Source organism: Gudongella oleilytica, from assembly GCF_004101785.1.
In the GTDB taxonomy this organism is placed as follows: domain Bacteria; phylum Bacillota; class Clostridia; order Tissierellales; family Tissierellaceae; genus Gudongella; species Gudongella oleilytica.
In genome coordinates this window covers 1,614,804-1,672,474 of record NZ_CP035130.1, presented here as the reverse complement: position 1 = coordinate 1,672,474, position 57,671 = coordinate 1,614,804, and the positions used below count along the sequence as shown (strand labels likewise).

The following is a 57,671-nucleotide window of genomic DNA, read 5'->3' as shown; positions in this document are numbered from 1 at the left end:
AATACGGAGAGATCTGGAGGAATTGGGAGCAGAACACGGCTTTGTTGTTTTCCCCTTCGGGCAGGGCTTCATCAGTATGTCCCCGCCCTCCAAGGACCTGTACCAGTTTGTGATGGAGGGCCGGATTCGGCATGGTCGTCACCCTGTACTGGACTGGAACATGGCAAACGTCATAGTTGATCAGGACGCGGCGGGCAACATCAAGCCAAACAAGAAGAAATCTACTGAAAAAATAGACGGCGCGGTCGCGCTTGTCATGGGGCTTGCTAGAGCCACCATCGGCGGCAACGGGATTGTCGAGAGTGTCTACAACGAAAGGGGGCTTTTGATCCTATGAACATATTCAGCAGGTTTTTTAAGTCAAGGGACAAACCTGAAAACAGCCTGACAGGAAGCTATTACACCTTTCTATTTGGCAGTACAACCAGCGGGAAAGCTGTCACGGAAAGCACTGCGATGCAAATGACTGCGGTCTACTCCTGTGTTCGAATACTAGCAGAGGCAGTGGCGGGACTGCCTCTACACCTTTACCGATATAACGCTTCTGGCGGCAAAGAAAAAGCTACAGATCATCCGCTATATTTTCTGCTTCACGACGAACCCAATCCTGAGATGACTTCATTTTCGTTTCGAGAAACGTTGATGAGTCATCTTTTATTATGGGGCAATGCTTATGCCCAGATCATCCGAAACGGGCGTGGCGAAGTGATAGCCCTGCACCCGCTCATGCCAAACCGCATGACGGTGGACCGGGATGCAAACGGTAGGCTGTATTATCTCTACTCCCGGACTTCAGAGGATGCACCGACAGTAAACAGCAGACTAAGCCAGGTGGTACTAAATCCATCCGATGTCCTTCATATTCCGGGACTGGGCTTTGATGGTCTGGTAGGATACTCACCAATCGCTATGGCTAAAAATGCCATCGGCATGGCCATTGCCTGCGAAGAGTATGGCGCTAAGTTTTTCGCAAACGGTGCGGCCCCAGGTGGTGTTTTGGAGCATCCCGGTGTGGTTAAAGATCCCGCCAAAGTCAGGGAAAGCTGGAACTCAGTCTATCAGGGCAGCAGCAACTCTCATCGGGTGGCAGTGCTTGAGGAGGGCATGAAGTACCAGCCGATTGGCATCTCACCGGAGCAGGCTCAATTTTTAGAAACACGCAAATTTCAAATCAATGAGATCGCCCGAATCTTTAGGATTCCACCCCATATGATCGGTGATTTGGAAAAGTCCAGCTTCTCCAATATCGAGCAGCAGTCCTTGGAATTTGTGAAGTACACGCTTGATCCCTGGGTGGTGCGCTGGGAGCAGACAATGCAGAGGTTGCTTTTTACGAGCGAGGAAAAGAAAAAATACTTTATCAAGTTCAATGTGGACGGTCTCCTTCGCGGTGACTACCAAAGCCGGATGAACGGGTATGCAACGGGAAGGCAAAATGGCTGGCTTTCCGCAAACGACATCAGGGAGCTTGAAAACCTCGATCGCATTTCGCCAGAGCTTGGCGGCGACCTATATCTCATCAATGGAAACATGACGAAGCTTGAGGATGCGGGAGCCTTTGCCAAGACTACGACACAAAAGGAGGATAAAAACCTTGAAAGCAAAGAATCAAAACCAAGGTCCAGATAATGCTTTGAGTCCAAGGCTCAAGCTTGATTCAAAGCGTTGTTGGGACTGGATAAAAAACGAAGATGAAACGCGCACGCTATATCTTAATGGGGCAATTGCCGAAGAGAGCTGGTTTGATGATGATGTCACGCCGGCTCTTTTTAGGTCTGAGCTAAATTCAGGGACAGGAGACATTGTGGTCTGGATCAATTCCCCAGGTGGTGATTGCATCGCCGCAGCCCAGATCTACAACATGCTGATGGACTACAAAGGCAGTGTCACAGTCAAGATCGACGGCATAGCTGCCAGCGCAGCCTCGGTGGTAGCGATGGCCGGCACAACAGTTTTGATGTCCCCGGCATCTCTGATGATGGTCCATAACCCGCTTACGATTGCTATCGGCGACAGCGCGGAAATGCGAAAAGCCATCTCCATGCTGGATGAGGTTAAGGAAAGCATCATCAACGCTTACGAAATCAAAACTAGCATGTCTAGAGCAAAGCTCGCACACCTCATGGATGCGGAGACATGGCTGAATGCCAACAAGGCTATAGAGTATGGTTTTGCAGATGGAATCATGTTCAAGGAAGATATGCCGCAAGCAGCAGCTTTGCCAAAGAACGATTTTATTTTCAGCAGACGGGCTGTCACCAATTCACTTATGAATAAGCTCATCCATCCAAAAGAAGAATCCCAAGCAGGAACACCCATCAGCGATCTTGATACGAGATTAGCTCTACTTAAATTCTAAGGAGGAATTAAGAATATGAACAAAACGATTGAACTGCGTGAAAAACGCGCAAAGGCATGGGAGGCAGCCAAGGCTTTCCTGGATTCAAAACGCGGCTCTGATGGACTGTTATCCGCTGAAGATGTTGGCACCTATGAAAAGATGGAAGCCGATGTTGTCAATCTTGGTAAGGAAATCGACCGTTTAGAACGCCAGCAAGCGATTGAGAATGAACTGTCAAAAGCAGTGAGCACTCCACTTACAGATAAGCCGGCAGCACCAACTGCCGAAGCCAAAACAGGAAGAGCCAGCGCAGATTATCACAAAGCCTTCTGGAATGTGATGCGCAATAAGAATAGCTTTGAAATCAGAAATGCCCTTGAGGTTGGCACTGACTCCGAAGGTGGCTACCTTGTTCCGGACGAGTTTGAAAAAATGCTTATCCAGGGACTTGAACAGCAGAATATATTCCGCCAGATCGCAAGGGTTATCCAGACTGCCAGCGGTGACCGCAAGATTCCTGTCGTATCCACTCACGGCACAGCAGCCTGGATCGACGAGGAAGGCGCGTATACCGAAAGTGATGAAGTCTTCGGCCAGGTTACCTTGTCAGCGTTTAAGCTCGGCACCCTCATGAAGGTTACAGAGGAGCTCTTAAACGACAGCGTATTCAACCTTGAAAATTACATCGCCGGTGAATTTGCCCGCCGAATTGGTGCTGCTGAGGAGGAGTCCTTCCTGACAGGAAACGGCTCCGGAAAACCTACTGGTATCTTTGCCACCAGCGGCGGTGCAACTGTTGGTGTTACTGCAGCAAGTGCAACCGCCATCACCATGGATGAGGTCATGGATCTATTCTACTCACTAAAAGCTCCGTATAGGAGAAATGCCGTATTTGTCATGAACGACGCTACGATCAAATTGATCAGAAAGCTCAAGGATGGTAACGGCCAGTATTTGTGGCAGCCTTCGGTCACGGCTGGAACTCCGGACACCTTGATGAACCGTCCGGTTTATACTTCAGCTTATGCTCCGACTGTTGCGTCTTCTGCAAAGACGATCGCCTTTGGCGACTTCAGCTATTTCTGGATTGCGGACCGTCAGGTCAGATCCTTTAAACGCTTGAACGAGCTTTATGCGGCAAATGGCTATGTTGGATTTATGGCCAATCAGCGTGTGGATGGCAAGCTGATTCTGCCGGAAGCCATTCAGTGCCTGCAGCAGAAAGCGTAGGTGATTTTCTATGAGTAATGTAAAGAACTATACCGAGCAAGGCGGAGAAAAAACCATCATCGGCGGAGAACTGGAAATCTCCTCTGGTGGTAAGCTCACTTTTACAGGCGCTGAGCTTAAGCCTGCTGCCGTCCAGGCAGACAGCGAGGCTACAACCATAGCCGGAACAGTTGCCGATTTTAATGCTCTGCTTGCCAAGCTCAAAGCGGCAGGACTGATGGCATCTGAATAATATGAGGAGGTGGGCGCTTTGGTCGTTACACTGGAAAACACAAAAGAGTGGCTTAGAGTCGAGTCAAATGACGAAGATGCGCTCATCGAAAGCTTCATTTTAGCAGCGGAGGATATCGTGGAAGGTATCCTCCGCTTTCCTTTGAGCAATTTTGCAGACGCAATCCCTGAGCCGGTCAAGCATGCCATATATTTTGCTGCTTCCAAGCTATATGAGGAAAGAAACGAGCTTAACACCGAGTCGCTTAACGAGGTTTTAAAGGCTCTTCTTTTTTCCTACAGGGAGGTGGCATGGTAATGAAAATCGGCAGGTTAAGGCAGCGGATCGTTATAGAAGAAAGTATTGCCGGCAGAGACAGCTTTGGCGCAGAGACTTCCGGATGGATACAGTTTGCTAAAGTCTGGGCAGATGTCGCTCCTGTTTCAGGCAGAGAATTTTTAGCCTTCAAGCAGATCAATGCTGAGATTTCAACGAAGGTGACTATCCGTTATCTGGCCGGGGTTACCACAGAAATGAGAGTGCTGTTCAAGGATCGGATTTTTGAAATTAACTCGATCATCAATATTGAGGAAAAAAACGTTTCTCTTCTTCTGATGTGCAAGGAGGTGGCCTGATGGAAATAGAGGAGGCACTAACCTCATATCTCCTGGGTTTTCCGGAGCTTGCTGCTCTCATTGACGACAAGCTTTACCCGGATGAGCTGCCCCAAGGGATTAAGCTTCCGGCTGTCCTTTACAGCAAAATCAGTGATGTGAAAGACCACACCCTCGTCGGCCAAAACCGCCTGGAAAGCCCTATGCTGCAGTTTACCGCCTTTGCCGGAACAAAACCTGCTGCTAGAGCCATTGCAAACCAACTAAAGGCAGCATTATGCGATTTTCAAGGGATGATGTCCGGTATTGAAGTTCAATACATCCGGCTAGAAAATGAGCTTTCCAGCCTCGAAAGAACCCCGGACGGCACCCTCAAAATATACACGGAAATATTAGAATTTGAAATTAACTATTTAAAGGAGTGAGATAAATGCCAGGAACACATGCATTTGGTACAACTTTTTCTTGGAACAGCGCATTGGTCGCTGGGCTTACCGCCATCAACGGTATTGAGCTTTCGGTGGACACCATCGATGTTACCACGCACCAGTCCGCAAATTACTATAAAGAGATCCTCCCTGGTCTGATTGATCCGGGAGAGGTCAGCATCGAAGGACAATTTGACTATACTGATGTCTCCGGTCAGCAGGCGATGCTTGCGGATCTGAACAGCAGGACAGCGAGAACCGGAGTGATCACCTTCCCTGCTTCAACCGGCAGTAGCTGGACCTTCCAGGGCTATATCACCAACCTGAAAATCGGTGATGCGCCTATTGACGACAAAATTCCCTTTTCTGCCACCATCAAGCCTACTGGGAAACCAGTTTTTGCTGTAGCAACTTCGGCGGGATTGTCTGCTCTTATCATTTCGAACTCCGCAGTATTGGCCCCAGCCTTTGCTGCTGGTACGACCGATTACGTTGCATCCGTACTTACGGGAGTATCCAGCGTGACCATTACGCCAACTGCCTCCGCTGGAACGATTACCATTACGACAAACGGAGCAAGCCAGGTAGTGGCTTCTGGAGAAGCCTCCAGTGCCATTCTCCTTGGCTCCGCGGTAAGCGTCACCGTTGTTACCATTACCGTTCAGGAGACCAATAAAGCACCGAGGGTTTACACCATTAGAATCAATCGTCCGTAATGGATAACCGGGAGGGCGGCCCGAAATCCGCCCATATATTTTCTTAGGAGGAAAAGGATATGGCAATACCTTTTATTATGATCAACCTGGACAAACCGAGAAAGCTCCGCTTTGGCATGGGCGCTATGGTGGAGTTTGAGCAGCTGACCGGCATAAAACTTATGGAACTAAACGACGAGATGTCTATGGATGTCTGCTCAAAAATCCTTTGGATTATGCTCAAGCAGGAAGACAAGGAACTGACCTTGGAAAAAACCTGCGAGCTGATCGATGAATACGCAGAAAGCATTACGGAAGTTATTACCGCTATTACAAGAGCCATTGAGGCGGCCTTTCAAAAGGAGACTGGCCACCCAAACGTAAATCCGCCGAAGAAATAAAGCCTGATTGGCTGGACTTCTCGGCGGAATTTGCTATTGGCGTTGGTGAGCTTCAATTAAAGCCCGAGGAATTTTGGCAGCTTACCTACGCAGAGCTTTTGACTCTGGCAGATGGCAGAATCAAAAGTCAAAAAAGAAAGATGAATGAAATGCTCTTTCTTGCCTGGCACATCGAGGCTCTTGCAAGGCAAAAAAAGCTACCTGCGCTAAGCAGCTTGCTAAAAGACGATAAAACAACCGGCAAACAGCAAAGCGATGAGGAAATGATGAACATGGCCAAGCTCCTTAATGCGGCTTTTGGAGGGGAGGTGATCGAGGTCTATGGCGATACACAGTAAAAATCAAACCACTGTTGAGGGTCTGGATGAACTGATTGCAGCCTTTCAAAAGCTGGGTGATGATGCGCTTCCCTATCTTATGCAAGGTTCCAATGAAGCAGGCAGCGAGGTACTCAGGAAGGCTGTCAGCAAGGTGCCCGTAGATTCTGGGAACCTAAAACGAAAGCTTAAAGTCATCAAGGCAAAGAAAAGCGCCAAGTATCCTTATCGTGTCTTTTCAAAGGTCACCTTCCCCAAGGGAGCCGCCTATGCGGTTCCTCTGGAGCTTGGACATAACCTTATTATAGATGGAAAGAAAGTGGGCGTTATAAAGGAACTTCCTTTTTTACGCCCTGCTGCGGATGAAAGCAAAGAGACGGTTGTAAAAGCCATAGCAGACTCGATGAATAAAGCGCTCGGCGAGATGGGAGGGATGAGATGAGCACTGTAATTCGTTCATTAATGGTCAAGGTCGGCGCAGATCTGACGGAAATGCAAAAGGGCCTTAAGAAAGCTGCCAAGGAACTGAAGAGTGCCGGTCAAGAAATATCCTCGCTCGGGGCCAGTCTTACCACAGGTGTTACCCTCCCCATCGCTGGAGCGGCAGCGGCTTCCATTAAATTCGCATCAGACCTTGAGGAATCTACCAATAAAGTCAATGTCGCTTTTCGAGGTTCAGCTGATCAAGTGAAAAAATGGTCCGATACCACTCTTGAAACCTTTGGTATTGCCAAGGGGACGGCCCTTGATATGGCGGCCTTGTTTGGAGATATGGGAACAGCTATGGGACAAACACCGGCTGAGGCGGCAAAAATGTCCGAAAGCCTGGTTGGCCTTGCTGGAGACTTGGCTTCCTTTAAAAACATTGGCATTGAGGAAGCGCAAACTGCTCTGAAAGGAATCTTTACAGGCGAAGGCGAGTCGCTAAAATCCCTCGGTGTTGTCATGCAGGACAGCACTCTTGAAGCCTATGCTATGGCTACAGGCCAAAAGAAAGCCTACGATGAAATGACTCAGGCTGAAAAAGTAGCCCTTCGCTATGCCTATGTCATGGATGCCACTAAAAATGCCCAGGGAGATTTTGCAAGAACCAGTGGCGGTACCGCAAATCAGCTTAGAATCGTGCAGGAATCCTTGAAGGAAGCTGCTGCCACCTTGGGGCAAAACCTGCTCCCCATCATCACACCAATCCTGCAGAAAATCAATGGGCTTATTCAGAAGTTTTCTAGTATGGACGAAGGCGCTCAGAAATTTATACTGACAATGGCAGGAATTGCAGCCGCAATCGGTCCTGTCTTATCTGTTATAGGAGGACTTACAACCGGACTTGGTGGTGCAGTCGGTGCAGTGAGCAAAGCTGCCGGTGTTTTATCAAAAGGCGGCGGTCTTGCATCCGCATTTGGAGCGCTCATTGGCCCTGGAGGCATAGCCCTTCTGGTCATAACCGCTATCGCAGCAGCGGCATATTTGATTATCAGCAACTGGTCTGAAATAAAGGACTTCTTTACAAAGCTCTGGGAAAGCGTAAGCGGCGCATTCATAAGCGCATGGGATGGTATAAAGAATTTCTTTTCTGGCATTTGGAGCTGGCTACAGAGCTTTTTCAGCCAGTGGGGCGTTTTTATATTGGCAGTACTCGCGCCCTTTATCGGGATTCCACTTCTCATTTATACCTATTGGGATGAAATCAAGCTGTTCTATGCCGGGCTTTGGGAAAAAGTGAAAAGCTCGTTTAGCGAAGCTTTAACAGCAATCATACAGTTTTTTAATGACCTGCCTGCAAACATCGGTTTTGCGCTGGGGCTTGTGATAGGCAACATCCTTAAGTTTGGAATTGATCTCGCCACTTGGGTTATTGAGACCATTCCGGTTGTTATTGAAAGCATTGCCCAGTTCTTTGCGGAGCTTCCGGCAAGAATCTCAGCAACTGTTACCGGCGTTTTCAATGCCATTTCCCTTTGGGGCATGAACCTAGCTTCTTGGGTGACATTAAATATACCAATGGTGGTAAATAGTATCATTACTTTCTTTGCTTCCCTGCCGGGTCAAATAACCTCAGCTATTACCGGGACTATTACTGCAATAGGAACCTGGGCAGGAAGCTTGATTACCAAAGCGAGCGACGAAATACCAAAGGTTGTGGCAAGCATCGTAGGGTACTTCAAGGCCCTGCCTGAGGAGATGCTTAAGGTCGGCAAAGATTTAGTAACCGGCTTATGGAATGGTATGAACGGCATGATGAGCTGGATCAAGAAGAAGATCAAGGAATTTGCTAGTTCGATTATTTCAGGGATAAAAAGCGCGCTCGGCATCAGCTCGCCTTCAAAGGTCATGGCGGATAAGGTTGGTAAATGGATACCGGCCGGTATTGCCAAAGGCATCACGGGAAACTCAGGACTTGTCCAGGCAGCTATGGATACAATGAGCGGGCAATTGACTTCCAGAGCAAGTCTTGAATTAGAGGGTTCATTATCAAACGGGAGAGTGTCAGCGGCTGGATATTCAGATAGCAATCCGGGTCGAACAACAAACCTGACCTTCAATGTGCAAAGCTATTCTCAAGCCAGATATGAGATTGATCTACTCAATAAACAGCTTGCAGTAATGGCTGGTATTTAAGGAGGTGACGGTTTGGAGCGATTGATATTCACAAATGCATTAGGACAGACGGTTATCTTTGATGAAAGCGGTGTCTACAGGTGGCTTGAGGTCGATGATCTTGGCGGACTTGAGGCTGATTTTATGACTTCCTCCAGCCCCTTTCAGGATGGTCTCACCTCAGTGGGAGATGCTTATTTTACGGCAAAAGCCATAAAGGTAAAGTTTGTTGTTGTGGCAATCGAGCTTGATGAAGCCTTGCGCAGCTTAAACAGCCTCCTGAATCCAAAGCTTGGACTTGGCAAACTCACTTATGAGCGCGGCGGAAAGAAATATGTATTGAACAAGGTGAAAACAAGAACCCTGCCGGGCTTGCCTGGCACGCCATCAAGAGGAATAGGTTATCAGGTGACCTCCATTATCTATGAAGTGTTCGATTCCTATTTTACTGACGAGGAGTACCTGGAAGCCTCGGTCTCAACCGGCGACAACTGTCTGGAGTTCCCGGTGAACATATTTGACAGCTTTGTTTTTGACTATACAAATACAACAGGGATTGTTGTGACCAATAGCGGAGATGTGGAATGCCCGCTGACTGTTATTCTTGATGGACCCAAGAACAGCCCGCTAACGATAGAAAACATGGATACCGGAGAGAAAATCGTGCTGGCCATGAACCTTCTGGCTAACGAGCGGCTCACCATAACCACCGGAATTGATGATATCAATGTAATAAAGGAAGATCTCCTAACTGGTGATAAGTCTGTAGCCTTTCAATACATCGATGTGGCTCAGACCTCTTTTTTCAGGCTTCCCAGAGGAACCACTACCTTGAAAATTACTGCCGGTGAAGCGGAAGTCGAGGAAGCCGCTATCAAATTCAAGCAAAGGTGGGTGGGAATCTAAATGAAAACACTAAATGTCATGAGCCTTGATTTCACCTACAAGGCGGCTATCCGAGGCTACCAAAGCGCAATCATAAAGCGGGTATGGAACGGCATCGGTTCTTTAGAGCTTGTAATCAGTGAAGAAATACCCAATGCCAGTTTGATCAGCGAAAATGACATCATTTGGTTCGACCATGAGTATCACAAGGCTTTTATCATCGAGCATATCGAAACAGAGTTATCCGGAAGCGTTATGACCTACAGGATTACAGCCAACCATATTAACGTCCTGCTCCACGACTATATTACTATCCCGCCAAGCGGAGAGGACACTGATGCCAGGACCGGCTCAAGAGAACAAGTGGTGCGGTACTGGGTGGAAGAAAACTGCATCGATCCGGATAATCCGGCAAGAGTGCAGTATCCCCTCGTCCTTTCTGAAACAGGAGGCTTTGGTGGAACTATAACCGAACAAAGCCGCTTTGCTACACTTTCTGAAGAAATCACAAGAGTGCTTTTGCCCGATGATCTGGGTTGGCGGGTAGATTTGGATTTGGAACACTCTCGGTTTGTATTCAAGGTGCTTGACGGAGTCAACAGAACCTCTGTCCAAAGCGAAAATAACAGGATACTCTTTGGACTGCGGTATGGCAACATTGCAGGCTTTCGGAAAGTGAAGGATGTTATCTCGGCAAAAACAGTAGCCTATATTGGCGGACAAGGCGATGGTTCAACCAGGCTTGTCGTGGAACTGGACAACGCTGCTGGCGGACGGCGAAAAGAGCTATTCGTGGATGCCCAGGATATTGGGACCATAAATGAGCTGGCTGAGCGCGGGTATCAGGCTCTCTCAGATGCTGCAGCTGTAAACAGCTTTGAATTTGAAGCCTTGAGTAGACAATTTCAGTATGAAGCAGATTATGATCTTGGTGATTTTGTGACGGTTGTAATCGACAAGGACACCTTTCAGCACCTTCAAATTAGAGAGCTGAGGGAAATCTACGAGCAAGGTAATATATCTGTCAAACCTGTTTTCGGAACACCTGAAAGAACCCTCGGAAGGACGGTTGTCGGAGTTGCGAAGCAGCTTTCATCCTTGACCGCATCCTCAACCAAAATTGACGACAACAAAGTTTCTCCCGCTTCAACATGGAGTTCGGAGCAGATCAAGAACCGGGCTAGCGCGCCGGTCGGAGCTATACTTGCGATTGCGACGTCCAATATTCCCGAAGGATGGTTTGAATGCAATGGCGCAGCCGTCAGCCGAACCCAATACGCGGAGCTTTTTGCAAGCATAGGCACTACTTATGGCGCTGGAAACGGCTCAACCACCTTCAATTTACCAAATCTAAAAGGGCGAACGCTTGTAGGGTTAGATAGCAGCCAAACTGAGTTCGCGTCTCTTGGACAAACTGGCGGCGAAAAAAGCCATACACTAACCGTTGCAGAGCTGCCTCCGCATACCCATGACATCAAGATAGACAGCGATACAACTCCTGACGGTGGAACTGGTGCGACAGCATCTGAGGATACACACAATGTGACGCTTGCTGACGGTGCCTTGAGTACAGGCGGTGGAGAAGCTCACAACAACCTGCAGCCCTACATGGCGCTTAAGTGGATTATTAAATACTGAGGAGGAAAATCAATTGAGCAATATTAACGACTTTGGAATGCCTTTCACTTCCCAGGCGGGAGACAGGGCTTACAGCGCTTTGGATTGGCGTTCATATTTCAGATCACTCCTTGAGGATGGCGTGATAGGAGATATAGGATACGAGCTAATGATCAAGCCTCAAGCCACGCCCAATAAAACGGTATTTGTGGATACAGGGGCTATTTTTATTAACGGAGCAATGCGGGTTATGGAAGATGTAACGAACCTATCCGTAGCTGACAACACCAGCGGGCAGCCGAGAATAGACCGCATTGTGGCAAGACTGAATCTATCCAATAGAAAAATTGAATTCGCAGTCAGGCAAGGATCTGCTTCTGAAAGCCCAAGTCCGCCGGAGTTGATCCAAAACAGCAATACCTGGGAGCTTTCCTTGGCACAGGTTTACCTTGCCAATGGTTTTTCTACCATAACGACTGGTGTGATTACGGACGAGAGAGGAAACGAAGAGGTCTGCGGATATTTCAGATACAGAGCGAAACCAGCGTGGTATCCGGTGGGTGGAACACCGCCTCTTGACGCTTGGATGTATTCGAATTTCAAGGATCAGCTTTCCGCTTCAGAACTTGCGGACATTGAAGGAAATAGCAGCTTGATGACAATCATTAACTCTGGTGAGCATTATAAACAAGGCCGAAACTTGATACAGCTTGGATTGTTCAACGGCATGTTCAACTATGCTTCTGATGATGAGACGATTAGCAGTGATACATCCTTAAGTGAGCATATTAATGTTTACAACAACCTTACTATCAATGCCGGAATCACATTAAGTGGACGTTCCGGTGTGACGTACATCTTTGTAAAAGAAACGTTGACGATCAATGGAACAATTTCTGCTTCAGGTAAAGGCAGCGCTGGAGGTGCTATTACTGCCCCTGCGGGATCAGGTGGAAACGGTGGCGGGATATTGATTATATTGGCCAGGAAAATACTCGGCTCCGGAAGCATCAAAGCAAGTGGTGCTGACGGCGGTGACACAACCTCTGGAAGTGCCAGCACAACGACATCAACTGACGGCACAGCCGGATCTTTCAAGGGCCTGTCTATAGGGGCTGGTACGAGTTATCTTGCACCTTCAGCCCCAGACGCCACCCGTATGAAAAAGGCTGCATTAGCGATGAATTTGATTCTTCTAAATGATTCGGGAGGTGCTGGAGGAGCCTCAGGAGGCAAGGATGACTCTTCAACCTATTATTCAAACAGCGCCGGAGCAGGTGGAAGCGGTATTATTGGACAAGGCGGTGCTGCCTACCGGACATCAGTATCCGGTAATAATGGAAGCCCTGGCGGCGGAGGTGGCGGTGGCGCTGTGGTTGTATTGTCTATGGAAACAATCCCCGCCATAACTATTGAAGCCAAAGGTGGCAATGCTGGAGCAATTGTCTCGCAGTCATATGCCAATCCTGGAGGTGGCGGTGGTGGCGGACTGATATCGATTATGGCACCCGGCAGCAGTGCAACAACTAATGCTGCTGGAGGAAATGGTGGTGCTCCGGGGGTTAGCGGTGTGGCAGGCGGAAACGGTGGTGCCGGCTTGGTTGAATATTTTGTTAGCGTTTAAAGGAGGCGTCAGAAATGATCTACGCAAAAGTCAAGAATGGCCAGATTGAGCAGTACGTAAGTGGATTTAAGCCTGACGGTGAAATTGTTGAAGTGCCGGAAGAGGTCTTCGAAAACCTGAATCGATACGATTATAAAAACGGCTCATTCACACCAAAGACAGTACAAGAAACTGTTCAAAACAAATCAATAGAACGAAGAGTGTCTGATTTGGAAAAGCTTGTTTCAGAACTCATGAATGCAAAGCAGGTAGAATAGCTTGGCTTCATATTTGTTTGTTGCTTAATCGCTCTTGATTATATAGGGTGATTTTTTTATTGAATTGAAAGCGAGGAAATATATGAAAGAGATTTTTAACACGATTCAAATTGTCATTGCCGCAGTTGGCGGCTACGTCGGATATTTCTTGGGTGGCCTTGACGGATTCCTTTACGCACTGATCGCCTTTGTGGTCATCGACTATCTGACAGGCATTATGGTAGCTGTCCTTGAAAGAAAGCTTTCGAGCGAAGTGGGTTTTCGGGGGATTTTCAAGAAAGTACTTATTTTTTCATTGGTTGCCGTCGGTCACATTATCGATTCGCAACTGATCCAAACAGGTAGCGCGATTAGGACCGCAGTTATCTTCTTCTATTTATCCAATGAAGGCATCAGTATTATTGAGAACGCAGCAAAAATCGGCTTGCCAATACCAGGCAAATTAAAAGACGTCCTTGGCCAGCTGAGCAAGGATGGTGATTAAATGAATCTGCATAAGCTTATTCTCACTAACAATGCTTGCTATAAAGCTGGCAAAATCATAACGCCAAAAGGAATTATGGTGCATTCCACCGGGGCCAACAACCCGAATCTAAAACGCTATGTCGGACCAGACGATGGCCTGCTCGGCAAGAACGAGTACAACAACCACTGGAACCAAGATAAACCTGGTGGCCGGCAAGTCTGTGTTCATGGATTTATCGGCAAACTGGCTGATGGCAGCATTGCTACTTACCAGACTCTTCCTTGGAATCATCGTGGTTGGCATGCCGGCGGCTCTGCCAATGATACACATATCGGCTTTGAAATCTGCGAGGACAGCTTGACCGATGCCTCGTATTTTTCTGCTGTTTACAAGGAATCCGTTGAGCTTTGTGCATATCTCTGCAAGCAGTATGGACTCACCGAAAAGAACATCATCTGCCACAGCGAGGGAGCCAAACTCGGCATTGCCAGCAACCATAGCGATGTGATGCACTGGTTTCCGAAGCACGGCAAGAGCATGGATAGCTTTCGTGAAGAGGTTGGGAAGCTACTCTTGGCATCCGCGACAACAGTAGAATCCTCTGGATCTGAAAAGAAGTACTACCGCGTTCAGGTCGGAGCATTTTCCGTAAAGAGTAACGCGGAAGCGACTCTCAAAAAACTCAAGGCAGCAGGCTTTGACGGCTACATTAAATATAACTGATTTTAATTTTGCACTAGGCCCATAGAGCGGAGATTATCTTCGTTCTATGGGCCTTTTCTTTTTTTTTGCACACCAAACCGTCCGATTTTTCCCTGCCTCCTGGCTTACTTTGAAGGCCGTGCTGCCTTCAGAAGGAGGTATGCAAATGAACCATCAGCAAAAGGAAGCAATTCAACAGCTGCGCGAGGAAGGCCAAAGCTATAGCAGAATCGCTGAGCTGCTTGGCATATCGGATAATACTGTCAAATCCTATTGTCGAAGAAATAACCTTGGCGGTGTCGCGCTACCAACCTCAGAGCCCGTAAGCGAAACCTTCTGCCGGCAGTGTAGTGCACCGCTTAAGCAGACAATCGGAAAAAAGCAAAAGCAATACTGCTCGGATCAGTGCCGGCTGGCCTGGTGGAATGCGCACCCCGAATCGGTAAACCATAAAAGCATCCGGCTATTCACCTGTCAGACCTGCGGCCGAGTATTTGAAGGCTACGGCAAACGGGAGCGCAAATTCTGCTCTCGAGCCTGCTATGGCAAGTCAAAGGCGGTGCAGGGATGAACAAGCATCAGGCGCTCATTCATTACCGTGTAGCCGTGTCTGTTTTCCGAAAATGGCTTGCTGCAGGCATCCTCAGTGAGGAAGAATTCACGAAACTCGAGACACTCCTAGCTGATAAATATGGCCTTCCAAAAGGCAGCATATACCGCTAAAGTGCTTGCTATCAGGGGCTTTTAGAGTGATATATGTAATTGCGAAAGGAGGCAGAATTATTGAAAAGGATTATCATAAAGAAGGAAAAAACAATCGCGACGATGCCAACGCTTACGAAGGTCGCCGCGTATGCAAGGGTATCCTCTGGGAAGGATGAAATGCTCCATTCCCTGGCAGCACAAGTGAGCCATTACAGCGATTATATTCAGCGACACCCAGGCTGGCTTTATATTGGCGTATATGCCGATGAGGCTGTGACCGGAACAAAGGATAATAGACCCGAGTTCAAGCGGCTGCTTGCTGATTGCCGAGATGGAAAAATAGACCTGGTGCTTACCAAGTCCGTTTCACGCTTTGCTCGCAATACCGTTGACTTGCTTGAAACGGTACGAGAGCTTAAAAGCATGGATGTAGATGTGTTCTTTGAGGAACAAAACCTTCACTCCATGAGCGGGGACGGTGAGCTGATGCTGACGATCCTTGCAAGCTATGCACAGGAAGAAAGCCGCTCAGCAAGTGAAAACTGCAAATGGCGCATTCGCAAGCGGTTTGAGAATGGTGACCTAGCAAACCTCAGGTTCATGTTCGGTTATCAGATCGTTAAGGGCAAGGTGGAAATCGAACCTGAACAGGCTGCCATTGTTCGTATGGTTTTCGAAGACTATATTGGCGGCATGGGCGGTACAAAGCTTGCTGAAAAGCTAAAGAGGATGGATATTTCCAGAGCCTTTAGCGGCGAGTGGCGAAGCGAACGTGTGATAGAAATCATCAAGAATGAGAAATACACCGGCAATGCCCTGCTTCAGAAAAAGTATGTGGTAGACCATTTATCGAAGAAGCTGGTCCATAACAAAGGCCATTTGCCGAAATATTATGCCGAGGGTACACACCCGGCCATCATTGACCAGGAGACCTTTGATAAAGCTCAGGCTATTTTGAATAGTCGCAGGTTGAAAAGCAAAACCAAGAGCAGCACCTGCAGCCGCTACCCTTTTAGCAGCATTCTTCAATGTGAGCTCTGCGGGAAGAAGTATAAACGTAAGGATCGCAAAGGAAAGGTGGCATGGTATTGCTCCACCTATCTGCAGGAGGGAAAAGCTGCCTGCCCTTCAAAGCAGGTCCCTGAGTCGGTGCTGTACTCGCTAAGCACGGAGGTGCTTGGACTGGAGGAGCTTAGCGCCGATACCTTGAGAAAAGAAATCGCTGAGATATTAGTACCAGAACCAGGTAAGCTGATATTTGTTTTTCACGATAGACATACAGTCGAAAAGCGCTGGCAGCACAAATCACGCAGCGAAAGCTGGACTGAGGAAATGCGGGAAGTTGCCAGAGAACGCACAAAAAGGAGGTGCTGATTATGGCGTCAAATATAAGAGTTATACCTGCGACTATTCAGCGCACCTCTGCGCAGAGCATGAATCCATCAACTAAAAGACGGACCGCAGCTTATGCGCGGGTTTCCACGGACAGCGAAGAGCAGCTGACCTCCTATGAAGCCCAGGTCGATTACTACACCAAGTACATCAAGGAGCGCCCCGATTGGGAGTTCGCAGGGATATATACTGACGAAGGTATCAGTGCAGTCAACACAAAAAAGCGCGATGGTTTTAATAAAATGGTCGCGGATGCTTTGGACGGCAAGCTTGATCTGATCGTTACTAAATCGGTCAGCCGGTTTGCCAGAAATACTGTGGATAGCCTTTCAACGGTTCGAAAGCTCAAGGAAAAAGGTGTTGAAGTATTTTTCGAGAAGGAGAATATCTACACCTTTGATGGCAAGGGCGAACTGCTCATCACAATTATGAGCTCACTTGCTCAGGAAGAAAGTCGCTCGATTTCCGAAAATGTGACTTGGGGCCAGCGCAAGCGCTTCGCCGACGGAAAAGTCAGCATGCCCTACAAGCGGTTCCTCGGATATGAAAAGGGAGAGGATGGTACCCCTAAGATAGTTGATAGCGAAGCGGAAATTGTCCGCCTGATATATCGTCTATTCATGGAGGGCAAAACCTCCTCTGCAATAGCCAAGCACCTCGCAACCAGCGGTATCCCTTCCCCCGGTGGAAAAAAACAGTGGCAGGTTGCAACCGTGAATTCTATCCTTACAAATGAAAAATACAAGGGCGATGCATTATTGCAGAAGCGCTTCACGGTTGATTTTCTGACTAAAACCATTAAGGAGAATGAGGGGGAAATTCCCCAATATTATGTTCAAAACAGCCACCCTGCCATTATAGAGCCTGATGAGTTTGATGCAGTCCAGGCAGAGCTTGAGCGCCGCAAGAGGCTGGGACGACCGGCGGCATGCCAAAGCCCGCTGTCAACAAAGCTGGTGTGCGGTGATTGTGGCGGATTTTACGGCTCGAAGGTCTGGGGTTCAAATACAAAATACCGCCGGATGATCTGGCGTTGCAATGAGAAATATAAGGGTGAAGTCAAGTGCAGCACCCCTCATGTCACGGAAGAGGAAGTAAAGGAAAAGTTCGTCGATGCCGTCAATTCCATTCTTGAGTACCGCGAAGAACTGCTTACCAACTGCCGATTAGCTCAAGAGACCCTCTGCGACTGTTCTGAGATTGATTCTGAGCTTAACGAGCTGCACCGTGAACTGGAAGTTGTCGCTGAGCTTTTCAAAAAGGCCATTTACGAAAATGCCCATACTGCCATTAATCAGAAGGAATGGCACGAGCGGAACAATGGCTACCTGGAGCGGAATCGCAAGGCTTTGGAGCGCATGACCGAGCTTGAGGAATTGAAGCGGGAGCGCCAGAGTAAAAGTCTTGTTCTTGAGGGCTTTGTACAGAATCTAACAAAGCGCAATAGTATCCTTGAGGAATTTGATAACAGGCTCTGGGCGGCAATAATTGATAACGTTACTATCCTAACGGATGGCAAATTGGTATTCAAATTTACGGATGGCACGGAGGTTATAAGATGAATCTTCCTATTTGCACTGCTTTAGACTACTGATATATTCGCAAAGTTTATCGATACTTTCCTTTTTATCGGGGTATCGATAAGCTTTTTCACCAATTAAAGATCTTAAATAATCCCAAAACCCAGCGGTTAAGTTACTTTCGTTAAAAGCGAGTGCTACAGATGGTTCAGAGGTTTTTGCGATAACGGCGCCCAGATTTTCCTTAACGTAAACCATATATCGGCTTTCTATGGGTTCTTTTGTTAAATAAACATTATAGTTTGAATAGATATTCATAAGGCCCTGAATGCTCTCCAAATGAGCTATGTATTCCTCCAGCGTGTAATATGCCTTTTCTCCGCTCAACATATCAGAGGAGGAGATATTAACTTCTCCGTTCTTTATTTTTTCACCGTCAAAAATCCTAATGATCTCAAAAAATGAATTGTCTTGCAGCTGTTGCTGAAAGCGTTCTCTTCTATTTTCTACGAGCTCATCATAATTTAAATCATTATCCATTATGCGATGTATGAAGTTGGAAGCGACAGCCGCCGGCATTGTTAATAAGGATAGAGATTCCGTTATTATGATACAGTTACCTTTTTCTTTTTCAAACTCCAGAAGAGTATTAATATAGGATGTTTTTTCGTGGGGTGTAAAAATTTTTATCAAAGGGCTGCACAAGCTTATATATTGATTAAACTCTTCTGTCAGCGCCCAAATAGCCTCCTTGTTTTTAGTATAGAAATTGGCCGCATTATTTATCATATTCCCTGTTGTGCTTGATGTCACAGCAGCTGTATTGGGTGCAATAAAAAGGGTTCGCTTAAAAATGCCGTCTCTTTTCTTCGGATAATAATAAGGCTCTATTAAGCCGGACATATAAAGGGGCATCCACTGACTTATGGCATGCAGCATCTCATCAAGGTCACGGCTTACTGTATGGATGATTTTTATGCGATTGCCTTTTGACAGTACCTGTACCATTAGTGCAGCCCATTTTGCCGCAAATTCCCTATCCGCAGTCATCCAGTCCGTAGGCTCATCACTGTAAAGTAATAAGGTCTGCGGTTGTTCCTGAGCTATAACTTCAGAAAGAAAGCACTTAACAGCAAGCCTTTTACCTTCAAGCCCAAAGTAAATTTCAGTGTCAGCGGTGGAAGCATCCGTTGGCAAAATATTAGCAGGTTCAGATGTTAAAGGCCGAGCAGAAATGTTTGATATTTGATCTAAAAAACTCTCGACTTTTTTAGCTTCCTCTTTCTTCTCATCCATTAACCATCTCATAATAAATTGGGAGCTATTGGTTGTATCAAGAGAATGAAAATCTATACCCAGCATGTCCGCAAGAGCCTTGCGCTGATAATCATCAATACAGCGTCTTGTAAAAAATTCTGCCATTAGGCGCAAAGAATTCTCATCCTTAACAGCACTTCTTTTCCCTCTGCGCAAACGGCTTATATGGGAAGAGTCAAGGTTAATATATAACGACAAAGCACTGTTGGTTGTATTTGTAATATTCATTAGAAAATCAAGCTTTTCATAAAATTGCAAACTAAATCACCTCTTTGCAATATTTTATCATAGGTCGACATACTTACTCAACACATTTGACAGGAATCGTGTCAAGAAAATGGCCGTGTCAAATTCTTCTATATCGTATAAATAATTTGATTAATATTTTATAATTTTGATATGTGTTTAATGGGGGTGATATGGGTGCGTCTCGACATACGATTGAAAACCGGCTTTTTTGAAACAAAGGAATACGAGCTGCTGATAAGTAGGGACAGGCTGGTGCTATTCTCAACAGAGGCAGAAAGCGATAGGATCGCAATTCAGGCTAAAGATATCCTTTCCATTACATTGAAAAATGAAAAGGCTCCGGGGATTGAAATTCAAACCCGGGAGAAAAATTATCAGGGCAGTTTCGCCGAGAAAACTGATTTTGAACAGCTCATTGGTTTATTAAAGGAAAATCTAAATGTAAAAATTATTTGCGAATACGAAGGAGGAAAAGATTATGCGTAAAAAAGTACTATCGTGGATATTGACAGTTGCTATGGTGCTATCGTTGTTTGCCGCAATGCCAATAACAGCTAGCGCGGCGGAGAACAGCTGTCGGATCGTTGAGACGGGAGTTGAGTATGCAAGCCTGGGTGCAGCTCTATCAGCAGTCTCTTCAGGTCAGACAATTCAGCTTCTGACAGATATTGAGTACGGCTCAATGATTATGGCGAATACCAAATCATTTACACTGGATGTTAGCGGGTATACGCTGACTATCAATGTGCTGAACACGACTTGTCTATATGCGAGTGGAGGATTTGACCTTTCTGTTACTGACAGCGGAACTGGCGGTTTGCTAAACTTAACATCTACCGGAGGCGTTGGGTTATGCGGTATTTTTGCAAACAGTAACGGAAGTGAGATCAACGTTGATATACCGTCGTCCGTAACGGTTGCAGGCGATAACAGTTACGGCGTTTATGCGACGGAAGGAGGCGTTGTCTCTCTGACCGGTGATATTACAGTCACAGGTACAGGTAGTTACGGAGCAGCCGTTTTTAGCGGTGTTTACGGCAGCCTTATTACCATTGACGGTGAGATCAATGCCACTAACTACATCAACGCAAACGGCACTGTATTTACAGGTCCTGAACAGTGTATTACGCCTACCACAAAAGCGGGACACCTTACTTTTATGGATACGGGAGACAGCGCCAATCCCCAAAGCACCATCTGGGTTAAGGAAGCTGCATATGTCGCCGAAGTGGACGGTGTACAATACCAAACTTTGGATGAAGCAATTACGGCGGCTGAGGTGGATTGGGACACCATCACTCTGTTGGACGACATCGATTATGTCGGCCAGATCTCACCGAATTTCGACCTTTATTTCAATTTGAACGGCTATACCCTCAATGTTGTCAATGATTCCGGCGCGGCCTTATTGGTTCCCGCCGGGTTCAGTGTTGATATCAACGGAGAAGGCGAATTCAATGTAACCGGGAGCAGCTGCGGCGTCAGTGTCGGCGAAGGCAGCTCGGCGGAAGTAACCAACGCCACGGCCACAGCCTCCAACGGCGTAGCCGTTGAGGTAGGATACGCAAACTCCTCCGCGACCATCTTGGGTGACGTCACAGCAAATGGCGATGGAGGCGCATTCGGGATTGCTGGTTATGGTACCGCAACAATAGATGGCAACGTATATGCGCAAGGCACGAACGGAACCGGGGTTGGGGCGCTGAGCGGCGCGGATATCACGGTGAAAGGCTATATTATCGTCTCCGAGTTCGGCACGTATTTGAGCCTCCCCGATGACATCCGGGCGGTAGGCGATTACGATTCGATCGTGAATAACTTTTATGTCTATACATACGGCGGCGCCACCGTCCGCGCTAGACAGGAGGTCTGTAATTTAAACGGCACGCCCTATCTTTTCCTTGAAGACGCTCTGGCGGATGCTGATAGTGGTGACATCATCACCCTCCTCGCCGATATCCGCTATGTAGGGGATATCATTCTGATTGAAAAAGACCTCCATTTCGACCTGGACACATACAAACTCAATATCGGCCGCACCGGCTCCGAGCCGGCCCTCAAAGTGGACGGCGGCACTCTCACCATCGATGATTCCGATGGCGGCGAGCTCAATATCGTAACCGGCTATATTGGCGTATGGGCCTTAAACGAAGGTACGGCTACCGTAACCTCCATTTCAGACCCCACCCCCAGCAACAGTCTTAACGGCTACGGAATTATTGCAGAAAGTGGTAGTTCTGTTACGGTTACGGGAGATATTAAAGTAACCAGCTATATCGGCGAAGGCTTTCGCGTATACAGCGGCGCTTTTGTCCATGTCATGGGTAACATTAATAGCTTAAACGGCGTTTATGCCGGCGGTTCTGGAGCGGAGGCGGTCGTAGACGGCAATATCTCCGCATCCAGCGGCAGCGGTGTCGAGGCATCCAGCGGCGGAACAATAACGGTTAAGGGAAATGTGACCGCAGCTTACCGCGGTGTTTCCGCCTACGGCTGGACGGATGGCGGCGGTAATGTGCATGTTCTTGGTAACGTTACCGGCAATAACTATTACGGTGTCGAAGCTTCCGCCGGTTCTGAAGTAATGATTGACGGTGATGTACAGAGTCTGAAGGGTCTTTACGCTATCCAGGAGGGTACCTCCATTTCGGTCGGCGGAAATACGACTTCTACCGGCGCTGACGAACACGGCGCTTCAGCTGCGCAAGGCGGCCTTGTTACCATAGGTGGAACGATAACAGCGTCAAACTACATCAAAGTTGGTGACATAGGTCTAGCAGCAGAAGAAGGTGTAAACCAAGGTCGATATATCGTCTATACGGATGGAGAAAGCACCGTGCGTACTATGGGGATCGAGTTTTTCAAAGAAGATTTTGAGAGCGGCATGGATGGATGGGACCAATCCGGCACAGGCTGGAGCGTGACAAGTACTTTATCCAATCCAACCGCCAGTACCCATAGCGGCAACCAGGTTGCCATGTTCAATTCCTATGATATGCCCTATGCCAGCCAGTCACGACTTTATCAGACCGAATCGCTCAACCTTTTCAACGGAAGCGACTACTGGCTGGAATTCTGGATGTACCATGATGCAAGCGCAGAAGACTCTATTGACAGTGTCTTTGTTCAAATATCAACTGATCAGGGCATCCACTGGAACGATCTTGGTAGATATTATAGATACTCCGGAACTGAAGGTTGGACTAAAGAATCAATCAGCCTGGCTACTTATGCCGGACAGTCTGATGTCCGCATAGCTTTCTTGGGGATGTCGGGTGGTGACAATAACATCTTCATCGACGACGTTTCGATCTCGCATGAGTGCATTATAGACGGTTGCGAGGTAACGGAGGCCTACGGTGGCTACATCGCCTCCAGTGAAATAGGCGGTGAAACCTATTATCATGTGTCCACCCCCGAACAGCTGGCGCATATCAACGACCATCTTAGCCTCAACTTTATCCAGACGGCTGATATTGATCTTAGCGGCGTATCCTGGACCCCAATCGGCTGGGTTAGCAATTATTATGATCAAAATCTACCCTTCAATGGCCACTACGATGGGCAAGGCTACAGCATTTCAAACCTGAAAATAAGCTCTAGTATAAGCTGGGCCGGTCTCTTTGCCGTGGCAGGCTCAACTGCTGTTTTGGAAGATGTAATACTTGAGAACGTGGACATCATTGCTGGGTATCATTCCGGGGCCTTGGTTGGCGAAAACCGAGGGCGTATCTCGGGATGCACGGTCACTGGAACAATCAACGGGGCTGGTCAGTTTGGCGGACTGGTTGGCATGAGCCATAACGGGCTAATAGAAGATTGCCATTCATCCGCAACAGTGACCGGGACAGGAGAGGCGGTTGGAGGTCTCGTGGGTTATTCTACAAATAATTCCGGCAGCGCAAGTGATTCAATTGTGAGATGCAGTTTCACCGGTAATGTTTCCGGAAATCAGCGAACTGGTGGCCTTGTGGGAACGCTGCAGGGAGGGTTGTTATCAGAAAGCTTTGCGGCAGGAAATGTCAGTGGCTCGAATACTTATACAGGAGGCCTTGTGGGCGTCATCGAATCGGCCAATGGTTTTATAGCTGCTGTAAGAAATTGCTATTCCAGATCCTCTGTCATGGCTTCCGGCTCTCAATATGTGGGTGGCTTAGCCGGTGCCAATTGGTGGGGAACTATTCAGAACAGCTATTCAGCTGGTACTATGAATTTAGACGGGGCGACGGACTCCGGTGGATTAACTGGCATGATTTATACAGGGGCAGTTGCGGTAGACAGCTATTATGACTCCGATCTTTGCGGGCTTTCGGATACTGGAAAGGGGATTCCCAAAACTACAGAAGAGATGAAAGACCTTGCTACCTATAGTACATGGTCCTTTCCAAATGTCTGGACCCTTAGCAGCGATAATAATGGGTACCCAGCTCTTGCATGGCAAGGATTTACTCATGGTACAATTTCAAATGATGCTGACCTTTCAAGCCTTTCAGCAACAAATGTAACACTATCACCTGATTTTCAAAGTACTGTAACAAGCTATACCGCAAGTGTGGCAAATAACGTTGACAGTACTACAGTTGCCGCAACCGCTAATGACAGCGGTGCAATAGTTGAGATAAACGGAACAGTAGCAACAAGCCAGCTGGTAGTTTTAAATGTTGGAAGCAATATAATCAATGTTGAAGTTACAGCAGAGGATGGAGTAACTACTAATGCCTACACGATCACGATCAACCGAGCAGCTGCAAGTGGTTCTTCTGGAGGCGGCGGAGGAACCATATCGCCAGTCATTATTGTAACGACAGAGACAAACAATGAGAGGACTTCTAACAGTATTACTGTTGATCCCAACGTTTCCTCTGACATAGCAAATGTTTCTATAACGAAAGCCATGGTTAATGCGCTTCTTGACAAAGCGGAAGAAACCGGTGGAACAACAAAGGGAGATCTCATTGAAGTAATTGTAAGTACCTCTGCCGATACAGAAAAGCTTGCTTTTAACATTCCTCAGTCCGAACTCGAAAAAATCGCAGGTGGAACAAGTGCAGACTTTGGTATTTCCTCTCCTTTCGTATCAATCGTATTTGATGGCAAGGCTATGGACACCATTTCGGGAGCGGAAAGCGGCGGTACGGTATCAATCACAGTGGCCAGGATGGCTGACTTAAACGGAAGACCGGTCTATGACTTAACAGTCATGAATGGCAACACCCTAGTTTCTGACTTCAAAGGCGGTCACGCTACTGTGACTATTCCTTATGAACTCAAGCCGGGAGAGACTCCAAACGCAGTTGTGATTTACTATCTTGCTGATGACGGAACCTTAAAAGCAGTCAGAGGCCACTATGATGAGTCTTTGAAAGCGGTAGTTTTCAAAACTACACATTTCTCCAATTTTGTCATCGGGTATAATCCAGTGTCCTTCAACGATGTTGCTGCCGGTGCTTGGTATAAGGATGCAATTGACTTTATCGCGGCACGCGAGATTACGTCAGGAACCAGTGTTGGAAAATTTAGTCCAGAGGCTACACTGACCAGAGGACAATTCATTGTATTGCTGATGAACGCTTACGGGATCAGTCCGGATGCCGCCGAGGAAGGAACCACAAACTTTGTAGATGCCGGTAATACCTATTATACAAATTACCTGCTTGCAGGAAAATCGCTTGGGATAGTAAATGGCATAGGAAACAACATGTTTGCGCCAGAACAGGCGGTTACTCGTCAGGAAATGTTTGTGATGCTTTACAATGCTCTTGAAGTTATCGGCGAATTGCCTCAGGCATACGGTGACAAGCAATTATCAGACTTCGGCGATGCGAATCAGGTAGCATCCTGGGCTCAGGAAGCGATGAGTGCATTGGTTGAAGGCGGAGTCATTTCCGGTAGTAACGGTATGCTGAATCCAACCGTATCGACTACACGTGCGCAAATGGCACAAATGCTCTATAATCTGTTGTCTAAATAAAATATATGAAACAGGAACAGCAGCCCGACGGCTCAATACCATCTGGCTGCTGTTCCTTAATAAATCAAATTGATTATATGCCCCTAATCGAAGAAGGAAGCTGATCCGATGGACACGAATAAAACGCTTGCTGAAATAGAGAAAAAGCTGCAGGGGTTAAATAAGCTTTACGACGCTTTAAGAATTGTTGACCCCGTTAATCAAAAGGTGATAGAAAGAATAGAATATGCATCTATCGATAAGGACTGTGTTTACTGGCATAATGAATTATTATCTGATGATGCCCTCGCTTTACGTGCTTACGAAGATAAAAAGTGCTGTGTAGGACTAGAACAGCTATCAGCTTCAACACTTCTTATTACTGCCCTGCCCATAGATAACAGCTTGATATTGGAAATGGTAAAAAACGTTTCTGATGCTATTGTACTTGATGGCTGTGATTTTCAAATGGATTGTCAACAGCTCAGAGAAGAATATGACAATCTTGCTTTTCAAGATGAACTAACCGGATTGTTTAATAGAAGATATGTCGGCGACTGTCTTCAGAAAGATATTTCTACGACGATATACAAGCATCAACCACTTTCGATTATTTTTTTAGACATTGACAATTTAAAAGAAATCAACGATAAATACGGGCATGGCTTTGGAGATAAAGTACTTATAGAGGTTGCAAATTTGCTACAGCGTTCAATCAGAGAAAATAATGATTGGGTAGCTCGCTATGGTGGTGATGAATTTCTGATTTGCCTAAATAATGCTTCAGATGAGGACGCCTTTGAAATCGCAGAAAGAATTCGGACAGAAATTGTTGCATTAGGTATCTTACAGAATGAAAGCATAAAGACGTCTGCCTCGTTGGGTATTTGCACTACTAGGAACAAAAAGGTTTTGGCCTCTGAGCTTATATCATTAGCTGATTCCAAAATGTATCAAGCAAAGAGAAACGGGAAAAATCAAACAGCAAGATAATGTTTTAAAGGTTAGGAGGATATATAATGCTAAAAGAGTTTAAAGAGTTTGCACTAAAAGGCAACGTTATTGACCTCGCAGTTGCTGTTATTATTGGCGGTGCGTTCGGCAAAATAGTCTCATCCCTAGTCAATGACATTCTTATGCCAGCTATAGGAGCACTTTTGGGTGGGATCAGCTTTACAGATCTTAAGTACATCATCACGCCAGCAAGCGGCGATGTTGCTGAAGTGGCGATCCTATACGGTTCGTTTATCCAATCGATCATAGACTTCCTTATCATCGCTTTCTCTATTTTCTTATTTATTAAATTACTTACCTCTCGGAAAAAGAAAGAGGCCGAGACACCAGCTACTCCTCCCGCCCCAGCACCAGAAGTAGCCCTTCTTGAAGAAATCCGTGATCTGCTTAAGCAAAACAATTAGATAATCTATGAAAATAATTTTCAAATTTATGAAAGGAGTTTTAATATGCCAGACTTTGGACATCCGTTTTCAGGACTAGCTAAGGAAAAGAAGCTTACCGATGCTGAACTGATTAGAGCAATTCGCTTCATGGTATCAGCTGAATATGAGGCAATTCAGCTTTATATGCAACTAGCCGAATCCACAGATAATAAACTGGCCATCGAGGTGCTTAAGGATATTGCCGATGAAGAACGAGTACATGCGGGCGAATTCCTTCGCCTTTTACATGAGTTGGCTCCTGACGAAGAGAAATTCTATGCTGAAGGCGCTGAGGAAGTTGAAGAGGAAATCGAAAAGTTAAAGAAATAATCAATCTTTAAGCTGTAGTGGAGGGGTGAGTTTTCGCCCCTCCTTGGTTTTTTGATGGATTATCTTTTTGAACTCATGTGGTTTCAGCAGTGGCTGGGCATAGAAATTACCGTTAATTAAACAAAATTCTAATTTCTCATCAAGTGATACGGATACTTGTTGAACAAGAATTCTCCATGAAGAATCATCAAACTCAATACATGTAGGAGAAATATCGCAAAGGGTAGAGAGAAAAGAATCAATGGCTTTTTGCCGACTTGTTCTGCTACCGTTATGTTTATCAGCGTGTATTGTTTTTGAAAGGATTCTTCGACAAAGAGATCGTATCTTGGCTTCAGATTTCCAAATTTCTAAAACTGTCATATTGAAGGCAAGCACGAGGGCATCTTCATTAATGACAGGAGCATGACTTTTCCCTCGTGCAGAATATTTTCGGTTACATCTCCAGACTGCTCTTCGATATTCTTTATTATTTGAATAGCTGCCATCTATTTTTCTTCCATATATTCCACCGCAGCCTCCGCAAATAATCTTGTTTGAAAAAGGATAATGGCTGGCATTACTTTTTCCTTGTTGATCTATTCGCTTTTGGACTTCATCAAATACTGCCTTGCTGATTATTGCGTCATGATCGTGTTCAATATAATAACGTGGCAGTTCACCGTTATTTTGCTGTATTTTCTTTGTCAGAAAATCAACGGTGAAGGATTTTTGCAACATTGCAGCACCGTAGTACTTTTCATTTGTTAGTATGCTCATAATCGTTCTAACCTGCCATTTTTCCTTGCCACCGGGTGAATCAACTCCTTCGCTTTCAAGAATTGCCGCAATATTGGAAGGAGTTCTGCCTTCCAGATATAGCCGATAGATTTTTCTGACAATGGCGGCTTTCTCTTCAACAATTTCCGGCTTCCCATCTGCACCTTTTCTATATCCAAGAAAACGGGCATATGGCAGAGAATACTTGCCGTCTGCAAATCGTTTTCGCTGTCCCCAGGTGACATTCTCTGAAATGGAACGACTTTCTTCCTGGGCAATGCTAGACAATAGCCTTATTGTTTGTATTTGTCATAAACAAATTTAGGATTTGGGTATAAACCCAGGGGGTGTGCAAAAGCGGTGCATCTTTTAACGATTTAATTTGAGCGGTGCATTTTATCAATAAGTAGTTACTTTGCCAATAACACCCATATCCAGATACAGTAAACCCCACTGATTTAATCAGTGGGGTTTGGTGCTTTTAGAGTAAATAACTTATGTCAGTTATTGCATTTTTACTGATAAATCGATACAATAAAATCAGCTGTTAATGATTTAATGCGATATTTATATAAATTAGAGGGGGATTTTTATGACTTATTCACCAAAGGCCTCATCAGCATTCAATGATACATGGAATCGCAGCACCTTCATTTCACCGCAGTCAGGGATGTGTTCCTTCTGTACTGAGGAATGCAGCGGAACATGTGAAATAGCATTGGCTGCAGTTTTAGGAATGAAGGCGGTATATCCAACAAACACAGGAGCGAATCAGGTAGCCTCAGAAAAAGACTATCCAATTGATTTTTCACATTTCAATATCAACGGACGCGTTTTTGGCGCAATAGGAGCTAACACGACTTTTGAGGAAGCAAACATCTACAATGTCAAGCTTGAACGAGTATTTGGAAAGTACAACGAGGTTAAAATGACCATGCCTGTCATCTTGCCTGCTCTTATCAAAATGAACTGGGAAGATTATTTTGCTGGAGCAGCCATGGCTGGAGTGTGTTGTGTTATCGGTGAGGATGCAAAGAATAAGGATCCTGAGTTGATTATGGAAAATGGGAAAGTAGTGAATTTTCCAATGCTAAGCAAAATATTGGATTCATTCAGAAATTACTATAGGGGTTACGGTCAGATCATCCTTCAATGCAACGTAGAGGATGACATGAACGGTGTTCCTGAGTATGCAATAAAGGTACATAATGCTGAGGCCATAGAGCTGAAATTTGGTCAGAGTGCAAAGGGGACACAGCCTGTAATCCGACTTAGAAACCGAGAGGAAGCTTTAAAGAAGCAGGCATCAGGATCATTGGTATATCCTGATCCTAATGGACCGGGGATGGAAGAGGCTCATAAAGAAGGAGTTTGCCCCAACTTTTATTACTATTCAAGATTGCCGTTATGGGATGAGGAATACCTTGTTCCCAGAATAGCTGAGCTGAGAGAGATGGGTGCGAAAAACATTTATCTTAAAATGGCTGGCTATGATCCCGAAGATTTGGAGAAGGTTATCAGGATAGGAAGCAAGGCAGAAGTCGATATGATAACATTCGATGGAGCAGGAGGGGGAAGTGGCTACAGCCCAACTAAAATGATGAATGAGTGGGGGTTGCCGCCTGTAGTTATGGAGGAAGCTATATGCAGAATAGTGGACAAGATGAAAGAGGAGGGCTGCTGGATTCCTGCTATTACAATAACTGGTGGATTTGTTTCAGAGGATCAGGTATTTAAATCCCTTGCTTATGGAGAGGGTAAGGTTACTGCCGTTGGAATTTGCCGTGCTGCTATGACAGCCTCGATGATGGGTAAAAACATTGGAGAACAAATTAAAAAAGGTGAAGTACCTAAGAACTTCAAGAAATATGGCAATAATGTCGAGGAAATATTTGGTGATCTGGCAGATTTGAGGGCTTTATATGGCAAGAAGGCTAATGAATTCTCAACTGGAGCAATTGGAGTGTTTTCTTATCTTAGAAAAATTGCATTTGGAGTTCAGCATTTTGCGGCTTTAAATCGCAAATTTGACATAGCCTATTTAGATAGGGAGGATTTGATACCTCTAACGCGTGATGCAAAAGACCTGATCCAAGGTAAATGGTTTGAATAGAGTCTGTTATTTGGATCTTTTACAAATCGAAGATAAGTCTTGAGAGGGACTGTGACACCAGTCCCTCTCATGTTTTTATCTCAACCGACAATACACTGTTTGGGATGGTGAAGAAATGATAAAAGCGGTTATATTTGGCCTGAATGAGACACTTATAGATACCAAAGATTTAATTGTCGATACATTTTATCATGTAATCAATGAATTGTTAGGAAGATCTCCCACAATAGAGGAATTGAATCACGTGTATGGAAGGACCTCTTGCTTTTTCATGCCTTTCATCATGATGACAAAATCATAACCGGATTTGTCCATATAGCGTATGTTCTCTTTGCTGAAGTAGCCTCTGTCTAAGATGAAGCCAACATGCTGTTAACCGTATTCGGTTGTTTCGGTCGTAGGCGATGGAGTAGTTCAGCACGGGTTTGTTCTGGTCGTCTTTGGCGTGGCCTATTTCAACGAAATCAACGTCTCCGGCCTGACAGTTTTTATTGGTTGGATCATAGGAACTGCAAATATTGAAAAGGACACCAATATGCTTGCAAATTCAAAGATCATATGCCAGGTCAAATAATCTGTTACAGATATTAAATTCATACACTGATCATTGTATATCCCGGCAATAAAATAGAGCGATAAGGAAAAAAGTAAAATCCAAATCATCTATCATATAGCTTGATATTCCCGAAGTAATTAAATTTAAGAGTATCCATAGACGCCCTCCAGAATTACCATCTGTCGTATTTTTACATGTAAATATTGAAATTACAACATATTATCGCTTTCTGTAATTATACAAAAGACTAATAATACAATAAAGCGATTCCTGAAAAATCATAATATTGTGCTGAGTAATGAAGAATATAAAATTATCTATTGACATTAGTACTAATTAGTAATATGCTGTAAACATGAAAACAAAAAAATCCTACGGAGAAAAAAACGATCTCAACTTAAAAACTTTGATAGCATTGACAAAATGCTTTCATTCAGTAAGGAAAAGAGAAACGACTACAATTCGGGAAGGAGGTTTGACGCTGCCACAGTTCGCTGTGTTGGAGATTCTGTACCATAAAGGAGACCTGAGAATTTGCGACATAATCGAAGGGACCTTATCAACTGGTGGCAATATGACCGTAGTAATCGATAATCTTGCCAAGGATGGTTTGGTTAGAAGGTACCCCGATCCTGAGGACAGAAGAGCAAGTCTGATCAGCCTGACTGAAAAAGGTGTCAAAATTATGGAAGATATATTTCCAAGACATGTTGAGAATATAAGCAGCATTTTTCAAATCCTTGAAGAAGAGGAAAAGAAGACCCTGGTAAAATTACTGAAAAAATTAGGTGGAGTTGAACTTTAGCACCACCATTATTTTTACAAATATTAAACAAATTAGTAATAAACTAAGTAGTATAAAAATAATATTAAGAGGAGAGTGTAAAATGAGTAACGTTAAATTAGCAGTGATTTATTATAGTATGGGTGGATCTAATTACCAATTGGCTAAATGGGCAGCGGAAGGCGCGAAGGAAGCTGGAGCAGAGGTAAGAGTATTAAAGGTTCCTGAGCTTGCGCCACAATCGGTAATAGACAATAATCCTGCATGGAAAGCGACACAGGAAGCGACTAAGGATGTTCCAACTGCAACATCTGATGATATTGAATGGGCAGATGCAATTATCTTCAGCGTTCCGACAAGATTTGGTGTCATGGCATCACAAATGAAGCAATTCCTGGACACTCAGGGAGGACTTTGGGCACAGGGCAAAACAGTAAACAAGGTAGTAAGTGCAATGACATCTGCACAAAATCTACATGGAGGTCAAGAGGCAACAATATTGTCACTATACACAATGATGTATCACTGGGGTGCGATTGTAGTTGCTCCTGGGTACACTGATCCAGTGTTATTTGGTTCAGGAGGCAATCCCTATGGAACCTCAGTATCCATTGGACAGGATGGAAAGATGGTAGAGGATGTCGAAGCAGCGGTGAAGCACCAGGCGAAAAGAACTATAGACATAGCTGAAAGAATAAAAAAAGAATAAAAAAATAGCAATATAAATAACTTAAAGGTCAGAGAGAAAACTATTCTTTTTGACCTTTTTCCAGCCTGACTGCCCGATGGATTGGCTTTTCCGGAGTTTGGACAATCATGTCGACCATTACAGGTATATATGTGATAAGTTCAATTGTTGTTAATAGGGCTTAGTATCTCACAAACACAATTTTTCAAATATTTGCATAATAAAGATTGTTATCCATGAAAATCAGTGATAATATATAGATGAAAGAACACGTTCAGTGTTAGCATCAATGGTTGACTTGGCCGCCAACTATTGAATGCCTTGATTCCAAGGATTTCTTATCATATTTTCGATTTGGGGAGAGTTCCTTCCCATTCCGCCTGATAACGGTCACGCCGTTTTTTGTGCTGGCCAGAAAACCTGAATAGGGAGAGATGCATTATGAAAAAGGCATTGGAGGGTGTTAAGGTATTGGATTTTACACAATATCTTTCAGGACCCCACTGTACGTCTGTTCTTTGCGAGTTGGGAGCTGAGATTCTAAAGGTAGAGAGACCTGGATCTGGTGAGCCTGAAAGAAAAGCAGCTCCTATGACCCCTAAGGGAGAATCCTACCAGTTTTTTGCCTATAATCGTGGCAAGAAAAGCATAACATTGAACATGAAGAACCCTGAGGGACTTGAAATAGCAAAAAAATTAGTGGCTGAGTGCGATATCTTGGTTGAGAATTTTGCTCCTGGAGTATTGGAGAAGCTTGGACTTGGTTATGAAGTGGCCAGTTCAATAAATCCTGGGATCATTTATGCTTCCATTTCAGGCTTTGGACAGACAGGTCCACGCCGTGACGAGGTTACCTACGATATGGTGGGTCAAGCTATGGGGGGATTGATGAGTGTCACAGGCTACGAGGATGGAGAGCCCCTGAAGGTAGGGGTATCATTAGCCGACTATATGGGAGGCTACAACGCATCTATAGCCATACTGGCTGCGCTCCATTACAGGACGATGACTGGTGAAGGTCAGCAGATAGATATTTCTATGCAGGATGGTATCTGGGCGATGGTTTTCCCGGATCGGGCAAACTACTTTGACACTATGGTAACACCTAAAAGAGTTGGGAATAAGCTTAGCAGCTCAACTCCTTTTGGCTCATACAAGGCAAAGGATGGCTACGTTGTTATCTGTACAATCACAGACGACCAGTGGCAAAATGTTCTTAAAGCATTAGGCAGAGAGGACCTCAGCAACGATGAAAGATTTATGACTCGAGTCTTAAGAGTCAAGCACATGGAGGAGGTTGAAGGTATTCTAAACGACTGGCTAATGGAAAGAACAGTTGATGAGGCTGTAACAGAATTAAAAAAATTCAAGGTTCCATGCTCAAATGTTCCCACCTTTGACCAGGTAGCTAATGATCCACAAATACTTCATCGTGAAATGATTGTCGAGGTCGAGCAGCCTCTTTCGGGTAAAGTAAAGCTTGGAGGTTCAGTGTTCAAGATGTCCAGGACTCCTGGTGACAGGAAACAGAGGATTCCTCTGGTAGGAGAGCATAATGAGGATATCTATTCTAAGCTCCTGGGGTATAGTGAGGAAGATTTGGAAAAACTTAAGTCTGAAGGAACTATATAATTAATCGGAGAGTAAAGTATAGATTTAGATTGTTAATTTATATCCAAAGGAGTGTACTATAATCAGATAATAAGAAGGGTGATGAAAGCTATGAAGGTACAAATCAGGCTGTTCGCCACCTTCAGGGAAGATATGGGAAGAGTCAAAGAGCTTGAATAAATGGAGGAAATCCCGGCAAGAGTGCTAAATGACCTATCCATATCCGAGTATGATGTAGGTATACTCCAGGTGAACGGCATCCACAGAGGAACTGACCACACACTCCATGACCACGATACATTGGCTATAACACCAAGCTTATTGCATCACTAGCCATGGGAGCTGTACACAAATCAGGCATTGTTAAATGCTAGGCATAATCATTCAGGTGCGGGAGCAAAAGCTCCTGTGCCTTTTCTTTTATTTTTGTAATACCTTGGTGCGTTGACATTAAAATGCCTGGAGGATATCATAATATGAGACGTAGCATTCAAAACTTAACAGACTGGAGGAATGTTGATGAAAAAGGGAGATTTCATATGGACTTTGATCATGATAGCCATGATCGGATTCATAGCAGCCCCTGCAACAAATAAGATATTTATGGAGTTTACAGGAGAACATCCTTATGTATCAGGGTTTATTAAATTCTCTATCTTAGCGACAATGGGTGAGCTTTTGGCTGTAAGAATAATGAAGAAGGACTGGAGCAGCTTGCCAAAAGGTATTCCATATAGAGCACTTGTATGGGGTATGTTGGGGATGCTTATAGTTCTTGCCTTTGAGATATATGGAAGCGGAGTAATCTCGGCTCAGGAGAAAGGTTTGTTGCCCCAGGGCAGGAAAATTGTTTATGCTTTCCTGGTCAGTGCTCTCCTGAATACAACCTTTGCACCTATGCTAATGGGTACTCATAAAATTACCGACACATATATAGACCTTGTCTATAAAAATCCAGGTGAAAGGCCTACTTTGGCTGTTATAGCAGAAACCATAGACTGGAAAGGATTCCTATCCTTCGTAATTATGAAGACACTGCCGCTATTCTGGATCCCGGCTCATACGATAACCTTCTTGCTTCCACCGGAGTATAAGGTTCTTTTTGCAGCATCCCTGTCTTTGGCACTTGGCCTGATCCTGGCCTTTGCTAAGTCAAGACCAGTGATCAAGTCATAGTATTTAGGAGGCTTAGATGATACACGATATTGAACCAAGAATATTTAGTAATAAGTATGATCCAAAGAAGCCCGGCTTATACGATCTTTTTTTGGCTTATGATAGTGACTCTGTGTTAGTTAAGGAAGACAAGGAAAAGCTCTGGTATCCTTCCTTTGATGACTTCATGTCCTTCGATCCTTCATTGATGGAAAGAGCAAAGTATTTATTCTCCATAGACGACATCAACTACTTTCTCGTTGTGGATAAGGGGCTTGATGAAAATTCAGGCTGGGTCTACGCTAATACCGGAAGGTTCAGGACAGAGCCAAAGTATTGGCGGTCCTTCGCAGGGGCAATCGGGTGGCAGTTAAACAGATGGTATGACAACCACAGGTTTTGCAGCAAATGCGGCAGCAATTTGGAGCCATCTGACAGAGAAAGGATGCTCCATTGCAATAGCTGTGGATTTTCAGTTTACCCAACAATATCTCCCTGCGTAATCGCAGCAGTTTACAATGGCAGTAAGCTGCTGTTGACAAAATATGCCGGAAGAGCTTATACAAGATATGCCCTGATTGCAGGCTTTGCAGAGATCGGTGAATCACTTGAACAGACAGTTCATAGGGAGGTAATGGAGGAGGTTGGTCTCAAGGTCAAGAACCTTAGCTTTTACAAAAGCCAGCCATGGCCCTTCACCGACACATTGCTTGCAGGCTTTTACGCTGAACTGGATGGAGATGATACTATAGTTCTGGATGAGAATGAGCTTGAAACTGCAGTATGGATGGATAGGGAGGATATACCTTCGAATGAGCTTAGGATAAGCCTGACAGGAGAAATGATGGATAATTTCAGATTGAATGGAATATAGAAGAGAGGTTGCGTTGACAACCTCTCTTCTTTTAAGAGTACGTCTTAAATAACTACACTCAGGTGTGACACAGACTGTCATACATCCTGAAAAACTGTTTTATCATTCCTTTTTCATCATCCGAACAGACAAGATCAAGAAATCTATTCTCCTCCGCTTTGTAGTCGTTAAAAAAACCCTTGTTCCTGAAGATATAAAGAATACTTAGACCTTCGTCCGGGTATTCAGTGGAAGCCTTGATAAACGTCAAGGGATCCTTATTATACAGCTTCATAATGACATCCTGGTAAAAGTCGAGCAAAGCTCCCTCCGGATTAGAATAAAGCATTTGAACAGCTGCATGCTCCTCAATGGATTCTGATCTCAGGAGTATTTCAGCCAGAGCATGCAGGACTTTTTCATCTGAGAAATTCTCATATTCAGTCCAATAAAGCTCCTCCATCAGCTCAAGTCTTGCACTTGAATCAGCTGCATATTCAAGTCCTTTAATGATGTCACCTAATTGCATCCATATCACCTCATCGATATGATACCCAACATTTTACACAAATTTAATCCAAAGTGTCCTCCAGAATAGTCGAATAATTTAAGCTTTTCTGCTACACTATTTATAACGACAATATTTTGGGAGGAGTTTAGAATGAAGCTCACCAAGGAAGAAAAATCATGGATACTTTATGACTGTGGTAATTCAGCATATTCAATAGCCATTACTACAGCGCTTTTACCCGTTGTGTTTGGGATGTTCAAGAATGTTCAAAGCAGCATGGATCTGGGGTATTTCAATACAATTGCCAGCATTATCGTAGCTGTGATAAGTCCCGTCTTGGGTACTATTGCTGATTATAAGGGAATGAAAAAGAAATTCTTCGCGTTTTTTGCTGCCATAGGTATACTTTTCACTGCAGCATTGGCACTTATACCTCCAGCCAGCGGTTTGTGGCAGCTGTTGGCGCTTTTTTACATAATGACGTCAATAGGCTTTGCCGGATCCAATATATTTTATGATTCATTTCTTGTTGATGTTTCAACTGATGAAAGGATGGATAAGGTATCTACAAGAGGTTACGCATTCGGATACATTTTTAGCGTTATCCCATTTGGGATAAGCCTTCTGGTGGTACTGCTGATGGGAATGGATAATCCAATTGGTTATCAGATCGGCTTTGTAATTACTGCACTATGGTGGGGTGTCCTAACTATCCCGATACTGAAAAATGTCAAGCAGGTATATTACGTTGAGCCCGAGCCGGATCCTGTAAAAAACAGCTTCAAAAGGCTTATGACTACCTTCGGGAATATAAGACAGCATAGAACAGTATTCCTCTTCCTGATAGCATACTTTCTATATATTGACGGAGTGGACACCATAATTAAGATGGTAGTTCCTTACGCGACCAGTGTACTTGGAAGCAACGCATTGGACACATTCACTCTTCTCGGCATTCTTTTGGTAATTCAGATAATCGCCTTTCCCTTTGCGATACTTTATGGAAATCTGGCAAAGAAATACTCAGCCAGGATAATGATAATAGTTGGAATAGTGACTTATATAATAGCTTGTATAGCGGCTTATTTTATTTCGTCAGTATGGCATATATTTATCCTTGGCGCACTTATAGGCTCAGCTCAGGGTGGGATACAGGCATTGAGCAGGTCTTATTTTGCAAAGATAATACCTAAGCAGAACTCCAATGAATTCTTTGGTTTCTACAACATATTTGGCAAGTTCGCCGCAATAATCGGACCAGCCCTTATGGCTTTAACGACAGACATAACGGGAAATGCACAGTACAGTATCTTCTCGATAATACCCCTTTTCGTCGGTGGATTATTGGTGTTCCTCCGACTACCCAAGGATGAGGCAAGAATAGAGCACTAAAATACTGAGGTGTTAAAAATGGAGAAACCTGAAAGAAAAATAGAACATCTGATTGTTATATCCTATGACTCTTTCTCAATATCTGACTGGGAACTTGCAAAAAGTCTGCCAAATCTTAAGCGACTGATTGAAACTGGCTCATATTCAACCAGCGTTAGAAGTGTATACCCTACCCTGACCTATGTGGTCCATTCAACAATAGTTACCGGCTGCTGGCCTGACAGGCATGGGGTATTCCACAATAATCCTCTGCAGCCGTTTATTGAAGAGAAAGACCAATTCTGGCACTGGTATAGAAAAGACATTAAGGTCCCCACTCTCTATGAACTAGCTAAGCAGAATGGATTTGTAGCTGCCGGTATCCTATGGCCTGTTACGGGAAGAGCTGATATAAAATACAATCTTCCAGAACTTGCCGCTGTAAGAGGAGAAAACCAGGTACTTAAGATATTGAAAAATGGGAACCCATTCTACAGCCTGGAAATGGAGATGAGGTTTGGCAAGTACAGGAACGGTATAAACCAACCGGAGCTCGACGACTTCTCTACAATGTGTGCATGTCATACAATAAAAACAAAAAAACCTGGATTGCTGCTTCTTCATCTCATCGATCTGGATGAAACCAAGCACAGATTTGGAGCAAAGTCTGATGAGGCCAGGTATGCCATCCTCAGGATGGACGAAAGAATAGGATCAATCGTTAATTCAGTAGAAGCTGCTGGATTTTCAGATCACACTGCAATCATAATTTTGGGAGACCATGGTCAGCTTGACGTAAGATATAAGGTACACCTTAATAATCTGTTGCTTGATAACGGCCTGATAGATAAGAGTGGAGAAGGCTATGAATGGAAAGCATATCTTCAATCTGCGGATGGTTGCGCATATCTGCATGTAAAACCAGGGGAAGAATGGGCAGAGGAGAAAGCGTTGCAGGTACTCAGGTCTGCTCTCGTCAGCGAGAGATATGGTATCGAAGAGATATTTGACAGAAATACGTTAGACTCTATGAGGGCCTGGGAGGGAGTTAATTGTGTAGTAGAGGCAAAAGAGGGCTATAAGTTCGTGGATTCTATAGGCTCTGAAATAGTCGAGGACTTAAGTAAGTCAGGTACTAGACATGCAACACATGGTTACTCACCAAATAAACCTGGATACAGCTGCTGTTTTGTAGCTTCCGGACCAGGCATCAGGAAGAATTTTGACATCGGGGAAATGGATATGGTTGATGTTGCACCAACACTGGCCGCAATCCTTGGATTGGATATGCCCGATGCAGATGGTGAAGTAATTTATGACATTTTTGAGCAACAAAGGGATTAACTTCTGGATCAGAGGTGATTATGTACGATATAAAAGTCAAACGGATCTATGATGAGCCTGAGGCAGATGACGGTCTTAGAGTGCTTGTCGACAGACTTTGGGCAAGAGGAATAACGAAAGAGAAAGCAATGCTTGATATATGGGCAAAGGAAATTGCCCCGAGCAATGAACTTAGGAAGGAGTACCATAACTCATGGGATGCATCAAGCTTCAGGGACAGATACCTTGAAGAGCTCCGTAGCAATCCATCTGCGGAAGGGATCAAAGAGATTATCAAGGGGGAACTCATAAACTCAAACGTTACTCTTCTGACATCTGCAAAGAATTTGGACTACAATCACTGTCACGTGATCAAGGAATGGCTTAAGTAAAATTTACATCCGGTCGTTTTATTTATTGACCGCTTTAATGTATAATATACATAATAGGATAGAGGTAAATCCAATATGGAGGTGCAAGATGAAGAAAACCTACGTTCTTGACACAAATGTTATCATTCAGTCTCCATTAGCTCTGTCCTCGTTTGAGGACAACAAGGTTGTTTTACCAGTCGCCGTTCTTGAAGAGCTTGATAAGCTAAAAAATGACGATGCTGAACGAGGATCAAACGCACGCCAGGCGATCCGCTTCCTGGAGGATCTGCGATTAATGGGCAACCTGTACGAAGGAGTACCGCTGGAAAGCGGAGGACTCATAAAAATTGAAACAAATTATTCCAATGTCGATATTCCCTCAGGCTTTCACCACGATTCTAACGACAACAGAATATTAAAGGTTTGTAAAGGCCTTATGGATGACAGCGAAAATGTCATCCTGGTAACTAAGGACATTATCGTAAGACTTAAGGCTCAGATGATGGGTGTTGTAGCAGAGGATTTCACCACAGAGCAGTCACCTGTATTCGAGAAGCAGTATACAGGTAGAATGGATGCATATACAAGCGATAAAGCAATGTCAGAGTTTAAGAAAAGAGGTATAAATCCTGAAAATATATTTACCTTCCAGGGATTTGACAGGACCCCTATTGAGCCGGTGCCCAATCAATTTTTTATATTGCACTCTGAAACCAATGATAAAAAAACTCTCCTTGGAAGATATGACGGAGTGAAGATTGTGCCCTTAAGGAGTATAAACGAGGAGCCCTTTGGAGTCAAGCCAAAGAACGTTGGACAGAGATTCCTCCAGGAAGCTCTCATGCAGGATGCAGATGTTGCACCATTGGTAATTATCAAGGGGACTGCAGGAACAGCAAAAACCTTCTACTCACTGGCAGTCGGACTACAGCATACCTATGAGCCTTCATCAAAGCGCTACAGGAAGATACTGATTACAAGGCCAAACGTGCAATTTGATGAGGATATCGGCTTTCTCCCAGGCACTGAGGAGGAGAGGATAGCACCATACCTAAGACCGATAATTGATAATCTTGAAATACTTGTCGACAGGAATGAAAACGAAAGATACAAGAATGAAAAACAACTTAGGGATAAAATAGATGAACTTTTCTACAGAGGGATCATTGTAGCTGAGGCTATGAACTTCATAAGAGGCCGATCAATAACAAATACATATTTGATAATCGATGAAGCACAGAACCTTACTCCAAAGCAGGTCAAGGGGATAATAACAAGAGTAGGGAAAGGTACGAAGGTAGTACTATTAGGTGATCCACAGCAGATAGATCATCCACTTCTGGATGAAAAAACCAATGGACTGAGCTATGCCTCAGAGAAGATGAAGGGCAGTGAACTATGCTTTCAGTTGACTATGCTTCCTGATGAATGTCTTAGATCAACCTTGGCTCAGGACGCATCCAGCAGGATGTGAGGACTACAAAAAACAGAAACCCCCGGATATATCTCCGGGGGTAGTTTATCTCTGGATTAAAGAGTAACTATATTCTCAGCTTGAAGACCTTTTTGGCCTTCTACAACGTCGAATGAAACTGCTTGACCTTCTTCAAGAGTCTTGAAGCCGTCTTTTTTAATTTGTGAGAAGTGTGCGAAAACGTCTTTTCCGTCTTCTCCTGTGATAAATCCAAATCCTTTTTCTGCGTTAAACCATTTTACTGTACCATTCATAATGAGTACCTCCATAAATTTTATTTCTTAAAACGACTTCAGTAATTCAGTTTCAAATTCCCGATACTCGTTACTATTATGAATAGCAAGTATTGAAAAAGTTACTGTTTACCTTGTACCGATTAAGTTCTTGTTTAGCATATCACAGAAATAGGAATAAAGCAAGGGCCTTGAGAAATATTATTTCTCAAGCTCACTGAATTTCTCTGCCATGATCTCTATGTTATCAGCCTTCACATCACTCTTTAGCATAGGGAGGGTATATATCTTCTTGCCCTTGAAGGTTTCTCTTATCATCTCAAGGTACATTTGCTCGTCCCTCTTTTTGCTGATCCAGAACTCATCAGTCATATCCTCGGGAAGGATCTTATTTATAACTACGCCATCGACCAGAATATTATATTTCTCCAGAATATCAATAGCCTTTCTGGTTTCGTCTATGGGAAGCTTCTCTGCATTTATGACAAACATAAAGGATAGAAGCTTATCATCCATCATGATTTTCTTAGCCTGACTGATCCTGTCATATCTTGCCTGAAGGATCTTTATCACTTCATCTTTACCTATATTTTCTTCGGTTTTCTTTGCCTGATTCATAGCCATAGACATAATGGATATAGATTTCTTTCTTTTCTCGATAAGCGACTCAAGCCAACCTCCCAAAAGCTCGGGTAACGTAAGAAGCCTTACTGTGTGACCGGTAGGTGCTGTATCAAAAATTATCCTGTCGTAATGATCGCTTTCAAGCACTATTATCTCTATCATCTTGTCGAATAGAGCGGCCTCCTCAGTACCTGGAGAGATCGCGGCAGCGTCTATCTGTTTGTTGATCTCTGAAACTATGACAGGGCTTACGACATTTTTCAAGCTCTCCCTTACCCGGTCCATGTAGAGATTACTCTCTTTTTCTCCGCTTATTTCAATCGCGTCAAGATTGGGTAATAGCTGACGGATCTCCTCAGTTATCTGCTTGCCAAAGATATCAGAAGTGGAATGAGCCGGATCGGTTGATACCAGAAGTGTCTTTAACCCTTTCTTTGCCGAATGCAGAGCATAGGATGCACTGCAGGTAGTCTTTCCCACTCCACCTTTTCCTCCAAAAAATACAATTTTATTCATACCGTTCCTCCTTATGCATCAAATCCGTAGTCAGCCCATTTCTGCTGCCATATATACATCTTGCTGATCATCCTGAATTGCCAGCCCTCAAGATCATCCGCAATCAAAGGCAGGATCTCAAGGGAATAATATGTGGTAGGGATGGGTATACCCAATAGATCCCCATAGCAAAGAAGTACGAATTCGTCCATTACATCATGTGCTTCCTTCACCATTATTTCCCTGGATCGTCTGTTGAAATCAGTTGCTGCACCAAAAAAATCCCTTAAAAAAGCCAAATACTCCTTAATCTTCTCCAAGCTTTGCACCTCCAGTAATGGTTCATATGTTCCATTTATATCATGTATATAATTATATCAGGAATCTCAGCAAATTTTGCAGAATATAACAAAAAATAGTTGAATTGAGTATTCCGTTCTGAATTTTCATTTGATAGTTTAATATAATGTTTTAAAATAATCGGATAATAGGATTTTTGAAAAATGATTTATTGGGTATCATTAACATGTCGAAGTGGCTCTGTTATCTCAAATTGTTGATGCAAGCCTATTGAAGGTATTGTAATATCAGCCTGTTAGGGATATAATTTACTAAGAGACACAATACAAAGAACCAGATTAGGGGGGTAAAATAATGAAAAGAGTACTGGCGATTGCTATGGCAATCATGTTGGTGGTTATGAGTCTGGCAGGATGCAGCCAACCAGCCGCAGACACTGGAGCAGAGATTGCACTAATCACCGACAAGGGTAACATCGACGACAAGTCATTCAACCAAGGTGCTTGGGAAGGCGTAGTAGCATTTGCGGAAGCAGAAGGCATCTCACACACCTACATCAAACCTGAGGAAGCATCTGATGCAGGTTACCTGGCAGCTATTGACCTGGCAGTTACAGGCGGTGCAAAGGTAGTAGTTACTCCTGGATTCCTCTTCGAAGTTCCAATTTATGAAGCACAAACCAAGTATCCGGACATTAAGTTCATACTTCTTGACGGAGCACCACACACTGCTGACTATGCAACCTTTGAAACTAAGGAAAACGTAGCTAGCATTATGTATGCTGAGGAGCAATCAGGTTATCTTGCAGGCTATGCTGCAGTTATGGATGGCATGAAGAATCTTGGATTCATGGGTGGTATGGCAGTTCCAGCAGTACAGGCATTTGGATATGGCTTCCTCCAGGGAGCTGAGGATGCGGCTGCTGAAATGGGAATGGCAGATGGATCGATCAAAGCGATTTACCACTACACAGGGAACTTTGAAGAGAACGATACTAACAAGGCTACAGCGAGAACCATGTATCAGGAGGGTGTAGAGGTTATATTTGCAGCTGGTGGAGCTGTTGGTAAGAGCGTTATGTCAGCGGCATCAGAAGCTGGAGCTAAGGTAATAGGTGTTGACGTTGACCAAAGATACGACAGCGAAACTGTTATAACTTCAGCAACAAAGGGTCTGGCACCTTCAGTAATCAGCGTACTGGAGTCGATCTACAAAACTAACAGCTGGGCAGACTTTGGTGGCAAGACAACCTATTTCAATGCTGCTAATAACGGAGTTGGACTTCCAACTGAAGTTATAGGCGAAGAAGGAGCTGACGCATTCGACAGATTCTCAAGCTTTGATAAAGCAGCCTATGATGAGCTGTTTGGCAAGCTTGCAGCAGGCGAAGTAGAAGTTATCCGTACTATTGACGTTGCTGACGCAACCGGATACGCAACCGCAGAAGAGCTTACATCTGGACTTGGACTTGCCAAGGTAGCTGTAACAACCAGATAAATAAATATAAGTAAATATCCATATTGGCCAAAGCCTTATGGAAGAAGGGAATTAGGGGGAGGCGAGAGTTTCCCCCTTTTTACATACCTTAGTGGGATATTGTTTCGTGAGTAGTTTACAAAACCTAAGATTTTGGGTATCATAATTTATAATTATAAGTGTTATGCTGCATATTGGCACAGGTAAGACTACAAAAAATATATTGGATAAGAAGAGGTCAACGTGGAAAATTATATTATTGAAATGCTTAACATCACAAAAGAATTTCCAGGTATTGTGGCCAACGACGACATCACCTTACGACTGAAGAAAGGTGAAATTCACGCTTTGCTCGGTGAAAATGGTGCGGGAAAATCCACCCTCATGAGCGTTCTTTTTGGACTTTACCAACCCGAAAAGGGTGAAATCAGAATGAACGGCCAGCCAGTAAAGATAAACAATCCCAACGATGCAAATGCCCTTGGTATTGGGATGGTCCACCAACACTTCAAGCTGGTGGAAATATTCACTGTCCTGGAAAACATTATACTTGGGGTAGAACCAAATAAAATGGGCTTTCTTCAAAAGCAGGAAGCCAGAGACAAGGTCGTAGCCTTAAGCGAGAAGTACGGCCTAAAGGTTGATCCCGATTCACTTATCGAGGATATTACCGTTGGGATGCAGCAGAGAGTTGAAATACTTAAAATGCTCTACAGAGATAACGAGATACTAATTTTTGACGAACCTACTGCAGTATTGACTCCCCAGGAAATAAAAGAGCTTCTGCAGATAATGAAGGGCTTTGCTGCCGAGGGCAAATCGATATTGTTTATTACTCATAAGCTCAATGAGATAATGGAGGTAGCTGACAGGTGTTCAGTCCTTAGAAAGGGCAAGTATATCGGGACAGTTGAGGTCCAGGAAACTACCAAGGAAGAGCTCTCCAGGATGATGGTTGGAAGGGACATAAGCTTTTCTGTGGATAAGGAAGATAGAAATCCTGGCGATGTCGTGCTTTCGGTCAGAGACGTTACTGTTGCCTCCAAGACGCATAAGAATAATTCTGTAAAGGGAGTATCCTTCGACGTTCGAGCTGGCGAGATCGTATGTCTTGCTGGTATCGACGGGAACGGCCAGACCGAGTTTGTACATGCGCTTACAGGCTTGGAGAAGCTTGTCTCAGGTTCTATTTCACTTTGCGGTAAGGATATAACTAAAGCTTCAATAAGAGAACGATCGACATCAGGGATGAGCCACATCCCGGAGGACAGGCACAAGCATGGCTTGGTGCTGGATTACAGTCTTGAAGAAAACCTTGTGCTCCAAAGATATTGGCAACCGCAATTCCAGAATAAAGGCTTCATTAAATTTGATGAGATGAGAAAATATGCTGAAAAGCTAATCGAAAAATTTGATATAAGAAGCGGACAGGGGCCTGTTACACCTGCAAGAAGTATGTCAGGCGGAAATCAGCAAAAGGCAATTATTGCTCGTGAAATCGACAAGGATCATGAGCTTCTCGTTGCTGTTCAACCTACGAGAGGTCTTGATGTGGGTGCAATAGAGTATATCCACAAGCAGCTGATTGAAAGGAGAGATGCGGGGAAGGCAGTTCTCCTTGTATCTCTGGAGTTGGAAGAGGTTATGAACGTAAGCGACAGGATCCTGGTGATGTATGAAGGTGAAATAGTTGGAGAGCTGGATCCGAAGTCTACCACTGTTCAGGAGCTGGGGCTCTATATGTCGGGGGCCAAACGAGACACACCTAAGGAGATCAAGAATGCGGGATAACAACAACTCACCCATAAACCAAAAAATCAATATAAAGAAAATAACGAACCTGCCAGGCTTTAGCTCCTTTACATCAGCTTTGATGGCCATTGTCCTGGGCCTCATCTTCGGCTTTTTTGTAATGCTGGCCGCAGCGCCTGCAAATGCTGTCGCTGGATTCAGATACGTTCTGATGGGGGGACTTGGAAGAATAGGAGACGTTTTCTATTTTGCAACCCCTATTCTCATGACTGGTCTGGCAGTGGGATTTGCTTTTAAAATGGGTTTATTCAATATTGGCGCCTCAGGACAGTATACAATGGGGATGTTCTTTGCTCTGTATGTCGGATTCATGTGGGATCTACCGGGTGCTATGCAATGGATAGCAGCGATCATTGCAGGCATGGTAGGGGGTATGCTTTGGGGGCTGATCCCCGGCATCTTCAAAGCACTTATGAACGTCAATGAGGTTATAACTTCCATAATGTTTAACTATATAGGGATGTACCTTGTAGATATGCTTATCCAAGGGAATTCAGTAATGTATATATCGACAAAAACCAGAACGAATTATCTACCTTCGACAGTACAGATACCATCACTGGGAATACCTGGGTCAAACGTCAATCTTGGGATAATATTTGCAATAATTTCCGGGGTGATCCTGTACATCGTACTACAAAAAACAACCTTTGGATATGAGCTAAAGGCAACAGGCTTCAATAAATATGCTGCTGAATATGCCGGAATGAAGGGGAAAACCAATATAATCATAACGATGGCAATTGCTGGTGGTCTTGCAGGATTAGGTGGAGCATTTGCGATATTGGCACCATCAGCCATAGCAGGCAGCAGTATGACTTACGAACCGGTAAACATTATTGCTGCAAATGGTTTTAATGGAATAGCGGTCGCCTTGCTTGGAAGTGCTCATCCAATTGGAACAATTTTCTCTGCATTGTTTATATCATACATCCAAAGGGGAGGTACCTTGGCAAGTCTTGTAGGTTATAAGCCCGAGATAATTGACATTGTTATCGCAGTTATAATCTATTTCTCAGCATTTGCAATGATAATGAACCATGCGGCAGCATCCTTCGTTAAAAAAAGACTTGGAAAAGGTGATAAAGCAGCAGATACTTTGGCTTTGCCAGAAGATGATCAAAACAACTCAGAGAAGGGGGCAGAATAATGGATACCGTATATTATTTGATACAGAATATGCTCCCAGTTGGGATCCCCCTGCTCCTTGTAGCCCTTGGCGGGATGTTCAGTGAAAGAAGTGGAGTAGTAAATATTGCACTTGAAGGGATAATGCTTTTCGGAGCATTTTTCGGTGCCCTTTTTGTATATTTCGTTCAAAAATCAGGCTTGAACCCACAGACGATACTGCTTCTTGGTATGATCGTCGCAGCAATAGCTGGATTGATATATTCACTTTTACTGTCGTTTGCATCAGTAACTATGAAGGCTAATCAGGTTATTACAGGTACATCGCTTAATATGCTGATACCGGCGGTCATACTACTTTTTTCAAAGATGTTCTTTAACAGCGATGGTATAACGACGAATATGAATTTTTATATAAGAGAGATACCAGTTTTAGGAAAGCTTCCAGTTATTGGTCCAATGTTTTTTCAAAGAACATATTTGACAGTAATGATAGGCTTTGTCTTTCTTGTTATCTCAATCATACTCCTGTACAAAACAAGATTTGGCTTGAGACTGATGGCATGTGGAGAGCATCCTCACGCAGCAGATTCAGTGGGGATAAACGTTTACAAAATGAGATATGCTGGCGTTAGTCTATCTGGTATTTTAGGTGGTATTGGAGGATTTTTTTACTCCGTAGGCGTAATGGACGGTAATGTAAGCGGTCACTCAGGGGTAGCGGGCTTTGGGTTCCTTGCACTAGCTGTAATGATATTTGGCCAATGGAAACCCTTAAGGATCTTCTTTGCTGCCATGTTCTTTGCATTCCTTAGAACACTTGCTTATTCTGTATCTCTTATTCCATTCCTTGCTGATTTAGGAATAAATCAAACCTATTACAAAATGCTTCCATACCTGGCGACGATGGTCGTACTTGCCTTCACTTCAAAGAGGTCGAGAGCACCAAAGGCCGAAGGGATACCATACGATAAGTCACAACGCTGAAAATGTTAATGAATTCAGCGCACCTGCGAATGTTAGAAAGGACTCTAATATTCGCAGGTTTGTTTTTTGCACGCTTCAATGTGATATTTATTTAAAGCTGTGCTATAATCATAGGAAAACGACATGAGGAAGTGATTGAATGAAGTACACGGTTGATGAGGCAGTTTTCGAAATCAATCCAAATCTAAGGTTTGGGATCATTATTGGAGAAGACATCAAGAATTCAGAGACATCTCCCGAGGACGAAGCCAGGTTAAGAAACGCAGAGGAAAAGATGAGGGCGAACATAAAGGCTGAAGAAATCAGGGGCCTAAGGAATGTGTCATTATACAGGGATATAATGACCAAGGCAGGCATCAATCCAAACAAATATATGGCTTCAGTTGAGGCTATGTATAAGAGGATAGTAAAGGGAGGTCAACTTCCCCTTATAAATGCTTTGGTGGACCTTTGCAATGCGGTTGCGATAGAGGAGATGATATCCTTAGGGGCACACGATCTCGACGATATCAAAGAAGATCTGGAGGTAAGATTCAGCAGAAACGGTGATGTATTCCTTCCATTCGGAGAAACTGAATATGAGGATGTAGACCCTGGAGAAATGGTCTTTACAAGTGGTAATGTCGTACAAACGAGAAAGTGGCTATGGAGGCAAAGCGAGCTTGGGAAGACGGACCTGGAAAGTAATCACTTGATTTTTCAACTGGTTGGATTTGGTGACAATGGGGATCAGTCACTCTACAGAGCTTTGAAATCTATTGAGGAGCTTGTCCGAAATCGGTTTGGAGGCAGATTCAAGACATTTGTCGTGGATAAGGATAACCGGACGATAGAGTTTTGATAATGTATAGTAGGAGGTATTGAGGGATGAAAGAGATTGTTATGGAAATGATGAAGGAGCTTAAGGGGAATATAGGCGTTTACTACAAGGACCTTACAACCGGAGAAAGCTTTGGCATAAGAGCAGATGAAAAATACCTGGCCGCAAGCGTTATTAAGCTTATGGTCCTACTTGAGGCCTTCAAGCAAGAGAGTCAGGGAAAGATCAGCTTTGACCAGTTTATTGAAATTAAAGAGAAGGATAAGCTGCCAAGCTGCGGGTCCCTGACCTATATGCATGATGGTTTGAAGGTTACCATTATGGACCTTTGCGTACTTATGATAATTCAAAGTGATAATACGGCAACAAATATTATGATTAAGCTGTTGGGAATGGACTCCATAAATTCAACTATTAGGGAACTGGGATTCGAGAAAACAAAACTTAATAGATTACTTTTTGATTCTGAGGAACAGAAAAAAGGCAAGGAAAACTACATATCACCACTTGAGATGGGTACATTCCTTGAAAAACTCTATAATGGGGAGCTTATATCGAAGAAAGCCAGTATGGCTATGCTTGACATAATGAAAACACAGCAGTTGAATCATAAGATCCCATACTACATACCAAAGGGAGTAAAAATCGCTCATAAAACAGGTGAGGACGACGGTATAACGAACGATGTTGCCCTGGTATTTTCTGAAAGGCCATTTATTATCTGCTTTGCAGCATACGGGACCAACGTGCAGATGACTGAGGATTTTTATAGAAAGGCTGCAAAGCTTTTCTACGATCTATCGCTGAAAAGGTAGGTGTTACTCGTGTTAGATCTGGTGCTAATAAATGGTCTTGTGATTGATCCTGCAAACAGGGTCATGAGTAAGCTGAATGTAGGGGTAAATGAGGGTAAAATTGCAGCTGTAACATCGAATGTTCTTGAAGGTAAAAGTGTCATAGATTGCTCAGGGTATATTGTAACCCCTGGATTTATTGATATGCATATGCACGAGGATCCGATCGATAACTCCGGAAACGGATTCAAGCATTGCATTTCACTGAGCATGATGAGAATGGGTGTTACGACCGCTATAGGCGGTAATTGTGGCTTAGGTCCGTCGGATCCGGTGGAGTATCTCTCTTTGGCTGACTTAGAAGGTTACCCGGTAAATATAGGGCTGTTATCATCACATAGTAATCTAAGGGCAGCTTTTGGGGAATTTGACAGATATAGGGATGTGAGTAAGGCTGTTATTGAGAAAATGTCTGATAAGCTCAGGAAGGAGCTTGATGGAGGAACTCTTGGTCTTTCCTTTGGAGTAAGATATATACCAGGATTAGATAATATTGAACTTGAAATGCTTGCATCAGTTGTTTCTCATAAGAATAAACTTTTGGCAGCTCATGTAAGAGATGATGCGAAAGAGGTAATACCATCAATTTTGGAGATTACTTCCATATCGGGGAAAATGGGAGCAAAGCTTCAGATATCCCATATCGGGAGCATGGCTGCCTATGGACAGATGGAGGAAGCCCTTACACTTATAGACGGGCTCTTTGCTTCTGGATTGGACGTTGGCTCAGACTGCTATCCTTATAGCGCTTTTGCTACTCTTGCTGGCTCGACTACCTTTGATGAGGGGTTTTTGGAGAGATATAATTGTGGTTATGATGCTTTGCGGGCAACTCAAGGGATATATCGTGGCAAGATACTTGATGAAAAAAGCTTTTTGGAAATAAGGAATAAACATCCGGAGCACCTTATCGTCGCACACGTTATGAAAAAAGAAGAAGTTGATCTCGCTATGAAGCATCCAAGAGTCATAATCGCCAGCGATGGTATGTTGAATGAGGGACATGGTCACCCCAGAGCTGCCGGAACCTTTCCAAGAGTCCTTGGCAGGTATGTAAGGGAACAGGGTGTATTGAGTCTTTATAATGCAATTCAGAAAATGACCGAATTACCAGCTACAAGACTTGGAATAGATAAGGGGAAACTCTCGGTAGGAAGCGAAGCGGATATAACGGTATTCGATCCGAATTCAGTGGTTGATACAGCTGATTTTGAAGATCCCTTAAAGCCACCGGTAGGCATCCGGTATATAATAATCAACGGTGAAATTGCGCTGAATAATGGTGAAATATTAAGGTATGACCTGGGAAGAGCAGTAAGGACCTGAGCATTTAGAAGCAAATAAGTCCAATTATCAAGATATAAAGTTAGTTTTGAGATTATTTTCTCAATGAGGGTATTTATATTGTGACAGTTATATTATTCATAAGGCGGTCCTGCAAAATGTGTAGTAGGGGAGGGAGTCGAATGAATAGAATTTTGGTCGCAGCAGATGGATCGAAGTATTCTAAGAAAGCGATATTCAAGGCAAAACAGCTGGCAACCTCACTAAACAGTGAGGTGGTGGTGATAACCGTGGCGAATATATGGGATAATGTGTATGTTCAGAACAGGGAATTAAAGACAGAACTCGGCAAAACTGCAATTTCCCATGCTCAGAAAGTCCTTAAGGAGGCTGAAGAGATATTCGAGGGCTTCCCCGGCAAATTCTCCACAGTTTACAAGACTGGTGATATTGTTGATGAAATCGTAAAGTATGCTGAAGAAGGAGATTTCGACTTGCTGGTCATGGGTAGCAGAGGCTTGGGAGCTTTTTCAAGAACTCTTCTGGGAAGCGTTTCTGATAAAGTCATCCACCATATTAAGATATCAGTGCTTATCGTTAAGTAGTCTGAGGGTGCTGATACCTGGCAACATGTATTTTTCGTCCCCCGATAATCTCGGGGTTTTTTTCGTAATTGAAGTGTTAAAGCAATACTGATAGAATAGTGTGGGGAGTTAAAATATAAAGGAGTTGAGAGGCTTGAATAGGCAAAAGAGGATCGAAAGAAATGTAATGAATTATGTTAGTACAGTTACTCATACCGGAACAAGGCTTGAGAACAACAACCAGGTGTTCTATAAGCAATGGTTTGGTGAGCAGGAATATCTAAGGAATAACCCTGATCACTCAGGATTCTACAAAATTGCGAACGATCATTTGGATAGAACAGTTCCGTGGTGCTTACTTAAGGGAGAAGGAAATGACACTATAGTATTGATACATCACTCGGACATAGTCGATACAGATGTTTATGGACCTCTGAAGGATTTGGCATACTTCCCGGAGAAGCTGATGGAAAAGCTAAGAGAAGGAAAACTTGAGCTGACGGCGGATGCGAAAAAGGACCTTGACAGCGGCGAATGGCTTTTTGGTAGAGGCGTCGCCGACATGAAGGGAGGAGCGGCCATCCATCTTTCTCTCCTTGAGGAATATATGGATGAAGAAGGCTTCAAAGGAAACCTTGTTTTTATAGCTGTGCCTGATGAGGAAAACCTTTCAGCTGGTATGAGGGGAGCAATACCGCTCTTGAAGGAGCTTAAGGAAAAATACGGCCTGGATTATGTACTGATGCTAAACGTTGAGCCTCACGACAGAGTCGATCCGGAAGTTCAGACATTCTACGACGGCTCAGTAGGCAAGCTAATGCCTGTTGTATATGTAAGAGGTAAGCTAACCCACGTGGGACATATATTCCAGGGCTTTAATCCGATAAATCTTTTAGCGGAAATAGTTAGAAGAACAGAGGTAAATCCCGAATTTCTTGAGAGGGTGGGCAACACAGTCACGCCTCCTCCAACATGGCTTTATTCAAAGGACAGAAAGGAAGTATATGATGTAAGTCTTCCCATGGCTGCAGCAGGGTATATGAGTATACTGACCTTGGCAAAGCCACCTAAAGATATTTTTGAGGCAATCAGAAAGATCTCCGAGGATTCCTTCGACAAAGTAATAGAAGATCTAAACTCAAGCTACGCAAAATACCTTGAGCTAAAAGGAGAAGAGATAGTCAGGTTGCCATGGAAAACAAATGTCATGCTTTATGGTGAGCTTTATAAGCAAGCTGTGGCAGACTCAGATGACGAATTTGTAAAGGCAATGGAAGAAATGATGAAGGGAATCAAGCAAGAGATCCAGGATCAAAAGCTGACAACGATTAACGCAGCATATAGAATAATTGAGAAGACACTTGAGTACGTCAGCGACATGTCACCTATGGTTGTTATAGCTTTGGCACCTCCTTATTATCCAAACGTCAACAATCTAATGATCCCAGATAAGAAACCCAGAATAGACAAGGCGATGGAGTCTGTTGAGGAATTGGCGAAAAATACCTGGGGACAGGAATGCTACACTCAAAATTATTTCACAGGGATATCAGACCTATCCTACGCAATGTTTGAGGCAGATAAGGAGAACATTGGCTATATAGAGGATAATATGATGCTATGGAAGGATACCTACTATATACCTCTGGAGACTATGAAGGAGCTTTCCATGCCTGTTATAAACCTTGGACCATGGGGCAAGGATTATCACAAGTATATGGAGAGGGTATTCATGCAGGATCTTTATGACAGAACTCCAAAGATGGTGGATAAATTAATAAGAACTATATTAGGCTAATAGTTATACTAAGAAGGCAGTTAAAATCTGCCTTAGACTGAAGACAAAGCTCAACAATCTTTATTGATTGCTGAGCTTTGTCTTCAGTCTGAACCGTATTGACTTATTCAGTCAATGCGGTTTGCTTTTGTTGTGGGTTGATTCTCGTAGTAATATTGTTGCGATATTCATATTCTGATATCATCAAATTAAAGATTACTACAACAAAAAACAAAAGCTTATTCATTTTCACACAGCTTTCACACAGCGAGTATAAAATAAAAATGGGGTGATATGATGTACAGACTTTTGATTGTGGATGACGAGAGCAAGATAAGAGAGGTACTGAGGGAATATGCAGAATTTGAAGGACATTGTGTCACAGAGGCTGCCGATGGAATGGAGGCTGTCAGACTTTGCAGAGAAAATGATTTTGACCTGGTAATAATGGACATTATGATGCCTAAGCTGGATGGATATTCAGCCGTCAAGGAAATACGAAAGACAAAAAATGTACCCGTCTTAATGCTTTCAGTAAGAGGAGAGGAATATGACAAGCTGTTTGGATTTGAGCTTGGAGTGGATGACTACGTAGTAAAGCCCTTCTCGCCAAAAGAGGTAATGGCAAGAATAAATGCAATTATCGGAAGAGATCGGGGAAGAAATAAGAAATTACCCTTGAGATTTAATGGATTGGTCATTGATATTGAAGCGAGGGATGTTTTCGTCGATGGGGATAAGGTTGACCTTACTCCAAAGGAATTTGAATTACTGGTGTATCTTGCATCAAATAAAAACAGGGCACTGTCCAGGGAGCAGCTTCTTAAAGAAATATGGGGATATGATTTTTTTGGGGATGACAGGACTATCGATACGCATATAAAGATGCTGAGAAACAATATTGGCCCTTACAGAGATAATATAGTAACGCTTAGAGGGGTAGGCTATAAATTTGAGGAAAGGAAATGAGGCGGCATGATATCCAAGCTTGACAAGAAATCATTAAATTTCAAGTTGTGGCTTTATTTCGTTTCTTTTGCAGCAGCGATCATGGCATTACTCTGGTTATTGCAGATCGTATTTTTAAACAGCTATTATGAATCCATGAAAATAAAGGAAATAAGCAGGATAGGGAATGAGCTTGCTGCAAAGTACGGATCCCTGGATTTTGAGAATGCATTAGTGGAAACCTCATTTAATGAAGGAATTTCCATTAATATACTTGACCAGACAGGTAAGCTTGTATACCCATTAGATTTATTCGACATAATACGGCAGCCCAGACTAAACAGCGAAACCTTCTCAGATTTTCTTGCCAGGTTATATGGATCAGAGACTGACTATGTAGTATACACGAGAACTGATGATAGGGTAAGAAATCCAATATTGGTATATGGAGCTATCTTAAGGAATGGGGATGCTCCGAACTATTTTCTCTTCATAAACTCCATGCTTGAACCAATAGACTCTACTGTAAACGTACTAAAAAGCCAGCTCATTCGAATAACCGGAATATCATTTTTCCTCTCCCTTGGCATATCCTTGATCCTTGCAAGATGGATTTCAAGGCCTATAACAAATATAACCAGATCAGCAAGAGCCCTTTCCAAAGGGGATTATTCAGTAAGCTTTGAAAAAGGGGCATATACAGAGATCGATAACCTCGCAGATACTCTGAACTCCACGACCAGGGAGCTATCAAAGGCAGAGGAGCTAAGGAAGGATCTGATGGCGAATGTTACCCACGATCTTAAGACCCCATTGACTGTTATAAGATCATATAGTGAAATGATAAGGGACATATCCGGCGAGTCAAAGGAAAAGAGAGAAGCGCATCTGGAAACCATAATCCAAGAGAGTGACAAGCTGTCATCCCTTGTTGATGATATGCTGGAGCTCTCACGGGTTCAGTCAGGACTTAGAGATATGGAGATGGAAGAACTTGATCTGACGGAGCTTTCAAGGGAGGTTCTGGATAGATTCAACTATTTCCAGGAAAATGAAGGATATACTTTCCAGCTTACTGCAAATGGGGATACAATTGTCCTCGGGGATAAAAGGAAGCTCTCGCAGGCTATCTATAACCTAATTGGTAATGCAGTAAATTACACGGATGATGACAGGCGGATAGCTATAAAAGTAGAAGGAGATGACGATTCAGTAAGGTTTTCAATAGAGGATCACGGTCCTGGAATTGCTGCTGATGAAATCGACTATATCTGGGACAGGTACTACAGAGGCGGGAAAAGCCATTCCAGAAGAAAAACAGGTTCGGGCATAGGACTTTCATTGGTGAAATCAATAATTATGGCTCATAACGGAGAATATGGAGTAATGAGCAAGGAAGGCGAAGGGAGTACCTTTTACTTCAGACTCAGAAAATAGAAATCAGCAGCTATTGTAATTGTTGTAAATTTCCGGTAAAATCTAATTAAAAGTTAGAAAGAAGGGATCCTGTTGACGAGACCTACAAGAGAAGAAGCCTACAGGCTTTTAACGAAATATGTTGAGAACGACAGCCAGATAAAGCATGCACTGGCAGTCGAGGCAACTATGAAGCATTTTGCAGAGCTATTTGGCGAAGATGTAGAAAAATGGAGTGTGATTGGACTTATCCATGACCTTGACTACGATAAATATCCTGAAGAGCACTGCAAGGTCACTGAACAAATATTACGTGAAGAGGGTTGGCCTGAGGATTACATCAGGGGAGTACTTAGCCATGGATGGAAGCTTTGTACAGATGTTGAACCAAAAGAGATGATGGAAAAGACTATATATGCTGTTGATGAGCTCACAGGCTTGGTTGCTGCAACAGCTCTTATGAGACCCAGCAAATCTATAATGGACATGGAAGCAAAATCCGTGAAGAAGAAGTGGGGCCAAAAATCCTTCGCAGCAGGTGTCAACCGTGAGGTGATTGAGGAGGGCGTTGCTATGATGGGAATGGAATTGATGGAAGTCATAAATCAGACTATCCTCGGGATGAGGAAGGTTGCTGAGGAGATAGGGCTTAAGGGAGACCTGTAGTCATTTCTATAAAATAAAATGGAGGGGATTTCATGACTAAATACTATGCTGAACCTTTCAAGATCAAGATGGTTGAACCCATTAAGATGTTGACTCGTGAGGAAAGGATCGAAAAGATCAGGAATGCTCATTACAATGTTTTTTATCTTGATTCAGACGATGTATATATCGATCTTTTGACAGACAGTGGTACCGGAGCTATGAGTGCCAATCAATGGGCTGGAGTAATGGTTGGGGATGAGGCTTATTCGGGCTCGAGAAGCTACAAGAACCTTATGGCGTCAGCAAAGGATATATTCGGCTATGAGTATTTCCAACCTGTACACCAGGGAAGAGCAGCCGAAAAGGTTGTAATGCCAATATTCCTTCACGAAGGCAAGGTAGCTATATCTAATATGCATTTTGACACCACACGTGCTCACGTAGAGCTGGCAGGTGCAAGAGCAATAGACTGCGTTATTCCTGAGGCTTTGGATACAGTCAATTATCATCCATTCAAGGGAAATATGGACATAGAAAGACTTAAAAAGCTTATTGAAGAGTATGGTCCTGAGAACGTAGGCATGATAATCATAACAGTGACAAACAATAGTGCAGGCGGTCAGCCAGTTTCCATGGATAACATAAAAAAGACCAGTGAAATAGCAAAATCCTACAACATCCCGGTGTGCATAGATGCTGCCAGGTATGCGGAAAACGCTTACTTTATCAAAAATAGAGAAGATGGGTATTCAGATAAGTCAATTAAGGACATCGCAAGGGAAATGTTCAGCTATGCCGATTTATTCACCATGAGTGCGAAGAAGGATGCCATAATCAACATGGGCGGACTGGTGGGCGTCAAGAACGATCCTGAGCTTTTTGAAGTTGTTAAGGCAAGGACTATTCCTTATGAGGGCTTCGTTTCCTACGGTGGACTATCAGGAAGAGACATCGAGGCTATGGCGATAGGTCTTCAGGAAGGAACTGACTTTGACTATCTGAAATACAGAATAGGTCAGATGGAATACCTTGCAGAGAAGCTTGACGAGGCAGGCATAGCATACCAATCTCCGGTTGGAGGACATGCTGTATTTCTGGATGCCAAGAAGCTTCTTCCACACATACCTTATTACGAGTTCCCAGCTCAGGCACTGGCTATTGAGCTTTATATCGAAGCAGGGATCAGAAGCTGTGATATAGGGTCATATATGATGGGCAATGATCCCGACACAGGCGAGCAAATAGAGTCAGAATTTGAGTTTACTAGACTGGCAGTGCCAAGGAGAGTTTACACTCAATCCCATCTTGACGTTATAGTTGAAGCACTTAAAGCGATAAAGGAAAGAAAGGATACTCTCAAGGGCTACAGGATAACCTGGGAACCGGAGGTGCTTAGACACTTCACAGCAAAGCTTGAGCCGCTTA

General features: G+C 44.0%; 60 protein-coding genes (2 of these 60 cut by a window edge). 53 read left to right on the top strand and 7 right to left on the bottom strand.

What is annotated here, in order from left to right; genetic code table 11:
* From EC328_RS08015 to EC328_RS07910, 23 genes are all read left to right on the top strand, one after another.
* Window positions 1–337 carry the final stretch of a terminase large subunit gene (locus EC328_RS08015; RefSeq protein ID WP_128426297.1) on the top strand. 1,274 nt of this gene lie to the left of the window's left edge, so only the last 337 of its 1,611 coding nucleotides appear in the window; its start codon lies off the left edge, out of view; the stop codon is at window positions 335–337.
* Window positions 334–1,629: a phage portal protein gene (locus EC328_RS08010; RefSeq protein ID WP_128426296.1), complete on the top strand. Its 1,296-nt coding sequence runs from the start codon at window positions 334–336 to the stop codon at window positions 1,627–1,629. Before EC328_RS08015 ends, EC328_RS08010 begins: the two co-directional genes overlap by 4 nt.
* Complete coding sequence (locus EC328_RS08005; protein WP_476729732.1) at window positions 1,595–2,359, top strand: head maturation protease, ClpP-related; 765 nt, start codon at window positions 1,595–1,597, stop codon at window positions 2,357–2,359. The genes EC328_RS08010 and EC328_RS08005 overlap by 35 nt, the downstream gene beginning before the upstream one ends.
* Window positions 2,360–2,374: 15 nt before the next feature.
* Entirely contained in the window at window positions 2,375–3,571 is a 1,197-nt protein-coding gene (locus EC328_RS08000; RefSeq protein ID WP_128426294.1) for a phage major capsid protein, read from the top strand.
* Window positions 3,572–3,581: 10 nt separating this feature from the next.
* On the top strand, window positions 3,582–3,803 hold the full coding sequence (locus EC328_RS07995) for a Head fiber protein (protein ID WP_128426293.1): 222 nt from the start codon (window positions 3,582–3,584) through the stop codon (window positions 3,801–3,803).
* Between the two features lie 18 nt (window positions 3,804–3,821).
* A complete protein-coding gene (locus tag EC328_RS07990) occupies window positions 3,822–4,100 on the top strand; it encodes a head-tail connector protein (RefSeq protein ID WP_164906075.1) in 279 nt (92 codons plus the stop codon).
* A complete protein-coding gene (locus tag EC328_RS07985) occupies window positions 4,100–4,417 on the top strand; it encodes a phage head closure protein (protein ID WP_164906074.1) in 318 nt (105 codons plus the stop codon). Before EC328_RS07990 ends, EC328_RS07985 begins: the two co-directional genes overlap by 1 nt.
* The gene (gene gp17, locus EC328_RS07980; protein WP_128426290.1) at window positions 4,417–4,821 is read left to right on the top strand and encodes a tail completion protein gp17; all 405 of its coding nucleotides are present in this window, start codon (window positions 4,417–4,419) and stop codon (window positions 4,819–4,821) included. The genes EC328_RS07985 and gp17 overlap by 1 nt, the downstream gene beginning before the upstream one ends.
* 5 nt (window positions 4,822–4,826) lie before the next feature.
* Window positions 4,827–5,540 (top strand): cadherin-like beta sandwich domain-containing protein, encoded by a 714-nt coding sequence (locus tag EC328_RS07975; RefSeq protein ID WP_128426289.1) that lies wholly within the window; start codon window positions 4,827–4,829, stop codon window positions 5,538–5,540.
* A gap of 59 nt (window positions 5,541–5,599) precedes the next feature.
* Window positions 5,600–5,920 carry a hypothetical protein gene (locus EC328_RS07970; protein ID WP_128426288.1) on the top strand — a complete coding sequence of 107 codons (321 nt, stop codon included), beginning with the start codon at window positions 5,600–5,602 and terminating at the stop codon, window positions 5,918–5,920.
* A complete protein-coding gene (locus EC328_RS11630; RefSeq protein ID WP_206363967.1) occupies window positions 5,917–6,258 on the top strand; it encodes a phage tail assembly chaperone in 342 nt (113 codons plus the stop codon). The genes EC328_RS07970 and EC328_RS11630 overlap by 4 nt, the downstream gene beginning before the upstream one ends.
* A complete protein-coding gene (locus tag EC328_RS07960; RefSeq protein WP_128426287.1) occupies window positions 6,242–6,679 on the top strand; it encodes an HK97 gp10 family phage protein in 438 nt (145 codons plus the stop codon). Before EC328_RS11630 ends, EC328_RS07960 begins: the two co-directional genes overlap by 17 nt.
* On the top strand, window positions 6,676–8,856 hold the full coding sequence (locus EC328_RS07955; RefSeq protein ID WP_128426286.1) for a phage tail tape measure protein: 2,181 nt from the start codon (window positions 6,676–6,678) through the stop codon (window positions 8,854–8,856). The genes EC328_RS07960 and EC328_RS07955 overlap by 4 nt, the downstream gene beginning before the upstream one ends.
* 12 nt (window positions 8,857–8,868) lie before the next feature.
* Window positions 8,869–9,741, top strand: coding sequence for a phage distal tail protein (locus tag EC328_RS07950; RefSeq protein ID WP_128426285.1), 873 nt, complete (start codon window positions 8,869–8,871; stop codon window positions 9,739–9,741).
* On the top strand, window positions 9,742–11,358 hold the full coding sequence (locus tag EC328_RS07945; RefSeq protein WP_128426284.1) for a Gp37-like protein: 1,617 nt from the start codon (window positions 9,742–9,744) through the stop codon (window positions 11,356–11,358). It abuts the gene before it with no gap.
* 13 nt (window positions 11,359–11,371) lie between these two features.
* Entirely contained in the window at window positions 11,372–12,961 is a 1,590-nt protein-coding gene (locus EC328_RS07940; RefSeq protein ID WP_128426283.1) for a hypothetical protein, read from the top strand.
* Window positions 12,962–12,975: 14 nt separating this feature from the next.
* Window positions 12,976–13,218, top strand: coding sequence for a hypothetical protein (locus tag EC328_RS07935; RefSeq protein WP_128426282.1), 243 nt, complete (start codon window positions 12,976–12,978; stop codon window positions 13,216–13,218).
* Between the two features lie 82 nt (window positions 13,219–13,300).
* Window positions 13,301–13,702 carry a phage holin family protein gene (locus EC328_RS07930; RefSeq protein WP_128426281.1) on the top strand — a complete coding sequence of 134 codons (402 nt, stop codon included), beginning with the start codon at window positions 13,301–13,303 and terminating at the stop codon, window positions 13,700–13,702.
* Window positions 13,703–14,407 (top strand): N-acetylmuramoyl-L-alanine amidase, encoded by a 705-nt coding sequence (locus EC328_RS07925; protein ID WP_128426280.1) that lies wholly within the window; start codon window positions 13,703–13,705, stop codon window positions 14,405–14,407.
* A gap of 145 nt (window positions 14,408–14,552) precedes the next feature.
* Window positions 14,553–14,957, top strand: a complete 405-nt coding sequence (locus tag EC328_RS07920) for a sigma factor-like helix-turn-helix DNA-binding protein (protein WP_128426279.1) — start codon at window positions 14,553–14,555, stop codon at window positions 14,955–14,957.
* A complete protein-coding gene (locus EC328_RS11520; RefSeq protein ID WP_164906073.1) occupies window positions 14,954–15,109 on the top strand; it encodes an SHOCT domain-containing protein in 156 nt (51 codons plus the stop codon). Before EC328_RS07920 ends, EC328_RS11520 begins: the two co-directional genes overlap by 4 nt.
* 60 nt (window positions 15,110–15,169) lie before the next feature.
* Window positions 15,170–16,465, top strand: coding sequence for a recombinase family protein (locus EC328_RS07915; protein ID WP_206363837.1), 1,296 nt, complete (start codon window positions 15,170–15,172; stop codon window positions 16,463–16,465).
* Between the two features lie 2 nt (window positions 16,466–16,467).
* Window positions 16,468–18,045: a recombinase family protein gene (locus EC328_RS07910; protein ID WP_128426278.1), complete on the top strand. Its 1,578-nt coding sequence runs from the start codon at window positions 16,468–16,470 to the stop codon at window positions 18,043–18,045.
* Window positions 18,046–18,051: 6 nt separating this feature from the next.
* Here EC328_RS07910 and EC328_RS07905 read toward each other — a convergent pair whose 3' ends face one another.
* A complete protein-coding gene (locus tag EC328_RS07905) occupies window positions 18,052–19,548 on the bottom strand; it encodes a transcriptional regulator (RefSeq protein ID WP_128426277.1) in 1,497 nt (498 codons plus the stop codon).
* A 213-nt stretch (window positions 19,549–19,761) separates the two neighbouring features.
* Between EC328_RS07905 and EC328_RS07900 the strand changes: the two genes are divergently transcribed.
* Window positions 19,762–20,055, top strand: a complete 294-nt coding sequence (locus EC328_RS07900) for a hypothetical protein (RefSeq protein ID WP_128426276.1) — start codon at window positions 19,762–19,764, stop codon at window positions 20,053–20,055.
* Between the two features lie 1,390 nt (window positions 20,056–21,445).
* Here EC328_RS07900 and EC328_RS11825 read toward each other — a convergent pair.
* The gene (locus tag EC328_RS11825; protein WP_276318532.1) at window positions 21,446–21,571 is read right to left on the bottom strand and encodes a hypothetical protein; all 126 of its coding nucleotides are present in this window, start codon (window positions 21,569–21,571) and stop codon (window positions 21,446–21,448) included.
* A gap of 60 nt (window positions 21,572–21,631) precedes the next feature.
* Between EC328_RS11825 and EC328_RS07895 the strand changes: the two genes are divergently transcribed.
* From EC328_RS07895 to EC328_RS07880, 4 genes are all read left to right on the top strand, one after another.
* On the top strand, window positions 21,632–25,540 hold the full coding sequence (locus EC328_RS07895) for an S-layer homology domain-containing protein (protein WP_164906072.1): 3,909 nt from the start codon (window positions 21,632–21,634) through the stop codon (window positions 25,538–25,540).
* A 108-nt stretch (window positions 25,541–25,648) separates the two neighbouring features.
* Window positions 25,649–26,512: a GGDEF domain-containing protein gene (locus tag EC328_RS07890; RefSeq protein ID WP_128426274.1), complete on the top strand. Its 864-nt coding sequence runs from the start codon at window positions 25,649–25,651 to the stop codon at window positions 26,510–26,512.
* Between the two features lie 26 nt (window positions 26,513–26,538).
* Complete coding sequence (mscL, locus tag EC328_RS07885) at window positions 26,539–26,937, top strand: large-conductance mechanosensitive channel protein MscL (RefSeq protein WP_128426273.1); 399 nt, start codon at window positions 26,539–26,541, stop codon at window positions 26,935–26,937.
* A 45-nt stretch (window positions 26,938–26,982) separates the two neighbouring features.
* Entirely contained in the window at window positions 26,983–27,288 is a 306-nt protein-coding gene (locus EC328_RS07880; protein WP_128426272.1) for a ferritin family protein, read from the top strand.
* On the opposite strand, the gene EC328_RS07875 is transcribed toward EC328_RS07880, so the two are convergent.
* On the bottom strand, window positions 27,289–28,335 hold the full coding sequence (locus EC328_RS07875) for a recombinase family protein (protein WP_206363836.1): 1,047 nt from the start codon (window positions 28,333–28,335) through the stop codon (window positions 27,289–27,291).
* Between the two features lie 304 nt (window positions 28,336–28,639).
* On the opposite strand from EC328_RS07875, the gene EC328_RS07870 reads away from it, so the two are divergent.
* The 8 genes from EC328_RS07870 (at window position 28,640) to nudC (ending at window position 35,828) form a co-directional block, all read left to right on the top strand.
* Window positions 28,640–30,160, top strand: coding sequence for a glutamate synthase-related protein (locus tag EC328_RS07870; RefSeq protein WP_128426270.1), 1,521 nt, complete (start codon window positions 28,640–28,642; stop codon window positions 30,158–30,160).
* Window positions 30,161–30,275: 115 nt separating this feature from the next.
* Window positions 30,276–30,461: an HAD hydrolase-like protein gene (locus EC328_RS11970; RefSeq protein ID WP_476729731.1), complete on the top strand. Its 186-nt coding sequence runs from the start codon at window positions 30,276–30,278 to the stop codon at window positions 30,459–30,461.
* A gap of 610 nt (window positions 30,462–31,071) precedes the next feature.
* On the top strand, window positions 31,072–31,521 hold the full coding sequence (locus tag EC328_RS07860) for a MarR family winged helix-turn-helix transcriptional regulator (RefSeq protein ID WP_128426269.1): 450 nt from the start codon (window positions 31,072–31,074) through the stop codon (window positions 31,519–31,521).
* Between the two features lie 82 nt (window positions 31,522–31,603).
* Window positions 31,604–32,209: an NAD(P)H:quinone oxidoreductase gene (gene wrbA, locus EC328_RS07855; protein ID WP_128426268.1), complete on the top strand. Its 606-nt coding sequence runs from the start codon at window positions 31,604–31,606 to the stop codon at window positions 32,207–32,209.
* Window positions 32,210–32,629: 420 nt separating this feature from the next.
* Window positions 32,630–33,820: a CaiB/BaiF CoA transferase family protein gene (locus EC328_RS07850; protein WP_128426267.1), complete on the top strand. Its 1,191-nt coding sequence runs from the start codon at window positions 32,630–32,632 to the stop codon at window positions 33,818–33,820.
* A gap of 159 nt (window positions 33,821–33,979) precedes the next feature.
* Complete coding sequence (locus EC328_RS11515) at window positions 33,980–34,132, top strand: hypothetical protein (protein WP_164906071.1); 153 nt, start codon at window positions 33,980–33,982, stop codon at window positions 34,130–34,132.
* Window positions 34,133–34,318: 186 nt separating this feature from the next.
* The gene (locus EC328_RS07845) at window positions 34,319–34,975 is read left to right on the top strand and encodes a hypothetical protein (protein WP_128426266.1); all 657 of its coding nucleotides are present in this window, start codon (window positions 34,319–34,321) and stop codon (window positions 34,973–34,975) included.
* 16 nt (window positions 34,976–34,991) lie between these two features.
* Window positions 34,992–35,828, top strand: a complete 837-nt coding sequence (nudC, locus tag EC328_RS07840) for an NAD(+) diphosphatase (protein WP_128426265.1) — start codon at window positions 34,992–34,994, stop codon at window positions 35,826–35,828.
* A gap of 58 nt (window positions 35,829–35,886) precedes the next feature.
* Here nudC and EC328_RS07835 read toward each other — a convergent pair whose 3' ends face one another.
* A complete protein-coding gene (locus EC328_RS07835) occupies window positions 35,887–36,336 on the bottom strand; it encodes a hypothetical protein (RefSeq protein ID WP_128426264.1) in 450 nt (149 codons plus the stop codon).
* A gap of 132 nt (window positions 36,337–36,468) precedes the next feature.
* Here EC328_RS07835 and EC328_RS07830 point away from each other — a divergent pair, with 132 nt between their 5' ends.
* The 4 genes from EC328_RS07830 to EC328_RS07815 all read left to right on the top strand — a co-directional run bounded on the left by EC328_RS07830 (window position 36,469) and on the right by EC328_RS07815 (window position 40,860).
* Entirely contained in the window at window positions 36,469–37,710 is a 1,242-nt protein-coding gene (locus tag EC328_RS07830; protein ID WP_128426263.1) for an MFS transporter, read from the top strand.
* Between the two features lie 18 nt (window positions 37,711–37,728).
* The gene (locus tag EC328_RS07825) at window positions 37,729–39,033 is read left to right on the top strand and encodes an alkaline phosphatase family protein (RefSeq protein WP_128426262.1); all 1,305 of its coding nucleotides are present in this window, start codon (window positions 37,729–37,731) and stop codon (window positions 39,031–39,033) included.
* A 20-nt stretch (window positions 39,034–39,053) separates the two neighbouring features.
* Window positions 39,054–39,404 carry a DUF488 domain-containing protein gene (locus tag EC328_RS07820; RefSeq protein WP_128426261.1) on the top strand — a complete coding sequence of 117 codons (351 nt, stop codon included), beginning with the start codon at window positions 39,054–39,056 and terminating at the stop codon, window positions 39,402–39,404.
* 88 nt (window positions 39,405–39,492) lie between these two features.
* Window positions 39,493–40,860, top strand: a complete 1,368-nt coding sequence (locus tag EC328_RS07815; protein WP_128426260.1) for a PhoH family protein — start codon at window positions 39,493–39,495, stop codon at window positions 40,858–40,860.
* A gap of 56 nt (window positions 40,861–40,916) precedes the next feature.
* Here EC328_RS07815 and EC328_RS07810 read toward each other — a convergent pair whose 3' ends face one another.
* The 3 genes from EC328_RS07810 to EC328_RS07800 all read right to left on the bottom strand — a co-directional run bounded on the left by EC328_RS07810 (window position 40,917) and on the right by EC328_RS07800 (window position 42,532).
* A complete protein-coding gene (locus EC328_RS07810; RefSeq protein ID WP_164906070.1) occupies window positions 40,917–41,114 on the bottom strand; it encodes a cold-shock protein in 198 nt (65 codons plus the stop codon).
* A 180-nt stretch (window positions 41,115–41,294) separates the two neighbouring features.
* On the bottom strand, window positions 41,295–42,233 hold the full coding sequence (locus EC328_RS07805) for an ArsA family ATPase (RefSeq protein WP_128426258.1): 939 nt from the start codon (window positions 42,231–42,233) through the stop codon (window positions 41,295–41,297).
* 11 nt (window positions 42,234–42,244) lie between these two features.
* Complete coding sequence (locus tag EC328_RS07800; protein ID WP_128426257.1) at window positions 42,245–42,532, bottom strand: DUF7990 family protein; 288 nt, start codon at window positions 42,530–42,532, stop codon at window positions 42,245–42,247.
* A gap of 334 nt (window positions 42,533–42,866) precedes the next feature.
* Here EC328_RS07800 and EC328_RS07795 point away from each other — a divergent pair, with 334 nt between their 5' ends.
* The 13 genes from EC328_RS07795 to EC328_RS07735 form a co-directional block, all read left to right on the top strand.
* Window positions 42,867–44,009, top strand: coding sequence for a BMP family lipoprotein (locus tag EC328_RS07795; RefSeq protein WP_128426256.1), 1,143 nt, complete (start codon window positions 42,867–42,869; stop codon window positions 44,007–44,009).
* Window positions 44,010–44,231: 222 nt separating this feature from the next.
* On the top strand, window positions 44,232–45,779 hold the full coding sequence (locus EC328_RS07790) for an ABC transporter ATP-binding protein (protein WP_128426255.1): 1,548 nt from the start codon (window positions 44,232–44,234) through the stop codon (window positions 45,777–45,779).
* Window positions 45,769–46,950 carry an ABC transporter permease gene (locus EC328_RS07785; RefSeq protein WP_128426254.1) on the top strand — a complete coding sequence of 394 codons (1,182 nt, stop codon included), beginning with the start codon at window positions 45,769–45,771 and terminating at the stop codon, window positions 46,948–46,950. Before EC328_RS07790 ends, EC328_RS07785 begins: the two co-directional genes overlap by 11 nt.
* On the top strand, window positions 46,950–47,915 hold the full coding sequence (locus tag EC328_RS07780) for an ABC transporter permease (RefSeq protein WP_128426253.1): 966 nt from the start codon (window positions 46,950–46,952) through the stop codon (window positions 47,913–47,915). Before EC328_RS07785 ends, EC328_RS07780 begins: the two co-directional genes overlap by 1 nt.
* Before the next feature lie 139 nt (window positions 47,916–48,054).
* The gene (locus EC328_RS07775) at window positions 48,055–48,756 is read left to right on the top strand and encodes a B3/B4 domain-containing protein (RefSeq protein WP_128426252.1); all 702 of its coding nucleotides are present in this window, start codon (window positions 48,055–48,057) and stop codon (window positions 48,754–48,756) included.
* A 26-nt stretch (window positions 48,757–48,782) separates the two neighbouring features.
* Window positions 48,783–49,550, top strand: a complete 768-nt coding sequence (locus EC328_RS07770; RefSeq protein ID WP_128426251.1) for a serine hydrolase — start codon at window positions 48,783–48,785, stop codon at window positions 49,548–49,550.
* Window positions 49,551–50,915, top strand: a complete 1,365-nt coding sequence (locus EC328_RS07765) for an amidohydrolase family protein (RefSeq protein WP_164906069.1) — start codon at window positions 49,551–49,553, stop codon at window positions 50,913–50,915. It begins immediately after the preceding gene.
* Between the two features lie 140 nt (window positions 50,916–51,055).
* Window positions 51,056–51,478 (top strand): universal stress protein, encoded by a 423-nt coding sequence (locus tag EC328_RS07760; RefSeq protein ID WP_164906068.1) that lies wholly within the window; start codon window positions 51,056–51,058, stop codon window positions 51,476–51,478.
* Window positions 51,479–51,611: 133 nt separating this feature from the next.
* On the top strand, window positions 51,612–53,255 hold the full coding sequence (locus EC328_RS07755) for a M20/M25/M40 family metallo-hydrolase (RefSeq protein ID WP_128426248.1): 1,644 nt from the start codon (window positions 51,612–51,614) through the stop codon (window positions 53,253–53,255).
* 276 nt (window positions 53,256–53,531) lie between these two features.
* Window positions 53,532–54,203 carry a response regulator transcription factor gene (locus EC328_RS07750; protein WP_128426247.1) on the top strand — a complete coding sequence of 224 codons (672 nt, stop codon included), beginning with the start codon at window positions 53,532–53,534 and terminating at the stop codon, window positions 54,201–54,203.
* Window positions 54,204–54,209: 6 nt separating this feature from the next.
* The gene (locus tag EC328_RS07745; protein ID WP_128426246.1) at window positions 54,210–55,619 is read left to right on the top strand and encodes a sensor histidine kinase; all 1,410 of its coding nucleotides are present in this window, start codon (window positions 54,210–54,212) and stop codon (window positions 55,617–55,619) included.
* 72 nt (window positions 55,620–55,691) lie between these two features.
* Window positions 55,692–56,264 carry an HDIG domain-containing metalloprotein gene (locus EC328_RS07740; protein ID WP_206363835.1) on the top strand — a complete coding sequence of 191 codons (573 nt, stop codon included), beginning with the start codon at window positions 55,692–55,694 and terminating at the stop codon, window positions 56,262–56,264.
* Between the two features lie 32 nt (window positions 56,265–56,296).
* A protein-coding gene (locus tag EC328_RS07735; protein WP_128426244.1) for a tryptophanase crosses the window boundary here: on the top strand, window positions 56,297–57,671 show its 5' portion. The gene runs 5 nt beyond the window's last position; 1,375 of the gene's 1,380 nt are visible here — the first part of the coding sequence; its start codon is at window positions 56,297–56,299; the stop codon falls past the right edge of the window.

What these genes read in the sequence shown, in the direction of transcription:
- EC328_RS07760 (WP_164906068.1), top strand. Translation starts at nt 51,056, where the DNA reads ATGAATAGAATTTTGGTCGCAGCAGATGGATCGAAGTATTCTAAGAAA.
- EC328_RS07845 (WP_128426266.1), top strand. Translation starts at nt 34,319, where the DNA reads ATGAAAAAGGGAGATTTCATATGGACTTTGATCATGATAGCCATGATC.
- EC328_RS07805 (WP_128426258.1), bottom strand. Translation starts at nt 42,233, where the DNA reads ATGAATAAAATTGTATTTTTTGGAGGAAAAGGTGGAGTGGGAAAGACT.
- EC328_RS07780 (WP_128426253.1), top strand. Translation starts at nt 46,950, where the DNA reads ATGGATACCGTATATTATTTGATACAGAATATGCTCCCAGTTGGGATC.
- gp17 (WP_128426290.1), top strand. Translation starts at nt 4,417, where the DNA reads ATGGAAATAGAGGAGGCACTAACCTCATATCTCCTGGGTTTTCCGGAG.
- EC328_RS11515 (WP_164906071.1), top strand. Translation starts at nt 33,980, where the DNA reads ATGGAGGAAATCCCGGCAAGAGTGCTAAATGACCTATCCATATCCGAG.
- mscL (WP_128426273.1), top strand. Translation starts at nt 26,539, where the DNA reads ATGCTAAAAGAGTTTAAAGAGTTTGCACTAAAAGGCAACGTTATTGAC.
- EC328_RS07795 (WP_128426256.1), top strand. Translation starts at nt 42,867, where the DNA reads ATGAAAAGAGTACTGGCGATTGCTATGGCAATCATGTTGGTGGTTATG.
- EC328_RS07750 (WP_128426247.1), top strand. Translation starts at nt 53,532, where the DNA reads ATGTACAGACTTTTGATTGTGGATGACGAGAGCAAGATAAGAGAGGTA.
- nudC (WP_128426265.1), top strand. Translation starts at nt 34,992, where the DNA reads ATGATACACGATATTGAACCAAGAATATTTAGTAATAAGTATGATCCA.
- EC328_RS07985 (WP_164906074.1), top strand. Translation starts at nt 4,100, where the DNA reads ATGAAAATCGGCAGGTTAAGGCAGCGGATCGTTATAGAAGAAAGTATT.
- EC328_RS07825 (WP_128426262.1), top strand. Translation starts at nt 37,729, where the DNA reads ATGGAGAAACCTGAAAGAAAAATAGAACATCTGATTGTTATATCCTAT.
- EC328_RS07920 (WP_128426279.1), top strand. Translation starts at nt 14,553, where the DNA reads ATGAACCATCAGCAAAAGGAAGCAATTCAACAGCTGCGCGAGGAAGGC.
- EC328_RS11520 (WP_164906073.1), top strand. Translation starts at nt 14,954, where the DNA reads ATGAACAAGCATCAGGCGCTCATTCATTACCGTGTAGCCGTGTCTGTT.
- EC328_RS11825 (WP_276318532.1), bottom strand. Translation starts at nt 21,571, where the DNA reads ATGGAGGTCTTTTTCAATCAGAATGATATCCCCTACATAGCGGATATC.
- EC328_RS07905 (WP_128426277.1), bottom strand. Translation starts at nt 19,548, where the DNA reads ATGAATATTACAAATACAACCAACAGTGCTTTGTCGTTATATATTAAC.
- EC328_RS07820 (WP_128426261.1), top strand. Translation starts at nt 39,054, where the DNA reads ATGTACGATATAAAAGTCAAACGGATCTATGATGAGCCTGAGGCAGAT.
- EC328_RS07970 (WP_128426288.1), top strand. Translation starts at nt 5,600, where the DNA reads ATGGCAATACCTTTTATTATGATCAACCTGGACAAACCGAGAAAGCTC.
- EC328_RS07975 (WP_128426289.1), top strand. Translation starts at nt 4,827, where the DNA reads ATGCCAGGAACACATGCATTTGGTACAACTTTTTCTTGGAACAGCGCA.
- EC328_RS07830 (WP_128426263.1), top strand. Translation starts at nt 36,469, where the DNA reads ATGAAGCTCACCAAGGAAGAAAAATCATGGATACTTTATGACTGTGGT.
- EC328_RS07835 (WP_128426264.1), bottom strand. Translation starts at nt 36,336, where the DNA reads ATGCAATTAGGTGACATCATTAAAGGACTTGAATATGCAGCTGATTCA.
- EC328_RS08010 (WP_128426296.1), top strand. Translation starts at nt 334, where the DNA reads ATGAACATATTCAGCAGGTTTTTTAAGTCAAGGGACAAACCTGAAAAC.
- EC328_RS07995 (WP_128426293.1), top strand. Translation starts at nt 3,582, where the DNA reads ATGAGTAATGTAAAGAACTATACCGAGCAAGGCGGAGAAAAAACCATC.
- EC328_RS07745 (WP_128426246.1), top strand. Translation starts at nt 54,210, where the DNA reads ATGATATCCAAGCTTGACAAGAAATCATTAAATTTCAAGTTGTGGCTT.
- EC328_RS07880 (WP_128426272.1), top strand. Translation starts at nt 26,983, where the DNA reads ATGCCAGACTTTGGACATCCGTTTTCAGGACTAGCTAAGGAAAAGAAG.
- EC328_RS07810 (WP_164906070.1), bottom strand. Translation starts at nt 41,114, where the DNA reads ATGAATGGTACAGTAAAATGGTTTAACGCAGAAAAAGGATTTGGATTT.
- EC328_RS07930 (WP_128426281.1), top strand. Translation starts at nt 13,301, where the DNA reads ATGAAAGAGATTTTTAACACGATTCAAATTGTCATTGCCGCAGTTGGC.
- EC328_RS07955 (WP_128426286.1), top strand. Translation starts at nt 6,676, where the DNA reads ATGAGCACTGTAATTCGTTCATTAATGGTCAAGGTCGGCGCAGATCTG.
- EC328_RS07960 (WP_128426287.1), top strand. Translation starts at nt 6,242, where the DNA reads ATGGCGATACACAGTAAAAATCAAACCACTGTTGAGGGTCTGGATGAA.
- EC328_RS11970 (WP_476729731.1), top strand. Translation starts at nt 30,276, where the DNA reads ATGATAAAAGCGGTTATATTTGGCCTGAATGAGACACTTATAGATACC.
- EC328_RS07775 (WP_128426252.1), top strand. Translation starts at nt 48,055, where the DNA reads ATGAAGTACACGGTTGATGAGGCAGTTTTCGAAATCAATCCAAATCTA.
- EC328_RS07945 (WP_128426284.1), top strand. Translation starts at nt 9,742, where the DNA reads ATGAAAACACTAAATGTCATGAGCCTTGATTTCACCTACAAGGCGGCT.
- EC328_RS07935 (WP_128426282.1), top strand. Translation starts at nt 12,976, where the DNA reads ATGATCTACGCAAAAGTCAAGAATGGCCAGATTGAGCAGTACGTAAGT.
- EC328_RS07910 (WP_128426278.1), top strand. Translation starts at nt 16,468, where the DNA reads ATGGCGTCAAATATAAGAGTTATACCTGCGACTATTCAGCGCACCTCT.
- wrbA (WP_128426268.1), top strand. Translation starts at nt 31,604, where the DNA reads ATGAGTAACGTTAAATTAGCAGTGATTTATTATAGTATGGGTGGATCT.
- EC328_RS07785 (WP_128426254.1), top strand. Translation starts at nt 45,769, where the DNA reads ATGCGGGATAACAACAACTCACCCATAAACCAAAAAATCAATATAAAG.
- EC328_RS07770 (WP_128426251.1), top strand. Translation starts at nt 48,783, where the DNA reads ATGAAAGAGATTGTTATGGAAATGATGAAGGAGCTTAAGGGGAATATA.
- EC328_RS07815 (WP_128426260.1), top strand. Translation starts at nt 39,493, where the DNA reads ATGAAGAAAACCTACGTTCTTGACACAAATGTTATCATTCAGTCTCCA.
- EC328_RS07850 (WP_128426267.1), top strand. Translation starts at nt 32,630, where the DNA reads ATGAAAAAGGCATTGGAGGGTGTTAAGGTATTGGATTTTACACAATAT.
- EC328_RS08000 (WP_128426294.1), top strand. Translation starts at nt 2,375, where the DNA reads ATGAACAAAACGATTGAACTGCGTGAAAAACGCGCAAAGGCATGGGAG.
- EC328_RS07890 (WP_128426274.1), top strand. Translation starts at nt 25,649, where the DNA reads ATGGACACGAATAAAACGCTTGCTGAAATAGAGAAAAAGCTGCAGGGG.
- EC328_RS07925 (WP_128426280.1), top strand. Translation starts at nt 13,703, where the DNA reads ATGAATCTGCATAAGCTTATTCTCACTAACAATGCTTGCTATAAAGCT.
- EC328_RS07870 (WP_128426270.1), top strand. Translation starts at nt 28,640, where the DNA reads ATGACTTATTCACCAAAGGCCTCATCAGCATTCAATGATACATGGAAT.
- EC328_RS07860 (WP_128426269.1), top strand. Translation starts at nt 31,072, where the DNA reads ATGAAAACAAAAAAATCCTACGGAGAAAAAAACGATCTCAACTTAAAA.